Source organism: Pseudomonas baetica (assembly GCF_051216495.1).
GTDB lineage: Bacteria > Pseudomonadota > Gammaproteobacteria > Pseudomonadales > Pseudomonadaceae > Aquipseudomonas > Aquipseudomonas baetica_B.
In genome coordinates this window covers 1-56,101 of record NZ_JBPKAM010000004.1, presented here as the reverse complement: position 1 = coordinate 56,101, position 56,101 = coordinate 1, and the positions used below count along the sequence as shown (strand labels likewise).

General features: G+C 59.4%; 56 protein-coding genes (1 of these 56 cut by a window edge). 27 read left to right on the top strand and 29 right to left on the bottom strand.

The features are described from left to right. Nucleotides 1-363 carry the beginning of a single-stranded-DNA-specific exonuclease RecJ gene (recJ, locus tag ACSFE6_RS03295; protein WP_435426253.1) on the bottom strand. The gene continues 1,347 nt to the left of window position 1, outside the view, so 363 of the gene's 1,710 nt are visible here — the first part of the coding sequence; the start codon lies at nt 361-363; its stop codon lies off the left edge, out of view. Between the two features lie 66 nt (nt 364-429). Continuing rightward, entirely contained in the window at nt 430-972 is a 543-nt protein-coding gene (locus tag ACSFE6_RS03290) for a YaeQ family protein (protein ID WP_435426252.1), read from the bottom strand. 148 nt (nt 973-1,120) lie between these two features. Here ACSFE6_RS03290 and ACSFE6_RS03285 point away from each other — a divergent pair, with 148 nt between their 5' ends. Together ACSFE6_RS03285 and ACSFE6_RS03280 are read left to right on the top strand one after the other, a co-directional pair. Next, nucleotides 1,121-2,320, top strand: a complete 1,200-nt coding sequence (locus ACSFE6_RS03285; RefSeq protein ID WP_435426251.1) for a CaiB/BaiF CoA transferase family protein — start codon at nt 1,121-1,123, stop codon at nt 2,318-2,320. Further along, on the top strand, nt 2,274-3,242 hold the full coding sequence (locus tag ACSFE6_RS03280) for a TIGR02285 family protein (protein ID WP_435426250.1): 969 nt from the start codon (nt 2,274-2,276) through the stop codon (nt 3,240-3,242). Before ACSFE6_RS03285 ends, ACSFE6_RS03280 begins: the two co-directional genes overlap by 47 nt. Before the next feature lie 170 nt (nt 3,243-3,412). Here the strand turns inward: ACSFE6_RS03280 and ACSFE6_RS03275 are convergent, their stop codons facing one another. From ACSFE6_RS03275 to xerD, 5 genes are all read right to left on the bottom strand, one after another. Beyond that, a complete protein-coding gene (locus ACSFE6_RS03275) occupies nt 3,413-3,700 on the bottom strand; it encodes a DUF3509 domain-containing protein (protein ID WP_435426249.1) in 288 nt (95 codons plus the stop codon). Nucleotides 3,701-4,023: 323 nt separating this feature from the next. Continuing rightward, the gene (thrC, locus tag ACSFE6_RS03270) at nt 4,024-5,433 is read right to left on the bottom strand and encodes a threonine synthase (protein ID WP_435426248.1); all 1,410 of its coding nucleotides are present in this window, start codon (nt 5,431-5,433) and stop codon (nt 4,024-4,026) included. 104 nt (nt 5,434-5,537) lie between these two features. Beyond that, nucleotides 5,538-6,842, bottom strand: a complete 1,305-nt coding sequence (locus tag ACSFE6_RS03265; RefSeq protein WP_435426247.1) for a homoserine dehydrogenase — start codon at nt 6,840-6,842, stop codon at nt 5,538-5,540. Between the two features lie 131 nt (nt 6,843-6,973). Further along, the gene (dsbC, locus tag ACSFE6_RS03260) at nt 6,974-7,705 is read right to left on the bottom strand and encodes a bifunctional protein-disulfide isomerase/oxidoreductase DsbC (protein ID WP_435426246.1); all 732 of its coding nucleotides are present in this window, start codon (nt 7,703-7,705) and stop codon (nt 6,974-6,976) included. Nucleotides 7,706-7,959: 254 nt separating this feature from the next. Then, on the bottom strand, nt 7,960-8,856 hold the full coding sequence (gene xerD / locus ACSFE6_RS03255; protein ID WP_435426245.1) for a site-specific tyrosine recombinase XerD: 897 nt from the start codon (nt 8,854-8,856) through the stop codon (nt 7,960-7,962). A gap of 108 nt (nt 8,857-8,964) precedes the next feature. Between xerD and ACSFE6_RS03250 the strand changes: the two genes are divergently transcribed. Next, nucleotides 8,965-10,773, top strand: a complete 1,809-nt coding sequence (locus ACSFE6_RS03250) for a cation:proton antiporter (protein ID WP_435426244.1) — start codon at nt 8,965-8,967, stop codon at nt 10,771-10,773. Between the two features lie 145 nt (nt 10,774-10,918). Here ACSFE6_RS03250 and rplS read toward each other — a convergent pair whose 3' ends face one another. The 5 genes from rplS to ffh all read right to left on the bottom strand — a co-directional run bounded on the left by rplS (nt 10,919) and on the right by ffh (nt 14,487). Beyond that, a complete protein-coding gene (rplS, locus tag ACSFE6_RS03245) occupies nt 10,919-11,269 on the bottom strand; it encodes a 50S ribosomal protein L19 (protein ID WP_054593850.1) in 351 nt (116 codons plus the stop codon). Between the two features lie 45 nt (nt 11,270-11,314). Beyond that, complete coding sequence (gene trmD / locus ACSFE6_RS03240; RefSeq protein WP_435426243.1) at nt 11,315-12,067, bottom strand: tRNA (guanosine(37)-N1)-methyltransferase TrmD; 753 nt, start codon at nt 12,065-12,067, stop codon at nt 11,315-11,317. Between the two features lie 2 nt (nt 12,068-12,069). Beyond that, nucleotides 12,070-12,606 carry a ribosome maturation factor RimM gene (rimM, locus tag ACSFE6_RS03235; protein ID WP_110964738.1) on the bottom strand — a complete coding sequence of 179 codons (537 nt, stop codon included), beginning with the start codon at nt 12,604-12,606 and terminating at the stop codon, nt 12,070-12,072. A gap of 5 nt (nt 12,607-12,611) precedes the next feature. After that, nucleotides 12,612-12,863, bottom strand: a complete 252-nt coding sequence (rpsP, locus tag ACSFE6_RS03230; RefSeq protein ID WP_007972721.1) for a 30S ribosomal protein S16 — start codon at nt 12,861-12,863, stop codon at nt 12,612-12,614. Nucleotides 12,864-13,110: 247 nt separating this feature from the next. Continuing rightward, the gene (gene ffh, locus ACSFE6_RS03225; protein ID WP_435426242.1) at nt 13,111-14,487 is read right to left on the bottom strand and encodes a signal recognition particle protein; all 1,377 of its coding nucleotides are present in this window, start codon (nt 14,485-14,487) and stop codon (nt 13,111-13,113) included. Nucleotides 14,488-14,697: 210 nt separating this feature from the next. Here ffh and ACSFE6_RS03220 point away from each other — a divergent pair, with 210 nt between their 5' ends. The 5 genes from ACSFE6_RS03220 (at nt 14,698) to rlmF (ending at nt 22,626) form a co-directional block, all read left to right on the top strand. Beyond that, nucleotides 14,698-15,510, top strand: a complete 813-nt coding sequence (locus tag ACSFE6_RS03220) for a cytochrome C assembly family protein (protein ID WP_435426241.1) — start codon at nt 14,698-14,700, stop codon at nt 15,508-15,510. Nucleotides 15,511-15,522: 12 nt separating this feature from the next. Continuing rightward, nucleotides 15,523-16,758, top strand: a complete 1,236-nt coding sequence (locus tag ACSFE6_RS03215; RefSeq protein ID WP_435426240.1) for an HlyC/CorC family transporter — start codon at nt 15,523-15,525, stop codon at nt 16,756-16,758. Nucleotides 16,759-16,988: 230 nt separating this feature from the next. Continuing rightward, nucleotides 16,989-18,305 (top strand): MFS transporter, encoded by a 1,317-nt coding sequence (locus ACSFE6_RS03210; protein WP_435426239.1) that lies wholly within the window; start codon nt 16,989-16,991, stop codon nt 18,303-18,305. A gap of 212 nt (nt 18,306-18,517) precedes the next feature. Continuing rightward, nucleotides 18,518-21,364: a valine--tRNA ligase gene (locus ACSFE6_RS03205; RefSeq protein ID WP_435426238.1), complete on the top strand. Its 2,847-nt coding sequence runs from the start codon at nt 18,518-18,520 to the stop codon at nt 21,362-21,364. A gap of 233 nt (nt 21,365-21,597) precedes the next feature. Then, nucleotides 21,598-22,626 carry a 23S rRNA (adenine(1618)-N(6))-methyltransferase RlmF gene (rlmF, locus tag ACSFE6_RS03200; protein ID WP_435426237.1) on the top strand — a complete coding sequence of 343 codons (1,029 nt, stop codon included), beginning with the start codon at nt 21,598-21,600 and terminating at the stop codon, nt 22,624-22,626. A 185-nt stretch (nt 22,627-22,811) separates the two neighbouring features. Here rlmF and ACSFE6_RS03195 read toward each other — a convergent pair whose 3' ends face one another. Continuing rightward, complete coding sequence (locus ACSFE6_RS03195; RefSeq protein WP_404633715.1) at nt 22,812-23,093, bottom strand: HU family DNA-binding protein; 282 nt, start codon at nt 23,091-23,093, stop codon at nt 22,812-22,814. Between the two features lie 407 nt (nt 23,094-23,500). On the opposite strand from ACSFE6_RS03195, the gene yejK reads away from it, so the two are divergent. Beyond that, nucleotides 23,501-24,505 (top strand): nucleoid-associated protein YejK, encoded by a 1,005-nt coding sequence (gene yejK / locus ACSFE6_RS03190; protein WP_435426236.1) that lies wholly within the window; start codon nt 23,501-23,503, stop codon nt 24,503-24,505. Further along, nucleotides 24,505-24,855 (top strand): glutaredoxin family protein, encoded by a 351-nt coding sequence (locus ACSFE6_RS03185; protein ID WP_435426235.1) that lies wholly within the window; start codon nt 24,505-24,507, stop codon nt 24,853-24,855. The genes yejK and ACSFE6_RS03185 overlap by 1 nt, the downstream gene beginning before the upstream one ends. Before the next feature lie 145 nt (nt 24,856-25,000). Here ACSFE6_RS03185 and ACSFE6_RS03180 read toward each other — a convergent pair whose 3' ends face one another. The 4 genes from ACSFE6_RS03180 to ACSFE6_RS03165 form a co-directional block, all read right to left on the bottom strand. Beyond that, entirely contained in the window at nt 25,001-25,936 is a 936-nt protein-coding gene (locus ACSFE6_RS03180) for a glutathione S-transferase family protein (protein ID WP_435426234.1), read from the bottom strand. 88 nt (nt 25,937-26,024) lie between these two features. Beyond that, nucleotides 26,025-26,333 (bottom strand): GIY-YIG nuclease family protein, encoded by a 309-nt coding sequence (locus tag ACSFE6_RS03175; RefSeq protein ID WP_435426233.1) that lies wholly within the window; start codon nt 26,331-26,333, stop codon nt 26,025-26,027. A gap of 40 nt (nt 26,334-26,373) precedes the next feature. Then, a complete protein-coding gene (locus ACSFE6_RS03170) occupies nt 26,374-26,844 on the bottom strand; it encodes a nuclear transport factor 2 family protein (protein WP_435426232.1) in 471 nt (156 codons plus the stop codon). Between the two features lie 113 nt (nt 26,845-26,957). Continuing rightward, a complete protein-coding gene (locus ACSFE6_RS03165; RefSeq protein ID WP_435426231.1) occupies nt 26,958-27,590 on the bottom strand; it encodes a response regulator in 633 nt (210 codons plus the stop codon). Nucleotides 27,591-28,083: 493 nt separating this feature from the next. Here ACSFE6_RS03165 and ACSFE6_RS03160 point away from each other — a divergent pair, with 493 nt between their 5' ends. From ACSFE6_RS03160 to ACSFE6_RS03115, 10 genes are all read left to right on the top strand, one after another. Continuing rightward, the gene (locus ACSFE6_RS03160; RefSeq protein WP_435426230.1) at nt 28,084-28,707 is read left to right on the top strand and encodes a DUF1120 domain-containing protein; all 624 of its coding nucleotides are present in this window, start codon (nt 28,084-28,086) and stop codon (nt 28,705-28,707) included. A 32-nt stretch (nt 28,708-28,739) separates the two neighbouring features. Then, nucleotides 28,740-29,363: a DUF1120 domain-containing protein gene (locus ACSFE6_RS03155; RefSeq protein WP_435426229.1), complete on the top strand. Its 624-nt coding sequence runs from the start codon at nt 28,740-28,742 to the stop codon at nt 29,361-29,363. Nucleotides 29,364-29,534: 171 nt separating this feature from the next. After that, nucleotides 29,535-30,158, top strand: a complete 624-nt coding sequence (locus ACSFE6_RS03150) for a DUF1120 domain-containing protein (RefSeq protein ID WP_435426228.1) — start codon at nt 29,535-29,537, stop codon at nt 30,156-30,158. Between the two features lie 96 nt (nt 30,159-30,254). After that, on the top strand, nt 30,255-30,884 hold the full coding sequence (locus ACSFE6_RS03145; protein ID WP_435426227.1) for a DUF1120 domain-containing protein: 630 nt from the start codon (nt 30,255-30,257) through the stop codon (nt 30,882-30,884). Between the two features lie 47 nt (nt 30,885-30,931). Continuing rightward, entirely contained in the window at nt 30,932-31,642 is a 711-nt protein-coding gene (locus ACSFE6_RS03140) for a fimbria/pilus chaperone family protein (protein ID WP_435426226.1), read from the top strand. A 132-nt stretch (nt 31,643-31,774) separates the two neighbouring features. Next, on the top strand, nt 31,775-34,237 hold the full coding sequence (locus tag ACSFE6_RS03135; protein WP_435426225.1) for a fimbria/pilus outer membrane usher protein: 2,463 nt from the start codon (nt 31,775-31,777) through the stop codon (nt 34,235-34,237). 10 nt (nt 34,238-34,247) lie between these two features. Then, nucleotides 34,248-35,390 carry a DUF1120 domain-containing protein gene (locus ACSFE6_RS03130; protein WP_435426224.1) on the top strand — a complete coding sequence of 381 codons (1,143 nt, stop codon included), beginning with the start codon at nt 34,248-34,250 and terminating at the stop codon, nt 35,388-35,390. 78 nt (nt 35,391-35,468) lie between these two features. Further along, nucleotides 35,469-36,089 carry a DUF1120 domain-containing protein gene (locus tag ACSFE6_RS03125; protein WP_435426223.1) on the top strand — a complete coding sequence of 207 codons (621 nt, stop codon included), beginning with the start codon at nt 35,469-35,471 and terminating at the stop codon, nt 36,087-36,089. A 72-nt stretch (nt 36,090-36,161) separates the two neighbouring features. Continuing rightward, nucleotides 36,162-36,803, top strand: a complete 642-nt coding sequence (locus ACSFE6_RS03120; protein ID WP_435426222.1) for a DUF1120 domain-containing protein — start codon at nt 36,162-36,164, stop codon at nt 36,801-36,803. An 88-nt stretch (nt 36,804-36,891) separates the two neighbouring features. Beyond that, a complete protein-coding gene (locus ACSFE6_RS03115; protein WP_435426221.1) occupies nt 36,892-37,542 on the top strand; it encodes a DUF1120 domain-containing protein in 651 nt (216 codons plus the stop codon). 1 nt (nt 37,543) lies between these two features. On the opposite strand, the gene ACSFE6_RS03110 is transcribed toward ACSFE6_RS03115, so the two are convergent. Together ACSFE6_RS03110 and ACSFE6_RS03105 are read right to left on the bottom strand one after the other, a co-directional pair. Next, nucleotides 37,544-38,845 (bottom strand): CynX/NimT family MFS transporter, encoded by a 1,302-nt coding sequence (locus ACSFE6_RS03110; protein ID WP_435426220.1) that lies wholly within the window; start codon nt 38,843-38,845, stop codon nt 37,544-37,546. Next, the gene (locus ACSFE6_RS03105; RefSeq protein ID WP_435426219.1) at nt 38,835-39,494 is read right to left on the bottom strand and encodes a FadR/GntR family transcriptional regulator; all 660 of its coding nucleotides are present in this window, start codon (nt 39,492-39,494) and stop codon (nt 38,835-38,837) included. The genes ACSFE6_RS03110 and ACSFE6_RS03105 overlap by 11 nt, the downstream gene beginning before the upstream one ends. Nucleotides 39,495-39,661: 167 nt before the next feature. Between ACSFE6_RS03105 and ACSFE6_RS03100 the strand changes: the two genes are divergently transcribed. After that, nucleotides 39,662-39,973, top strand: coding sequence for a type II toxin-antitoxin system MqsR family toxin (locus tag ACSFE6_RS03100; protein ID WP_435426218.1), 312 nt, complete (start codon nt 39,662-39,664; stop codon nt 39,971-39,973). Next, on the top strand, nt 39,970-40,458 hold the full coding sequence (locus ACSFE6_RS03095) for a type II toxin-antitoxin system MqsA family antitoxin (protein ID WP_435426217.1): 489 nt from the start codon (nt 39,970-39,972) through the stop codon (nt 40,456-40,458). Before ACSFE6_RS03100 ends, ACSFE6_RS03095 begins: the two co-directional genes overlap by 4 nt. A 67-nt stretch (nt 40,459-40,525) precedes the next feature. Here the strand turns inward: ACSFE6_RS03095 and ACSFE6_RS03090 are convergent, their stop codons facing one another. From ACSFE6_RS03090 to ACSFE6_RS03075, 4 genes are all read right to left on the bottom strand, one after another. Further along, nucleotides 40,526-41,290, bottom strand: coding sequence for an amino acid ABC transporter ATP-binding protein (locus tag ACSFE6_RS03090; protein ID WP_003178331.1), 765 nt, complete (start codon nt 41,288-41,290; stop codon nt 40,526-40,528). Between the two features lie 27 nt (nt 41,291-41,317). After that, complete coding sequence (locus ACSFE6_RS03085; protein ID WP_435426216.1) at nt 41,318-42,415, bottom strand: amino acid ABC transporter permease; 1,098 nt, start codon at nt 42,413-42,415, stop codon at nt 41,318-41,320. Between the two features lie 10 nt (nt 42,416-42,425). Beyond that, complete coding sequence (locus ACSFE6_RS03080; RefSeq protein WP_435426215.1) at nt 42,426-43,607, bottom strand: amino acid ABC transporter permease; 1,182 nt, start codon at nt 43,605-43,607, stop codon at nt 42,426-42,428. A gap of 65 nt (nt 43,608-43,672) precedes the next feature. Then, entirely contained in the window at nt 43,673-44,704 is a 1,032-nt protein-coding gene (locus tag ACSFE6_RS03075) for an amino acid ABC transporter substrate-binding protein (protein ID WP_435426214.1), read from the bottom strand. 469 nt (nt 44,705-45,173) lie between these two features. On the opposite strand from ACSFE6_RS03075, the gene ACSFE6_RS03070 reads away from it, so the two are divergent. The 5 genes from ACSFE6_RS03070 (at nt 45,174) to ACSFE6_RS03050 (ending at nt 50,528) form a co-directional block, all read left to right on the top strand. Continuing rightward, complete coding sequence (locus tag ACSFE6_RS03070; protein ID WP_435426213.1) at nt 45,174-45,830, top strand: alpha/beta hydrolase; 657 nt, start codon at nt 45,174-45,176, stop codon at nt 45,828-45,830. Between the two features lie 110 nt (nt 45,831-45,940). Then, nucleotides 45,941-47,416 (top strand): ATP-dependent RNA helicase RhlB, encoded by a 1,476-nt coding sequence (gene rhlB / locus ACSFE6_RS03065; protein ID WP_435426212.1) that lies wholly within the window; start codon nt 45,941-45,943, stop codon nt 47,414-47,416. A 138-nt stretch (nt 47,417-47,554) separates the two neighbouring features. After that, nucleotides 47,555-48,499 (top strand): ornithine cyclodeaminase family protein, encoded by a 945-nt coding sequence (locus tag ACSFE6_RS03060; protein ID WP_435426211.1) that lies wholly within the window; start codon nt 47,555-47,557, stop codon nt 48,497-48,499. A gap of 150 nt (nt 48,500-48,649) precedes the next feature. Then, nucleotides 48,650-49,777, top strand: a complete 1,128-nt coding sequence (locus ACSFE6_RS03055) for an NAD(P)/FAD-dependent oxidoreductase (protein WP_435426210.1) — start codon at nt 48,650-48,652, stop codon at nt 49,775-49,777. Between the two features lie 109 nt (nt 49,778-49,886). Next, nucleotides 49,887-50,528, top strand: coding sequence for a helix-turn-helix transcriptional regulator (locus ACSFE6_RS03050; protein WP_435426209.1), 642 nt, complete (start codon nt 49,887-49,889; stop codon nt 50,526-50,528). A 133-nt stretch (nt 50,529-50,661) separates the two neighbouring features. On the opposite strand, the gene ACSFE6_RS03045 is transcribed toward ACSFE6_RS03050, so the two are convergent. The 6 genes from ACSFE6_RS03045 to ACSFE6_RS03020 all read right to left on the bottom strand — a co-directional run bounded on the left by ACSFE6_RS03045 (nt 50,662) and on the right by ACSFE6_RS03020 (nt 55,960). Beyond that, nucleotides 50,662-51,438, bottom strand: a complete 777-nt coding sequence (locus ACSFE6_RS03045) for an ABC transporter substrate-binding protein (protein ID WP_435426208.1) — start codon at nt 51,436-51,438, stop codon at nt 50,662-50,664. Nucleotides 51,439-51,674: 236 nt separating this feature from the next. After that, nucleotides 51,675-52,127, bottom strand: a complete 453-nt coding sequence (gene moaE, locus ACSFE6_RS03040) for a molybdopterin synthase catalytic subunit MoaE (protein ID WP_435426207.1) — start codon at nt 52,125-52,127, stop codon at nt 51,675-51,677. A gap of 2 nt (nt 52,128-52,129) precedes the next feature. After that, nucleotides 52,130-52,372: a molybdopterin converting factor subunit 1 gene (gene moaD / locus ACSFE6_RS03035; protein WP_435426206.1), complete on the bottom strand. Its 243-nt coding sequence runs from the start codon at nt 52,370-52,372 to the stop codon at nt 52,130-52,132. Then, on the bottom strand, nt 52,369-52,842 hold the full coding sequence (gene moaC / locus ACSFE6_RS03030) for a cyclic pyranopterin monophosphate synthase MoaC (RefSeq protein ID WP_007972660.1): 474 nt from the start codon (nt 52,840-52,842) through the stop codon (nt 52,369-52,371). The genes moaD and moaC overlap by 4 nt, the downstream gene beginning before the upstream one ends. A gap of 246 nt (nt 52,843-53,088) precedes the next feature. Continuing rightward, nucleotides 53,089-54,483, bottom strand: coding sequence for a PhoH family protein (locus ACSFE6_RS03025; protein ID WP_435426205.1), 1,395 nt, complete (start codon nt 54,481-54,483; stop codon nt 53,089-53,091). 352 nt (nt 54,484-54,835) lie between these two features. After that, nucleotides 54,836-55,960 carry a polysaccharide deacetylase family protein gene (locus ACSFE6_RS03020; protein WP_435426204.1) on the bottom strand — a complete coding sequence of 375 codons (1,125 nt, stop codon included), beginning with the start codon at nt 55,958-55,960 and terminating at the stop codon, nt 54,836-54,838. Nucleotides 55,961-56,101: the final 141 nt, after the last annotated feature.

The following is a 56,101-nucleotide window of genomic DNA, read 5'->3' as shown; positions in this document are numbered from 1 at the left end:
CGCCACCTTGACGATTTCCGGCGTCAGGCCGTAGCCATAGTCGAACCGGTTGGGCACCAGATAGTCGACATGCGCCGCACCCAGCAGGCGCAAACCCAGTGTGCCCACGGTGCTGGCCGTCGCGCCGTCAGCGTCGAAGTCGCCGACGATCAGGATCCGCTGCCGCTGCTCCAGCGCCACCACCAGCAAATCCACCGCCGCATCGATGCCCTTGAGCTGCTGGAACGGAATCAACCGTGCCAGGCTCTTGTCCAGCTCGACTTCGGACTGCACGCCCCGCGCCGCATAAAGGCGGGTCAACAGCGGCGGAATATCACCGAGGAATGGCAGGGTGTCGGGCAACAGGCGAGGTTCGATGCGCATGGGGTGACAGGTGCTTCTCTCAAGTTCGTAGGATTAAACCGGATGGCGCTGATCGACTGCGGGCAATCAGCCGCGTTCGCCGGCCAGCCACTGCAACTGGACTTCGTGCTGACCACGGTCGTCGGTGACGAAGATCGTCCCTTCGCTGATCATCACATCCCACTTGATAACGCGGGGCATGTCCTTGGCCAGGGTTTCCAGCACGTCCTGCGGCACGGCGGCGATGTTGACGTTTTTCAGGGTTTTGATGGCCGGGACGACCTTGCCTTCCCAGACGCGCAAACTGCCGTAGGCCAGCAGGCTGGTGCGTTCGGTGCGGCGCGAACACCAGGTCAGGCGCTCGGCATCCGGCTGACCGACCTCGATCCAGTGCAGGACGCGGTCATCCAGGCTTTTTTCCCACAGGGCAGGTTCATCCACTTCTGACAGACCACGGCCAAAAGACAGCTGCTCGTTGTACCAAAGGGCGTAGGCCAAGAGGCGCACGGTCATGCGTTCTTCGGTTTCCGAAGGATGGCGGGCAATGGTCTGCTTGACGCTCTCATAGACACTGCGGTCGAGGTCGGTCAGGTTCAGTTCAAACTTGTAGGTCGTGGACGGCTGGGCCATGAACGGGCTTCTTGATACGGGGAAAGGCGGCAAGTCTAACCGATGCGGCAGGCAATCATCGAATTGATGGCGATCTACCGTGAGCGCCTGACAGTCGGCTATGTTAAAACTCTGTATTCGCTCAGTCTCTTGTCCTACAGGATCCCGTATGTCGTTCACCGCCAAACCCCTCGCAGGTCTGAAAGTCATTGAATTGGGCACCTTGATTGCCGGCCCGTTTGCCTCGCGTATCTGCGCGGAATTCGGTGCCGAGGTGATCAAGATTGAATCCCCGGACGGTGGCGACCCGCTGCGTAAATGGCGCAAGTTGTACGAAGGCACTTCGCTGTGGTGGTTTGTGCAGGCACGCAATAAAAAATCCCTGACCCTGAACCTGAAACATCCCGAAGGCCTGGCGATTCTGAAAAAACTGCTTGGTGAAGCGGACATCCTGATCGAAAACTTCCGCCCCGGCGTCCTGGAAAAACTTGGCCTGGGCTGGGAAACCTTGCACGCACTCAACCCGAAACTGGTGATGGTCCGGCTTTCGGGCTTCGGCCAGACAGGACCGATGAAGGATCAGCCAGGCTTCGGTGCCGTCGGTGAGTCCATGGGCGGCCTGCGCTACATCACCGGGTTCGAGGACCGGCCACCGGTGCGTACCGGCATTTCCATCGGCGACTCGATTGCCGCGCTGTGGGGCGTGATCGGTGCGTTGATGGCGTTGCGTCACCGCGAGGTCAATGGCGGCCAGGGACAAGTGGTGGACGTGGCGCTGTATGAGGCGATCTTCGCCATGATGGAAAGCATGGTGCCGGAGTTCGATGTATTCGGCTTCATCCGCGAACGCACCGGCAACATCATGCCCGGCATCACCCCCTCTTCGATCCACACCAGCGCCGATGGCAAACATGTACAGATCGGCGCCAATGGCGACGCCATCTTCAAACGCTTCATGCTGATCATTGGCCGCGAAGACCTGGCCAATGACCCTCTGCTTGCCAGCAATGACGGCCGTGACAGCCGTCGCGACGAGCTCTATGGCGTCATCGATCGTTGGGTCAACTCGTTGCCGCTGGACGCAGTCCTTGAACACCTGAATCAGGCCGACGTCCCCGCCAGCCGGATATTCAGCGCCGAAGACATGTTCAGCGACCCGCAATACCTCGCCCGGGAAATGTTCCTGCAGGCCAAGCTACCGGATGGCAAAGACTTCAAGATGCCGGGAATCGTGCCGAAACTCTCTGATACACCCGGTGATTGTGAATGGGTCGGACCGCAATTGGGTGAGCACAACGCTCAGGTACTCCAGGAACTTGGCTATGACGCGTCGCAGATCGCACAGCTGCGCAAAGACGGAGCCATCTGAGCTGAAGCGTCCGCCTGCGCGGCACCCCAAGTTCCGTCCGGTACGTAACGGGCGGATATTGTGCGCGTTGGCGGGCATGCTGTTGATGACGTTCCTGGCCTTTCCCACGCTGGCCCAGCCCAAGGAAACCTTGCTCTGGCTGAAGCGGGATCTGCCGCCACTGTTCATTTTCGATGGCCCGAAGAAAGGCCAGGGGGTCATCGATCAGCTGTTGTCGCGGTTGATCGCCGGCATGCCGCAGTACCAACACAGCGTGATGAAGGTTAACCGTGCTCGCGGCTTGCAAATGCTCCACGAGCCTTCCCTTGTGTGCGACGCGGCACTGAACTGGAGCAAGGAGCGCGAAAGCTGGATTGCATTTTCCGTCCCGGTCTTTCGTGCAATGAGCAATGGCTTGGCGGTGAAGCGCATTGATCGCGAGGTGCTGACGCCGTTCATCAAGAATGGCGAAGTGGATCTGGCGGCGCTGCTGGCCACGGGCAGCGTCAGCCTGGGTATCGTTGCCGAGCGCAACTATGGCGAGTTCCTCGACGCGCTGATCAAACAGGCTCCGCCCAAAGCCCTGACGCTCCATTATGGCAACGATGCCTTGGGCAGCCTGTTGCAGATGCAACGTCTTGGACGCTTGCAACTGCTGCTCGGCTATCGACCGGAAATCCGCTACCAGGCACAGCAGCACGGGATCGCCGAGGATGAATTGTTGTTCTACCCGATCCGCGGTACAGGCAAGTACCTGTCCGGTTACATCGGCTGCACCGACACCCCTCAAGGCCGACAGGCAATCATCGAGATCAATCAACTGCTGCGTACCCTACCCCGTGATTACCTGAGCGAGGCTTACGCCGCCTGGCTCGACCCGGAAAGCCGCAGCGAGTATCTGGAAGCCTCCCGGCGGTTTTTCGAGGACCAGGCCGGACACTGACAAAATTCAGGCAAAAAGAAACCCCGAGAAGTGGGGAGACGACTCAGGGTTAAACGTGGCCTGCATAAAGACCCGTAGCAGCAAGCGACAAGCACCGGAGCACAATGCTTGATCCTGCTGTTAATGGGTCTGACTGACTTGGGCGCAGGAAGGTTCCCACAAATGACCCTTCAATTTCGGCTGGCGACCAGCTTGTCCTGGGCCGCATTGCGCAATGCGGCGATCACACAGGGCTCCAGGCGTCCTTCCGCGATCAGTAAGTCGCGATGCAAACCGTCGACCACATCGGTCAACGAGCGCTTGTCTGTCAACTGCACCTGATTGAACTCGCGCTCAACCACTTTGATGCCGCTCGCATTCCTCAATGTCACCCGGCATTCGCCCTGAAGGCCTGACGGGGTCAATGTCACCTGGTACGGGCTCAGAGCCTCACCGAGCAAGAGACTGATACTTTCCATCTCGATCACCACTCAATAGTCCGAAAACGAAGTGCCTGGGGCGTGTCTTAGTAAATGACCGCCAGCCCGAGAAGAAAGTTCTGAATGCCGAGTGCAGGCAGACCTGTGTCTCTGGTCGATTGAGCATGCATGGCAAAGATGACAGGGAAAAAACAGAGGTGTGGCGTTTGTCGGGTTCGCTGAGCAGCCACCCTCGTGGGAGCGAGCCTGCTCGCGAAGGCGGCGTATCAGTCAGCATCTTTTTTGAATGAGAGACCGCTTTCGCGAGCAGGCTCGCCCCCACAAGGGTTACAAGGCTGCTCGCGATGTTCAGCTATCGCAGCTTAAAGTGGCTTGCCGCGATTGCCATGCTGGCTGACGAAGCTCTGCACGGCTTTCAGGTCGTTCGGCAACACGGTGCAGCGTTCCTCCCGTTCAAACAGATCGGAAAGATGCTCAGGGAGATGCAGTGCTTTTCCTACACCGGCCTTTTCCACGGCATCCGGGAATTTGACCGGGTGAGCCGTGCCGAGGATCACCATCGGGATGTCCAGGCTGCGGCGGCATTCCCGTGCAGCCTTGACGCCGATCGCAGTGTGCGGATCCAGCACTTCACCGGTCTGCTCGTAGACCTCGGCGATGGTTTCGCAGGTTTGCGCATCATCCACAGCCAGCGAGTCGAACAGCTTGCGTGCTTCGGTCCAACGCTCTTGTTCGACGCTGAAACCACCACCCTGCTTGAAGCTGTCCATCAACCCGGCAATCGCCGCACCGTTGCGACCGTGCAGGTCGAACAGCAGACGCTCGAAGTTCGACGACACCATGATGTCCATGGATGGCGACAGGGTGGCGTGCAGGGTTTCCTTGACGTACTGATTACCGCTCATGAAGCGGTGCAGAATGTCGTTGCGGTTGGTCGCGACGATCAACTGGTTGATCGGCAAGCCCATGTTACGCGCCAGGTATCCGGCAAAGATGTCGCCGAAGTTGCCGGTCGGCACCGAGAACGACACCGAGCGCGCCGGGCCACCCAGTTGCAGGGCCGCGTGGAAGTAGTAAACGATCTGGGCCATGATCCGCGCCCAGTTGATCGAGTTCACCGCCACCAGGCGTGTGCCCTTGAGGAAGCCCTGGTCGGCGAAGCTCGCCTTGACCATCTCCTGGCAGTCATCGAAGTTACCTTCGATGGCGATGTTGTGGATGTTGTCACCGAAAATGGTGGTCATCTGCCGACGCTGCACTTCGGACACGCGGTTGTGCGGGTGCAGGATGAAGATGTCGACGTTTTCGCAGTGCTTGCAACCTTCGATGGCGGCCGAACCGGTATCACCGGAGGTGGCACCCACGATCACCACGCGCTCGCCGCGCTTTTCCAGCACGTAGTCGAGCAGGCGGCCGAGCAGTTGCAGGGCGAAGTCCTTGAATGCCAGGGTCGGGCCGTGGAACAGCTCCATCACCCATTCGTTGCCGTTCAACTGACGCAGTGGTGCGACGGCGCTGTGGGCGAATACGCCGTAGGTTTCTTCAAGGATCTTTTTGAAATCGGCATCAGGGATGCTGCCGGTGACGAACGGGCGCATGACGCGGAAAGCCAGCTCGTGATATGGCAGGCCGGCCCAGGAAGCGATTTCTTCCTGGGTGAAACGTGGCAGGTTTTCCGGGACGTACAGACCGCCGTCGGTGGCAAGGCCAGCCAGCAGGACGTCTTCGAAATTCAGGGCCGGTGCCTGGCCGCGGGTACTGATGTAGCGCATGGGGGCAAACCTTCGGTTTGGGCTTCAAGCTTCAAGCTTCAAGCTACAAGTCAAAAGCAACTCCGCTTTTACTTGCAGCTTGCAGCTTGCGGCTTGCAGCTGTGTTAATTCAAATGTTCGACGCGAATCCGGACTACCGGCCCTACCACGCCCTGAAGAGCTTCCAGTGCCTGGATCGCATCATTGATATGCTGCTCCAGCACGCGGTGGGTCAGCAGGATCATCGGCACCAGGCCGTCGTGCTCCTCGACTTCCTTCTGCATGATCGACTCGATGTTGATCCCGCGCTCGGACAGGATGCTTGCCACCTGGGCCAGTACGCCCGGGTGATCCTTGGCCTGAATGCGCAGGTAGTAGGCGCTTTCACAGGCTTCGATCGGCAGGATTGGATGGGCCGACAGCGAGTCTGGCTGGAAGGCCAGGTGAGGTACGCGGTTCTCCGGGTCGGAGGTCATGGCGCGAACCACGTCCACCAGGTCGGCGATCACCGACGAAGCGGTCGGTTCCATGCCGGCGCCGGCGCCGTAGAACAGGGTCGAACCGGCGGCGTCGCCATTGACCATTACTGCGTTCATCACGCCGTTGACATTGGCGATCAGGCGATCGGCCGGGATCAGCGTCGGGTGCACACGCAGCTCGATACCGGTCGCGGTGCTGCGCGCCACGCCCAGGTGCTTGATGCGATAGCCCAGCGCTTCGGCGTAGTTCACGTCAGCGGTGGTCAACTTGGTGATGCCTTCGGTATAGGCCTTATCGAACTGCAGCGGGATACCGAAAGCGATGGACGCCAGGATCGTCAGCTTGTGCGCTGCGTCGATGCCTTCGACGTCAAAGGTTGGATCGGCTTCGGCGTAACCCAATGCCTGGGCTTCGGCCAGCACGTCTTCAAAGGTCCGGCCCTTCTCACGCATTTCGGTAAGAATGAAGTTACCAGTGCCGTTGATGATCCCGGCGACCCAGTTGATGCGGTTGGCGGACAAACCTTCACGGATCGCCTTGATCACCGGAATGCCACCGGCCACGGCCGCTTCGAACGCAACGATCACGCCCTTCTCGCGAGCCTTGGCGAAAATTTCATTACCGTGAACGGCGATAAGCGCCTTGTTCGCGGTGACCACATGCTTGCCATTCTCGATGGCCTTGAGTACCAGCTCGCGGGCAACGGTATAGCCGCCCATCAGCTCTATGACGATGTCGATCTCAGGGTTCGTGGCCACTTCGAAGACATCGTTGGTAATCGCAATACCGGTCGTTTGGAACTGAGGCTTTGGCGTGCGAATGGCAATTTGCGCCACTTCGATCCCACGCCCTGCACGACGAGCAATTTCCTCGGCGTTGCGCTGAAGTACGTTGAAGGTACCGCCACCGACGGTCCCTAACCCACAGATGCCTACTTTGACCGGTTTCACTGTGAACTCCCCATAAAACGGCCGACGCAAGGCCGGCCGTGAAAACAGCCGCAGAATCGCGACTCTCTATTAATGGCCCGGCGATGTCGCTGCCGGACCATGATCGTCATGGCTGCCATGACGATGCGAATTTACTTCGCGCCCAGCGCCAGTTTGGCGACTTGTGGCGCAGGCTGATAGCCCGGAATGACCTGACCGTCGGCCAAAACGATGGCCGGCGTACCGTTCACGCCAATCGACTGGCCGAGGGCGAACTGCTTGGACACCGGGTTATCGCACTTGGCGGCCTTGATCTCCTTGCCCTCGACCATCTTGTCCATGGCCGCTTTCTTGTCTTTCGAGCACCATACCGCTTGCAGTTGCTCGTCACCCGGAGAGCCCAGGCCCTGGCGCGGAAACGCCACGTAACGCACTTCGATGCCACGCTTGTTCAGCTCGGGCACTTCGGCGTGCAGCTTGTGGCAGTAGGGGCAGGTGGTGTCGGTGAACACGGTGATGTGCGATTTGGTTTCGCCAATGGCCGGGTACACCACGGTTTCAGCGACCGGAATCTCGTTGATCAGCTTGGAGATGCCCAGGCGTTCGGTCTTCTCGGTCAGGTTGACCGGCTTGCCGTCCTTGAGCTGGAACATGTAGCCCTGCACCACGTACTGGCCGTCGGCGCTGGCGTACAGCACGCGACTGCCCTTGAGCTTGACTTCGTACAGGCCCGGCAAGGGACTGGCGGTGATGGTTTCTACCGGCACTTCGAGCTGGAGGTTTTCCAGGCTTTTACGGATGGCTTTGTCGGCCGCGTCATCGGCGACGGCAAAGGTGCTGACCAACGCAATGGCGGCGGCGGCGAAAATCTGGGTCAGACGCATGAGAACTCCTGAAGGCGGACAAATGGAACGCTCAGAACGCCGGTCGCGAAACACCGGGTCATAACCGCCCATCGTGCAAACCGGCAAAGCCTACCACATAAGGTCGCCAGGGCCGAATGCGCCTGTCGCCAGACTTCGGAACACCATAGAACCCTGTGGGAGCGGGCTTGCCCGCGATTGCAGTGTGTCAGGCACCATTAATGTTGGATCTGATGAACTCATCGCGGGCAAGCCCGCTCCCACAGGGATTTCGGTCAACCACGCGGGTGGTGTTTGGCATGCAGATCCTGCAACCGCGCCCGGGCGACGTGGGTATAGATCTGCGTGGTCGACAAATCGCTGTGCCCCAGCAACATCTGCACCACCCGCAAGTCAGCGCCATGGTTGAGAAGGTGTGTGGCAAACGCATGACGCAAGGTGTGTGGCGACAGCGACTTGCCGATCCCCGCGACCTTGGCCTGATGCTTGATCCGGTGCCAGAACGTCTGGCGGGTCATCTGCTCCCCCCGCTGGCTGGGGAACAACACATCACTGGGACGCCCGCCGAGCAACTCGGCACGGCCATCGCGCAGGTAGCGCTCGACCCAGACAATCGCCTCCTCGCCCATCGGCACCAGCCGCTCCTTGCTGCCCTTGCCCATCACCCGCAAGACGCCCTGGCGCAGGTTGACCTGTTCCAGCGTCAGGCTGACCAGTTCCGTCACCCGCAAGCCGCAGGCGTACAACACCTCGAGCATGGCCCGATCACGCTGACCGATCGCTTCGCTTAAATCCGGTGCCGCCAGCAAGGCTTCGACATCCGCTTCCGACAAGGATTTGGGTAACGGCCTGCCGAGTTGCGGCATGTCGACACGAAGGGTCGGATCGACGGCGACCAGCTTTTCCCTCAACAAATAGCGATAGAAGCCCCGCACACCGGAGAGAAATCGCGCAGTGGACCGAGGTTTGTAGTTTTGTTCCACGCGCCAAGCGAGGTGATCAAGGATCAATTCCCGACCCGCGCTGGCCAGCTCCAGATCTTTTTCCTGCAACCAGCCGTTGAACAGTGCGAGGTCACTGCGATAAGCATCGCGGGTGTTATCGGAAAGACCTTTCTCCAACCACAGGGCGTCAAGGAATTGGTCTATCAATGGATGATCGATGGCAGGCATGGGCACTCAATTCGCGCAGATTGACACCTGCGCACAAAAATCAGCATGGACGTTAAAAACGGCCGCTAGTCTTTCATAGCGCGCTATTTCAAGGAACAGGGAGCGGTAATGAGCGAACAGCAGATTTTGTTGGCGTTGGGTGGTATTGGTGCGGCAGCGTTGGGCTGCCAGTGGCTGGCCTGGCGCTTGAAATTGCCGGCCATTCTGTTTCTGCTGTTGACCGGCATCCTGGTCGGACCTGTGTTGCACTTGCTCGACCCCGAAGAAATGTTCGGGCCTTTGTTGATGCCCCTGGTATCCCTCGCAGTAGCGTTGATCCTGTTCGAAGGCAGCCTGACACTGCATTTGTCGGAATGGCGGGAAGTCGGCAGCGTGGTCCGTCGCCTGGTGACTCTCGGCGCCCTTTCGACCTGGGTGGTCATCGCCCTGGCCACTCACTGGTTGCTGGGATTCGACTGGATGCTGGCGGCCCTGTTCGGCAGCCTGACTCTGGTCACCGGGCCGACCGTGATTGTGCCGATGCTGCGGGTTGTGCGCCCCAAAGCCTCGATTGCCAGCATCCTGCGCTGGGAAGGCATTGTCATCGACCCCATCGGTGCCTTGCTGGCCGTGGTGGTCTATAGCTTCATCATCGCCAGCGCCGAGGACAGTGGCCTTTCGCAAAGCCTGCTGACCTTTGCCGGGGTTATTCTGTGCGGCAGCCTGTTCGGCATTGCGGGTGGCTGGGTGTTGGGCACCATCATTCGTCGACATTGGCTGCCGGAGTACCTGCACAACCTGGCTTCCCTGGCCGCTGTCCTGGGTATCTTCATTGCCTCCAGCGAAGTGATGAATGAATCCGGCCTGTTGGCGGTGACGCTGATGGGCATGTGGCTGGCCAACATGAAGGGCGTGGATGTGCGGCACATCCTGCACTTCAAGGAAAACCTCAGTGTCCTGCTGATTTCCGGGCTGTTCATATTGCTGGCGGCACGGTTGGACCTGAACGCCTTGATCGCCCTCGGGCCACTGGTATTGATTCTGCTGCTGATCATTCAATTCATTGCACGCCCCCTGAACGTGCTGCTCTGCACGGCGGGCTCGAGCCTGAGCTGGCGCGAGCGGGCACTGCTGTCATGGATCGCCCCACGGGGTATCGTCGCCGCAGCGGTGTCCGCCGTATTCGCCATCCGCCTGGACGAAATCGGGCACGATGGTGCGCTGCTACTCGTGCCGCTGACCTTTGCCGTGATCATCGGCACCGTCGTGCTGCAAAGTGCGACGGCACGCCCGCTGGCGCGCCTGCTGAAGGTTGCGGAACCGGCGCCCAGTGGTTTTCTGATCATCGGCGCCAACGGTCCTGCACGCACCCTCGGTAAAGCACTGCAACAACTGGATACCCGTGTTCTACTGACCGACTCCAGCTGGGAAAATATCCGCGCGGCCCGTATGGAAGGTTTACCCACCTATTTCGGCAATCCAGCCTCACAACATGCTGATGCGCACCTGGATCTGGTGGGGCTTGGCCACTTGCTGGCGCTGTCACCATCAGGCGAAATGAATACGCTGGCATTGATGCGCTTCCGTCACGACTTCGGCCATCAGCGAATGTTCGGCCTGACCAGCGGCCAGGAAAGTCGCCGCTCCGACAAGCACCGGACCAGCCTGGAGCATCGCGCCAATCAATTGGGCAACGAGGCACTGACCTACGGCAAGTTCGCCAGTCAACTGAGCCAGGGGGCCGAGTTGTACACCACGACATTGAAGGATGGCTTCGGCTGGGACGATTACCGGGCGCTGCACGGCGATCGCGCAACGCTGCTGTTCATGCGCGACGACAGTGGCTGGGTGCATGTGGTGACGCCGGATAGCTCGCTGAAACCCACATCGGGGTGGACATTGCTGGCGTTGATTCAGCCTGAGATTGCCGGCGCCTGAAATATCGCTTCGCGAGCAGGCTCGCTCCCACAGGGAACTGCATGCCACGCCTGCTCGCGAAAGCCACGACTCGGAATCCGGTCATAAATCGCGGGCAACAAAAAAGCAGCCCGTAGGCTGCTTTTTTCTGCATCGGAAGCTGGACTTAAACCAGTTTTTCCTTGATGCGAGCTGCTTTACCCGACAGGTCGCGCAGGTAGTACAGCTTGGCTTTACGTACGTCACCGCGACGCTTCACAGCCATGCTGTCGATTTGCGGGCTGTAGGTCTGGAAAGTACGCTCTACGCCAACACCGTTGGAGATTTTACGAACGGTGAATGCACTGTTTACGCCGCGGTTACGCTTGGCGATAACAACACCTTCGAACGCTTGCAGACGCGAACGGTCGCCTTCCTTCACTTTCACCTGAACGACAATGGTGTCGCCCGGGGCAAAGGTAGGGATCTCTTTGGTCATCTGCTCTGCTTCGAGTGCAAGGATGATTTTGTTAGTCATGCTGTGCTCCTAAGGTAAATCGTCGGATCTACCATCGATACGTTGTTAACTATCGTCCCGCTCGCGGATGTATTCCTCGAGCAGCTTCTTCTCTTCTCCAGAAAGCGAGCGGCTTTCCAGAAGATCGGCGCGTCGTTCATAGGTCCGACCAAGGGACTGCTGTAAACGCCAACGCCGGATGTGCGCGTGATTGCCACTTAGCAATACGTCGGGAACACGCTGATCCGCATACACCTCCGGTCGGGTGTAGTGCGGGCAATCCAGCAGACCATCCGTAAAGGAATCTTCCTCGGCGGAGCCTGCATGCCCTAAAGCTCCAGGCAGCAGTCGTGTAACCGCATCGATCATGACCATCGCCGGCAGCTCGCCGCCAGACAGTACATAGTCACCAATCGACCACTCTTCATCGACATGAGCGTCTATAAAGCGCTCGTCAATGCCTTCATAACGGCCGGCAATCAGGATCAATGCATCCAGATTCGCCAACTCGCGTACCGCCGACTGAGTCAGTTGACGGCCTTGGGGGGACAGGTAAATCACCTTCGCTCCCTCCCCGGCGGCTGCCTTGGCCTGAACCAATGCATCTTCCAGGGGCTTGATCTTCATCACCATGCCCGGACCACCGCCAAATGGGCGATCATCCACAGTGTGATGTCGATCCGTCGTGTAGTCTCGCGGATTCCAACAGGTCAGCTGCAAGAGCCCCTGTTTCACCGCCCGACTGGTGATGCCGTACTCGCTGATGGCGGAGAACATCTCGGGAAACAAACTGATCACTTCTACGCGCAAGTTAGCCACGCTTAGAAATCCGCGTCCCAATCCACCTTCATCTCGCCCGCGACCAGGTCGACGGCCAACACGCATTGCTCCGTATAGGGCAACAGGCGTTCGCGATCATCCAGGCTGCCAGCGCAAGGCTTGACCACCATTACATCATTCGAGCCGGTCTCCAGCAGGTGATCGATCTTCCCAAACAGCTGTCCGAGCGTGTCGATGACCTTGAGACCTTCCAGCTGGTACCAGTAGTACTCGCCGTCGGTCAGTTCAGGGAACAGGTTGCGCGGCACGCAGATCTCATAACCGGCCAGAAGACGCGCTTCTTCACGATCATCGAGACCCTTGAGCTTTGCGACCAGGAACTTGTCGTTCCCGCGTCCGCTGACCAGCTCTACCTGCTTTACATGGCCGTCACGCTTGAGCGTCCAGGCTTTGTAGTTCAGCAGGTTTTTGATCGGATCAGTAAAGGAATACACCTTCACTTCGCCGCGAACGCCGTGAACAGAGTAAATCTTGCCGATAACGATCAAATCATCAGCAACAGCTGGCGTCGCGTTCATATTGCTCAGGCCGCAGCCTTGGCAGATTCCTTCAACAACTGAGCAACGCGCTCAGAAGGTTGTGCACCAACGCTCAGCCAGTAGGCTACGCGCTCTTGGTTCACGGACAGACGAACTTCCTGACCACGGGCAACAGGGTTGAAGTAACCAACCTGTTCTTTGTGGGAACCGTCACGCGGGTTGCGGCTGTCGGTTACGGTCAGGTGGTAAAACGGGCGCTTTTTGGAGCCGCCAAGGGCAAGACGGATTGTTAGCATGTGAACATCGTTCCTGTAGTCGGTGCTGCAAATCTAAAGGCACAGCGGGCATGGGTGCCCGAAAGGCCGCATATTCTAAGGAATATCCGGACTTTTGCAAATGACTTTTTCCGGCGCCTATGGCAAGCCGTGCAGATTTGCGATAGAGCCGTCGATAAAACGGCCGGTCAGTTCCCGCCAAGTGCGGGTTTACTGTAGATCCCGCGTCCTTGCGGGACTGCGCCGGCGCGACGGCCGGCGAGTACTTTCAGATCTTTGGCATGCCGCCGCCGGGCAACATTCCGCCCATGCCGCGCATCATTTTCGCCATTCCGCCCTTGGCGGAGAATTTCTTCATCATCTTCTGCATCTGCTTGTGTTGCTTGATCAAGCGACCGATGTCCTGCACCTGGGTGCCGGAACCCATGGCGATACGACGCTTGCGCGAGCCACTGATCAGCTCAGGGTCGCGGCGCTCGGCCGGGGTCATGGAGTTGATAATGGCTTCCATCTGCTTGAACTGCTTCTCTGCCGCACTCTGGGCGTTGCCCATCTGCGCCAGATTCACACCGCCCATGTTCGGCAGTTTGTCCATGAGGCCGCCAAGGCCGCCCATGTTCTTCATCTGTTGCAGCTGGTCACGGAAGTCTTCGAGGTCGAAGCCCTTGCCCTTCTTCAGCTTCTTGGCCAGCTTGTCGGCCTTTTCCTTGTCGAGGGTGGCTTCTGCCTGCTCGATCAGGCTGAGCACGTCGCCCATGCCGAGAATGCGCGAGGCGATACGCTCAGGGTGGAACGGGTCGAGCGCTTCGCTCTTCTCGCCCATACCGATGAACTTGATCGGCTTGCCGGTAATGGCGCGGACCGACAGGGCGGCACCGCCACGGGCATCGCCGTCTACCTTCGTCAGGATCACACCGGTCAGCGGTAGCGCGTCACCAAAGGCCTTGGCCGTGTTGGCGGCGTCCTGGCCGGTCATGGCGTCGACGACGAACAGTGTTTCGACCGGGTTGATCGCGGCGTGCAGGGCCTTGATTTCGCCCATCATCTCTTCGTCGATGTGCAGGCGACCGGCGGTATCGACAATGACCACGTCGATGAATTTGAGTTTTGCTTCCTTTATAGCCGCCTGGGCGATGTCGACCGGCTTCTGGCTCAGGTCGGACGGGAAGAATGTCACACCGATGTCGTTGGCCAGGGTTTCCAGCTGCTTGATCGCCGCCGGACGGTAAACGTCCGCCGACACAACCATCACCGACTTCTTCTTGCGCTCTTTAAGGAAACGCGCAAGCTTGCCGGCGGTCGTGGTTTTACCAGCACCCTGCAGACCGGCCATCAAGATGACGGCAGGCGGAACCGCACTCAGGTTCAGGTCTTCGTTGGCCGCACCCATCAGGCTCTCGAGTTCGGCCTGGACGATTTTCACAAAGGCCTGGCCCGGTGTCAGGCTGCGCGACACTTCGGTGCCGACGGCACGTTCCTTGACCGAATTGACGAAGTCCTTCACCACCGGCAAGGCAACGTCGGCTTCGAGCAACGCCATGCGCACTTCGCGCAGGGTGTCTTTGATATTGTCCTCGGTCAGCTTCGCCTTGCCGGTGACATGGCGCAGCGTCTGCGAGAGACGGTCGGTTAAGTTTTCAAACATTGCGCGATCCTTTCAGGCCCTGTGTAGACCGGGATAATGGCGGCCCGAACCGGACTAAACATGTGCTCGGCGAGCCTGCGGCGTGGGCAGGTCGCGGATTATAGCGAAGACTGCGGTCGGCGGACACCTCGCCGTCAGCTTGCCCGGTCTTTCGTGCCGCAGCGATTCTATGCCAAACTCAGCGACTTTCGGGCTTGCCTAACAGGACTTATGCTCCCCTTGTCACCCAGTTTGCTGACTACCCTCGCCGCCGCCTTCTTATATGCCGCTGCGACTCTCTATCAGGGCACTCGCCTGGCCACCTGCGCCAAGGCCAACAAACGCCTGCTGGTCACGCTCGGCGTCCTCGCCGTGCTGGCCCATGGCGCCAGCCTGCTCGCCCACCTGCTGACCCCGTTCGGCCTTGCCATGGACTTCTTCAGCGCCTCCAGCCTGATTGCAGCCGCAGTCATTGCGTTGACGCTGCTGGCCTGTTCACGGATCCCGGTGGAAAACCTGCTGGTGCTGCTGTTTCCGCTGGGCGCCATCACGGTGCTGCTCGCGCAATTCGCCCCGGCCGGCACGGTGCAAGTGATCGACGAGGAACCGGGCATCCTCGCCCATATCCTGCTGTCAATCCTCGCCTACGGCATGTTCACCATTGCGGTGTTCCAGTCCTTGTTGCTCCTGATTCAGGATCATCAACTCAAACACAAGCACCCGTCGGGACTGATCAAGAACTTCCCGCCCCTGCAAACCATGGAAAGCCTGCTGTTCGGCTTCCTCTGGGCCGGCTGGACGCTGTTGTCGATGTCGCTGATCTCCGGCTGGGTGTTCGTCGATAACCTGTTCGCGCAGCACCTGGTGCATAAAACCTTGCTGGCCTGCCTGGCCTGGGTCGTCTTCAGTGTGTTGCTCTGGGGCCGTAACCGCCTCGGCTGGCGCGGACACAAGGCCATTCGCTGGACCCTCGCCGGTTTCTGCCTGCTGATGCTGGCCTATTTCGGCAGCAAGCTGGTCCGTGAATACATCCTGCACATCTGACGGGCGGCATTAATGGACGACTTGCCCTTAGGGCCGATGCTCGCAGTAGTGGCCCTGCTGATTTTGTGGTCGGGCCTGTTTTCCGCCATTGAATCCGCCCACCTGCACGTACTGGCCAAGCGTACGGCCTCGCGCTCGGGCGACAAGCCACTGGCCAGGCTGAATTTTCCGCTCAACAGCCTGATTTTCTGCAATACCCTGTGCCGAACGCTGGTGGTGGTCATTTGTACCTTGCTGGCGATTTTCACCTGGGCCGAGAACGGTCCGTGGGTGGCCTGCCTCGGCGCAGGCGCCATTTTACTGGTGTTCGCCGATTACGTGCCTCGAGCCCTCGCCGCCCGCCATCCGGATGCGATCCTGGCCCTGGGCAACACCCTGCTCCCCGTACCCTTGAAAATCATTTACCCGGCAGCCTGGCTGCTCGATGCCGTCAGCCGGTTATTGATGCGCCCGTTTGCCCGCACAGTCAAAGTCGTGCAACAGAGCGAAGACGAAGCGCCCAAGGAGCGCCACGACGACCGCGAACCCGCTGTCTGCCGCCCGCACTCGCTGCCAGGCATCCATGCGCTGGATAACATCACAGTCAACGACATCCTCGTACCACGCAGCGAAGTCGACGGAATCAACCTCGACGATCCGATCGAGGAGATCATCGAGCAATTGCGCAACAACAAACGCACGCGCCTACCGGTGTTCCACAGCGACATCAACCAGGTCGAAGCGGTGCTCAACACCCGGCAAATCGGCCATTTGCTCCCCGACAGCAGCCTGACGCTGGAAGCGCTGCTGGCAGCCAGCCGCGAGCCCTACTTCGTTCCGGAAAGCACCCCCCTGCAATTGCAGCTACTGAACTTCCACAAACAGCAGCGACGCCTGGGCATGGTCGTGGACGAGTACGGCGAAGTGCTCGGCATCGTGACCCTGGAAGATATTCTCGAAGAAATCGTCGGCGAGTTCGAAAGCCAGCAAAGCCTCGACAACCCGCATATCCATCCACAGGCAGATGGGCGCCTGGTGATCGATGGCGCCGCGTCGATCCGCGACCTGAACAAGAGTCTCGGCTGGCACCTGCCAAGCGACGGCCCGAAAACCCTTAACGGCCTGGTGACCGAGGCACTGGAAACCATTCCCGAGAGTGCGGTATGCCTGAAAATCGGCCGTTACCGGCTGGAAATCCTTGAGACAGAAGACAATCGCGTCACGCGGGTGCTGGTCTGGCAGACAGCCATTGCAAAATCCGCTGCCTGAAATCCGACCTGCAGGAGCCGGCTTGCTGGCGATAGCACTCTTGAAACCCTATCGCCAACAAGCCGGCTCCTACAGAGCTTGTTGATTCGTTAGCCTCCTTCCTATAATCGAGCCGCTTACCCAAGCCGCTCTACCCCGTGCTACCCGCACCCCGCTGCAAACCCACATCCCTGGGTGTTCGACCATAATAATTCGCTCCACCGGGGCACATGACTGTCAGGGATAACCGCATGACGACCAGCACGACTTACAGCGACTCCACGCCTGCGCAACCGACGAACTCCGCCACCCGCGTGGCTACCGCGAGCTTCATCGGCACCGCCATCGAGTTCTACGACTTCTACGTCTACGCCACCGCCGCGGCGCTGGTGATCGGTCCGGTGTTCTTTCCGCAGACCTCCGGCACCGCACAAATGCTTTCAGCTTTTCTCACTTTCGGCATTGCCTTCCTCGCTCGCCCCTTGGGCTCGGCGCTGTTCGGACACTTTGGCGACCGCATTGGCCGAAAATCGACCCTGGTGGCTTCTCTGCTATTGATGGGGGTGTGCACCACGCTGATTGGCGTGCTGCCAGGTTACGACAGTATCGGTGCCTGGGCCCCCATCCTGCTCTGCGTGCTGCGTTTCGGCCAAGGCCTTGGTCTGGGTGGCGAATGGGGCGGTGCAGCACTGCTGGCCACGGAGAACGCCCCCAAGGGCAAGCGCGCCTGGTTCGGCATGTTTCCACAGCTCGGCCCCTCCATCGGCTTCCTCGCAGCCAATGGCCTGTTCCTGACGCTGGCCATGCTCCTGAACGACGAACAATTCCGCTCCTGGGGCTGGCGCATTCCGTTCCTGCTCAGCGCCGCACTGGTAATGGTCGGCCTGTACGTGCGCCTCAAACTTCACGAAACACCAGTGTTCGCCAATGCGGTGGCCCGCGAGGAACGGGTGAAGATCCCGCTGATCGAGCTGTTCAGCCAGTACTGGCTGCCGGTATTGCTGGGCGCCGGCGCGATGGTGGTGTGTTACGCGCTGTTCTATATCTCGACCGTATTCTCCCTAAGCTATGGCGTGGCCACGCTCGGTTACAGTCGCGAAACCTTCCTCGGCCTGCTGTGCTTCGCCGTTCTGTTCATGGCCGCAGCCACGCCACTGTCGGCCTGGGCCAGTGATCGCTTCGGGCGCAAACCGATCCTGATCATCGGCGGCGTACTGGCGATCCTCTCCGGGTTCCTGATGGAGCCACTGCTGACTCAGGGCTCCACCTGGGGCGTCGCCCTGTTCTTGTGCATCGAGCTGTTTCTGATGGGCGTGACCTTCGCGCCGATGGGCGCACTGCTACCAGAGCTGTTTCCGACTCATGTGCGCTACACCGGTGCTTCGGCAGCCTACAACCTGGGCGGGATCGTCGGTGCGTCGGCGGCACCGTTCTTTGCGCAGAAACTGGTGGCGATGGGCGGTTTGAGTTATGTCGGCGGGTATGTATCCGGGGCGGCGGTACTGAGTTTGATTGCAGTGCTGTGCCTGAAAGAAACACGGCATAACGATTTGAATCGCATCGGCTGATAGATAGCTTTTCGCGAGCAGGCTCGCTCCCACAGTGACCGTACACTTCTGTGGGAGCGAGCCTGCTTGCGAAGGCGTCCTGACCGACAAAAAATCCCCGGCCAGTCACGAATTTTCCCGTCCCCGCTGACGCCTCGCTCTACGCGTAACAGTTTATCCCCGCTATACTCATCGGCTTTTCCTGAATAAATGCCAATAGGGTCCCGCCGCGCATGGATAAGACCTACCAGCCGCACGCCATTGAAACTTCCTGGTACAACACCTGGGAGTCCGAGAATTACTTCGCCCCGCAAGGCGCGGGCGAGTCCTACACCATCATGATCCCGCCGCCGAACGTCACCGGCAGCCTGCACATGGGTCACGGCTTCAACAACGCGATCATGGACGCCCTGATCCGTTTCCGCCGCATGCAGGGTCGCAACACCCTGTGGCAGCCGGGCACCGACCACGCCGGTATTGCCACGCAAATGCTGGTGGAGCGTCAGCTCGAAGCCCAGGGCCAAAATCGCCATGATCTGGGCCGCGACAAATTCCTTGAGAAAGTCTGGGAGTGGAAGGATCAGTCCGGCGGCAACATCAGCCGCCAGATCCGTCGCCTCGGCTCGTCCGTGGACTGGAGCCGCGAGCGCTTCACCATGGACGACGGCCTATCGGAAGCCGTTAAAGAAGCCTTCGTGCGCCTGCACGAAGACGGCCTGATTTACCGCGGCAAGCGCCTGGTCAACTGGGACACCAAGCTGCACACGGCGATTTCCGACCTCGAAGTGGAAAACCACGACGAGAAGGGGTTCCTGTGGAACCTGAAATACCCACTGGCCGACGGCGCCAAGACCGCTGAAGGCAACGATTACCTGATCGTCGCGACGACCCGTCCGGAAACCATGCTCGGCGACTCCGCCGTGGCCGTTAACCCGAACGACGAACGCTACAAAGCCCTGATCGGCAAATTCGTCGAGCTGCCACTGGTTGGCCGCCGCATTCCGATCATCGCCGACGATTACTGCGACCCCGAATTCGGCACCGGCTGCGTGAAAATCACCCCGGCCCACGATTTCAACGACTACGAAGTCGGCAAGCGTCACAACCTGCCGCTGCTGAACATCTTCGACAAGAACGCCAACGTCCTGCCAGCGGTTCAGGCGTTCAACCTCGACGGCACGCTGAACGAAAGCATCGACGGCAAGATCCCGGCCGAATACGCCGGTCTCGAGCGTTTCGAAGCGCGCAAGCAAATCGTTGCCGCCTTCGATGCCGCCGGCCTTCTGGTCAGCGTCAACGATCACGCCCTGAAAGTGCCGAAAGGCGACCGCTCCGGCACCATCATCGAGCCTTGGCTGACCGACCAGTGGTACGTGTCCACCAAGCCATTGGCCGAGCCTGCGATTGCTGCCGTTGAAGACGGTCGTATCCAGTTCGTGCCGAAACAATACGAAAACATGTACTTCTCGTGGATGCGTGACATCCAGGACTGGTGCATCAGCCGTCAGCTGTGGTGGGGCCACCGTATTCCGGCCTGGTACGACGAGTCGGGCAAGGTCTACGTCGGTCGCGACGAAGCCGAAGTGCGTGCCAAGCACAACATCGGCCCGGACGTTGCGCTGCAGCAGGACAACGACGTACTCGACACCTGGTTCAGCTCGGGCCTGTGGACCTTCTCCACCCTCGGCTGGCCGGAAAAGACCGAATTCCTGAAGAAATTCCACTCCACCGATGTGCTGGTGACCGGTTTCGACATCATCTTCTTCTGGGTTGCCCGGATGATCATGCTGACCATGCACCTGATCAAGAACGAGGACGGCACGCCGCAGGTTCCGTTCAAGACCGTTTACGTGCACGGCCTGGTGCGTGATGGCCAGGGCCAGAAAATGTCCAAGTCCAAGGGCAACGTCCTGGACCCGCTGGACATCATCGACGGCATCGAGCTCGAAACACTGGTGCAGAAACGCACCTCGGGCCTGATGCAGCCGAAACTGGCGAAGAAGATCGAGAAAGCGACCCGCGACGAGTTCGCCGAGGGTATCGCCAGCTACGGCACCGACGCCCTGCGCTTCACCTTCTGCTCGCTGGCGTCCACCGGTCGCGACATCAAGTTCGACATGGGCCGCGTCGAAGGCTATCGCAACTTCTGCAACAAGATCTGGAACGCCGCGCGCTACGTGCTGGACAAGGGCGAGGACTGCGGCCAGAACGGCGAAGCCTACGAACTGTCCCTGGCGGATCGCTGGATCATTTCGCAATTGCAGCGCACCGAAGCCGAAGTGACCCGTCAGCTGGATCAATTCCGTTTCGACCTGGCCGCACAAGCCTTGTACGAGTTCATCTGGAACCAATACTGCGACTGGTACCTGGAGCTCTCCAAGCCTGTGCTGTGGGACGAAAACGCGCCGGTCGAACGTCAGCGCGGCACCCGTCGCACCCTGGTTCGCGTACTGGAAGTGGCCCTGCGCCTGGCGCATCCGTTCATGCCATTCATCACCGAAGAAATCTGGCAGCGCATCGCGCCGCTGGCCGGTATCGAAGGCAAGACGATCATGTTGCAACCTTGGCCAGTGGCCAATGAAGCACGCATCGATCAGGCGGCCGAAGACGACATCGAATGGCTCAAGGGCCTGATGCTCGGCACACGCAACATCCGTGGCGAAATGAACATCGGCCCGGGTAAACCGCTGCCGCTGTTCCTGAAAAACGTCAGCGCCGAAGATCAGCGTCGCCTGAGCGAAAACGAAGCGTTGCTGAAGAAACTGGCACGCCTCGAATCGATCACCGTACTGGCCGCTGGCGAAGAAGCACCGCTTTCGGCGACTGCCCTGGTCGGCGAGATGGAAGTGCTGGTGCCGATGGCTGGCCTGATCGACAAAGGCGCGGAACTGGCGCGTCTGGACAAGGAAATCCAGCGCCTGCAAGGCGAAGTGCAGCGCGTCGGCGGCAAGTTGTCGAACGCCGGGTTCGTCGACAAGGCACCCGCTGAAGTGATCGAGAAAGAACGCGCCAAACTGGCCGAAGCCGAACAGGCTCTGGGCAAGTTGGCGGAGCAGCATGCGCGGATTGCCAGTCTGTAACGGCGAATCGCAATGAAAGAGGGAGGCCCGTAATGGCCTCCCTTTTTTTGTGCCCGTCACTTGTAGGAGCGAGCATGCTCGCGATGAACCAGAGAGCACCGCTGGGTGTCAGGCTTCCAACGTTATCGTTGACGTCCATCGCGAGCATGCTCGCTCCTACAGGGTTCGGCGTACCGGGCACCAATGTGGGACAATGCCCGCCACTTTCAGTCATACCCGAATCGACCCCGCCCATGAACGCCCCTCGTACACCCAAACCTGCGCGCAAAAAGCCTGAGACCGTGGCCCCGGTCAAAGCCGTCGAACCCAAGGAGAAAGCCAGCCTGCATCCGCGCAATCGCCACCAGGGTCGTTACGACTTCCCGGCGCTGATCAAGAGCACGCCGGAACTGGCAAAGTTCGTGATCATCAATCCGTACGGTAAGGAAAGCATCGATTTCGCCAGCCCGGACGCGGTGCGGGTGTTCAACCGGGCGTTACTCAAATCATTTTATGGCATTGCCCATTGGGACATTCCGGCCGACTACCTATGCCCACCTGTGCCGGGACGTGCGGACTACGTGCACTTTCTCGCCGACCTGCTGGCCAGCGGCAACGACGGCACAATTCCCCGCGGGGCATCGGTAAAGGTGCTGGACGTCGGCACTGGCGCCAACTGTATCTATCCATTGGTCGGTCACAGCGATTACCGCTGGCACTTCCTCGGCTCCGATATCGATGCCACAGCCATCGCCTCGGCCAAAACCATCATTGCGGCCAACGGCTTGAACAAGGCCATCCAGATTCGCCAACAAACCAACCGCAAGCAGATTCTCCTGGGCTTGCTGGGGAGCGATGAGCAATTCGACCTGACGATGTGCAACCCGCCGTTCCACTCCTCCCTCGAAGAAGCCACCCGAGGCAGCAGCCGCAAATGGCGCGCGCTGGGCAAAGCCGATCCGAAACGCAAATTGCCGGTGTTGAATTTTGGCGGTCAGGCGGCTGAGTTGTGGTGCGAGGGCGGCGAAATACGCTTCGTTACGCAATTGATCAGCGAGAGCGCACAGGTGGGACAACAGGTGTTGTGGTTCAGCACCCTGGTGTCGAAAGCCTCGAACCTGCCCGCGATCCAGAGCGCGCTGAAAAAGGCCGGTGCACTGGAGAGCCAGGTAGTGGAAATGTCCCAGGGTCAGAAGCAGAGCCGTTTCGTGGCCTGGACCTTTCAGACCGAAGCCCAACAACTGACCTGGCGCGAACGCTGGGTGCAAAAGCCAGGTAAATGATTTGCCCCTGTGGGAGCGAGCCTGCTCGCGAAAGCGGTGGATCAGCCATCTCCTTCAGTGACTGACACTCCGCCTTCGCGAGCAGGCTCGCTCCCACAATATGATCAGGGATATTTTTGGAATATCGCACGCACAAAAAAACCGTGTCCGGATTGCTCCGGCGCACGGTTTTTTTTCACTGTGTCTTACTTGTTCACAGCGTCGGTCAGGCCTTTGGCCACAACCAGCTTGATCACTTTCTTGGCAGGGATTTCGATGGCAGCGCCAGTCGAAGGGTTACGGCCAGTACGGGCAGGACGCTCGGTCACTTTCAGCTTGCCGATACCCGGCACAGTGATTTCGCCGCCGTTTTCCAGCTGATCGGCAACGATTTGGCCCAGTTGGTCCAGAGCGTTACGCGCGGTGGTTTTTGGCGCGTCGATAGCTTCAGCGATGTCGGCGATCAGTTGGTCTTTAGTAAGAGCCATTTAGTGTTCCTTCCCTATCAAATTCATATGGATTGCAGAGTGCAGTGTCAGCCATCGAGCCCGATCTTCTGGATCTGGCACCCTCGGCGATAACCACGACGAGTCGGGTTATAGATGCCGAAATCAGGGTTTGGTTCGACCTGACATTTGCTGACTGCACGCTTAACGCAGTGACTTCGCGCAAGACCGGGCAAAACTAGCACAGAGACGGGGAAATATCCGCCTCTAGCTACCCATTTGGTCAGCTTTATTGCGCTAAATCGGGAAAAAACCGCATAAGCGCCGCCGGTCGCCCAACAATTGCCCTGCGCACCACGCCAAAAGCAGCGGTTGCGGTACACTGAGCGCTTTTTCCGGGAGCCTGCCCTGCGCGCTCCGACCAGCCGCTCAAACCAGCCGAGAAGCCCATGCCGATCCGTCATTGCATCGTCCACCTGATCGACAAAAAACCCGACGGCACACCTGCAGTTCTTCACGCTCGCGACTCTGAACTGGCCGAGTCCGCCGCCATCGAGAACATGCTTGCCGACCTCAATGAAAGCTACAACGCCAAGCAAGGTAAAGCCTGGGGTCTGTTTCATCCGGAGTCCGGCGCCTTCCCGTTCAGCGGCTGGCTGAAAGAGTACCTCGATGGCGGCCAGGACTTCACAGCCTTCAGCCGCGTGGCGGTGGAACATCTGCAGAAGCTCATGGAAGAGTCGAACCTTTCAGTGGGCGGCCACGTGCTGTTTGCACACTATCAGCAGGGCATGACCGACTACCTGGCGATCGCCCTGCTGCACCACAGCGAAGGCGTGGCGGTGACCGACGAACTGGACGTGACCCCGTCCCGTCATCTGGACCTGGGCCAGTTGCACTTGGCGGCGCGTATCAACGTGTCCGAGTGGCAGAACAACAAGCAATCCAAGCAGTACATTTCGTTCATCAAAGGCAAGAATGGCAAGAAAGTCTCGGAGTATTTCCGCGATTTCATCGGCTGCCAGGAAGGCGTCGACGGCCCGGGCGAAACCCGCACCCTGCTCAAGGCCTTCAGCGACTTCGTCGAAAGCGAAGACTTGCCGGAGGATTCCGCCCGGGAGAAAACCAAGACCCTGGTGGATTACGCCAGCAGCCAGGCCAAGCTCGGCGAACCCATGGGCCTGGAGGAACTGTCGGAACTGATCGACGAAGAACGGCCGAAAGCCTTCTACGACCACATCCGCAACAAGGACTACGGCCTGTCGCCGGAGATCCCGGCCGATAAACGGACCCTGAACCAGTTCCGCCGCTTCACCGGTCGTGCCGAGGGTCTATCGATCAGCTTCGAAGCGCACCTGCTGGGTTCGAAGATCGAATACGACGAAGAAGCCGGCACCCTGGTCATCAAAGGCTTGCCGACCTCGCTTACCGATCAGCTCAAGCGCCGCAACTGATGCTGGGCAACGTCCTCAAGAAATGCCTGCTGATCCTGTTCGTGGTAGTGGTTTACCAGAACTGGGGCAAGATCGAGCGGGTGTTCAATCCTTCACAGGTGGTGTCCGAGCAGACCCGAGCCACGGCCAAGGTCGTGCTCTACGCCACCGAGTGGTGCGGCTACTGCAAACAGACCCGACGCTTTCTCGATCAGAAGGGCATTCCGTACCAGGAATTCGATATCGAGAAAGACGCCGAGGCACGCAAGGCCTATCAAGCGCTGGGCGGTGGCGGGATACCGTTCATCGATGTGAATGGAACGCTGATTCGCAAGTTTGACCCGGATGCGATTCTGGCTGCGCTGAAGTAATCAGCTCGGTACTACTTGGCACCTGTGGCGAGGGGATTTATCGAACCGTCGCACCGCCCCGCTGGGCTGCGCAGCGGCCCCAAAAAGAGGGACTGCTACGCAGTCCAACGGGGATAAATCCCCTCGCCACAGGTGTGTGCGTGTATCAGTGGGCTGACATGCGGAAACCGAGTCGTGGAAAGTGCACATGCACCACGCCGCTACGCTCATCCTCACGGCGCAGGATCAATTCCTCGCTACCGGCAAACAGCAACTCCCCCGCCACCGGATCAACGCCGTAGTCAGTGGCCGCGATGACCACCTGCTGACCAACCTTGAACCCATTCGGGTCGATAAACCGCTCATCCGGCAAAGCTGCGGGCGTGGAATCAGATGCAACCGCCAGCGCCTCTTCCGAGCTCATCTCACTCGAAGCGCCATGTCCGAAACCCAGCACCCGCGCCAACCAGGCCGCCACCGCCGGATAGTTATCCACAAACGGTGCAGTCACCGGTGTGGCCTTGAGGAACCACAGCGGATGCGCCATGGCAAAGTCGGCAATCGACGGTTCGCCAAACAAGTAATCACCCTCCTCACGCTGCAGCTGTTGCTCCAGACGCGACATGATCGTCGGCCATTGATGCCGCGCTTGCTCTGCGGTCAACTTTGTCGCACTGCCTCCGCTGAACAGCTTGGCGCGATCAGCCAGAAACGCCTTGATCACCTCCTGCGGCAGGTGAGCGAAACGCACGGCGATCGACTCCGGTTGAAACACCAGGCTGACCGCATGCGGGAACACCACCGAATCGGCCCACGCAGCAAAGGTCGCAGCAATCATCTCCCGACCTTCCGGGAAAAACGCCGGCAAGGCTTTTTCCTGTTCCAGCCGACGGGCGATCAACGAGGTATCGCAGTAAATATCCGCGCCAATCTGCAACACCGGTGTCTTGCGGTAGCCACCGGTCAGTGCCGTGAGATCGGGCTTGGGCATCACGGGCGAGATCTTCACCGAGCGCCAGGACAACCCTTTGAAACCCAACATCAGTCGGGCCTTTTCGGCGAAGGGGGACGCCGGGTAGTGATGCAGGATCAATTCGGACATGCTCGGCTCCGCCGCACTCAGAAGGAGTCTTCAGCTTAACGCGCAATCGACGAGCAGCCTACGGATCTGCCTGATGGGAACCTATCAGTCAGATTGATGAGCTGGCGGCACTGGCCACCAGGCATTCCTTGGCGCTTTTCCTGAGCTTTTTGATTAGTCGTTCCTGGCGCAGCGCATCGCTCTTGTCGCGGCACCGTTCGGTGTAAACCAGCGCCATGGCCGGACTGGACAGAAAGAACCGTGCGCCTTTACCGCTTTGATGTTTGGCGAAGCGGCGCACGGGATCGTCGCTGACCCCGCAATAGAGCGACCCATTGGCCGCGCGCACGAGGTAGACATACCACGGTTTGCTCACCGCGCAATCGGCTTCGGCAGGGTTTTCGGTGAGGGTGGTCATGGCGCGATCAAGACATGAAAGGAAACAAGCCGCGATCTTATCAGCGACTGGCCTGGAATGCCCTCAGCCCCTTCAGCGCCTGCGCGCGAACGGCGTTGCGCACCAGTGGCGTCCAGCCCAGCAACAGGCCCTTGAATCCCAGGGCCTGACGCGACCAGCCCCACAGATCGAAGCTGTCGTGATGCTCGCAAATCCTGCCATCGCGGAAGACGAAACGTGCCTGGATGTCGTTGATCACCGTATTGCCAGTCTGGCTGAAGAGGTAGGTCGCCACCCAATGGGCGCCGCCACTGCGCTCGTCACTGCGCACGTTGTCGAAGGTCAGGGAGAAATCCTTGGCCCGTGTGGTGAGCATGCGCCACATATCTCCGGCATCGCGCCCGCGCAGTTCGCCAAACGCCGGATCGCTGAACACCACGTCGTCGGTGTAGCAGGCAGCCATCGTCTCGGCATCCAGGCGCTGGAACGCTTCGTAAAACCGGGTAATCAATGCGTTGTGGGCTTCGCTCATGTGCAGGTTCCCTGTTTGCAGAGTGGCGTCATTGGGTGGCCTGCACGATAGCCAACATCGGCACGGAACACTATCGGCATTCGTGGCGGGAATACCTTCGGGTGCACCGAAGCCTAATGCACCATGCCGCTCTCGCGTGCATATGCAAAGAGATCCACATCCGTGGAAATGCCCAGCCGTTGCATGGCCATGCTTTTCTGTTTACTGATTGTGGACACGCTGCGTTTGAAGTAGCCGGCAATTTCACTGACGGTCATGCCGCTGGCGAGCATTCTCACCACTTCATGTTCCTTGGCAGATAACAAAGGGGGCCCCGACTCGGCTTCGGCGTTTGCCTGAAGCAGCGCCTCGCGTAATGACTCGCTGATAAAACGCCGACCTTCGCTCACCGCTTTGATCGCCATGGGCAGCTCCTTTGCCGACGCGCCTTTGGCAATGATTGCCATTACCCCTTCGGCGAACGCCCTCTTCAGCGTCGTGACGTTGGAGAACATCGTAACCAGAATGATCGGCATCTCCGGGTAGCAACGTCGCACTTTGCTGAGCATCTTCAGCCCATCGGACTGCTGATGGCCGGGCATGGAAAAGTCCGTGATCAACAGGTCGCAAGGCGTGGTGGAAAGCAGGCTCAACAGGCTGTCCGGGCCATCAACTTCACCCACGATACTGCATGAGCTGTTCAGATCGATGAGCATCCGCAGGCCTATACGAACGACAGGATGGTCGTCAGCGATGATTACGCGCATTGTCGGATTTATCCTGTTTGGTGGGTGGAATGTGCGGAAAATAGCGCTGTCTAGTTGCCATCACAACGCCCCCTCTCAAGCGCAAAAAGCGCTCCGCCCAATGCCTCCGGGGGGATGATCTTTCTCCTATAAAACAAACAGAACAGCCCTACATTTTTAAGCTCTTTCGACTACACACAGGGACTACAGACGTCGTTACCAAAGAGTCAAATGGCAACCTGCAACGATCTTTCGCACGGCAAGCCTGTCATTTTCGTATTAGTTGCATTTCACCTGCTGACCTCGATGGATAGATTGCGCCCCGTCCACACCGGGCAACTTTCGAATTCTTTCATCAAGGACCCGTCACCCATGAACAGACCTTTATCCCTCCTGACCGCTGAGCGTTGGCTGTCCCATGCCGCGCCAACTGCTCATGCAGACCGAAGACTCGCTCTGCACGACTAACGTCAACACCCGGCACTGCGTGCTACCCATTCAAAGGATGACCATCATGGACAGATGCTCTGTTGCTCTATTGGCCCCCCTGTTGATCGCCTGCGCACCCGTGGCTTTGGCCGCCAGCAGCACCGACTTGAGCGTCACCGGGATCATCACCCCCAGTGCCTGCGCCCCGGTGCTATCGGACGGCGGCATCGTCGATCACGGTAAATTGACGGCCAGGGATCTCGACCCGCTGCTGCCTACCCGCTTGCCAGCCGGCGAAATGCAACTGGAGGTTCATTGCGAAAACGCGACTTTTTTCACGCTGACCACGCTGGATAACCGTGCCGGCACTTCGGCCATCAAACCCGAGTTCCACGGTTTGGGCGTGGTCAATGATGACCAGAAACTCGGCAGTGTGGCCTTCGGGGTTTTCGAGCCAGAGGCCGACAGCATGGCGGTAACGACCATCATGTCCCGCGACGGCGGCGCCAGTTGGGGGCCGTCTACTTATCTGGGGCACGCCGCACTGACGTCGTTCGCCGCCCCCAGCGCCCCACGAACACCCATCGCCATCAAAGACCTGAGTGCTCGCCTGCGCGCCTTCACCATCATTGCGCCAGCCACCGATCTGACCCTGGTCGATGAACTACCGATCGACGGGCATGCCACGTTGCAACTGAAGTACCTATAAACCCATCCATTTCCAAATTCAGGAGTTACACCATGAAAAGGACACTCAACACCCTCATCGGCGCCATGCTGCTGGTCGGCAGTGCCAGCGCTTTCGCTGCTTCCAGCGTTGATCTGACCGTGACCGGGATCATTACCCCGAGCGCCTGTACCCCGACCCTCTCCAATGGCGGGACGGTGGACTACGGCAAGATCTCCGCCAAGGATCTGAATCCTGATCGGCCGACAAACCTCGCCGTACAACAGGTACAACTGAACGTAAATTGCGACGCAGCGACTCTGATGGCCCTTGAAGCCAAGGACAATCGGGAAGGCTCGGACTTCAACAACGACACTTATGAATACGGTCTGGGACTGATTAATGGCACTGAAAAACTTGGCGCCATGTCCTTGAGATTACGAACTCCGGTAGCCGACGGCATACCGGTCAGAAACATCATTTCCGAGGACGGCGGTTCGACTTGGTATGGCGGGTCTGACCTGACGCGCCACAGCATCATCTCGGTAGCCGACACCGGCACCTTGGTACCGAAACCGGTTCAACTGTTTACCGCCGACCTCGATATCGCTCCGAAGATCGCCCCATCCAATCAACTGACCCTGACCAACGAAGTCTCCATCGACGGCTCGGTGACCCTGACCGTGCGTTACCTGTAACTCGGCGATAAACCGGGGCAGAACGTCCGGCAACAACTGTAACGACCTCTGCCCCTGCCACCGTGCAACCTCGATCCACGCAAGACCAATAGCCCCTCGGGCAGACCACGTTGCAGCTCAAGCATTTGAGTCAGACAACCTTTTTTGACATCACTACGTAGAAGCCAAACGATGAACAAGACACTCAATACCCTCTTCGGCGCCCTATTGCTGGTCGGCAGCACCAGTGCATTCGCTGCTTCCAGCGTTGATCTGACCGTGACCGGAGTTATTACCCCGAGCGCGTGCACTCCCGGTCTCGCCAACGGCGGGGTGGTGGATTTCGGCAAGATATCGGCCAAAGATCTGAACCCTAACAAGGAAACCAGCCTGCCCCGTCAACTTTTGCAACTTACGCTCACCTGTGACGCACCGACTCTGGCGGCCCTTGAAGCCAAGGACAACCGCGAAGGTTCGAACTGGACCATCGGGCAGAATGTGTTCGGACTGGGGCTGATCAACGGCGACGAAAAACTTGGCTCCTTGCAATTGATGGTGGTTTATCCGGTAGCCGATGGCGTACCGGTCAGAGTTATCAGTTCCGAGGACGACGGTTCCTCTTGGACGGCCAACCGCTACATGGCACGCAATAACATCGTAACGGTAGCCGATACCGGCACCTTGGTACCAAAACCGGTTCAACTATTAACTGCCGATATCAGTGTTATGCCGGAGATTGCCCCGACCGACCGGTTGACCCTGACCAACGAAGTGTCCATCGACGGCTCAGTCACCATGACCGTGCGTTACCTGTAACCCGACGACAAGCCCGGGAGCGGCAGGATACCCGGCGACGACCGGAAACCTTTGCCGTCCCCACCCGCACCGTGCTGACAAGGACTTCAGACCGAAATGAACAAAGCGACTTCACACCTTCTCGCCCTGCTCTGCCTGCTGAGCGTTAGACCTGCTGCGCTGGCAGCCTCCAACGTGGAGCTCAATGTCGTGGGCCAGATCACCCCGAATGCCTGCGACGTGCTGCTTTCGGACGGCGGCCTGGTCGACCACGGCAAGGTGCCGGCCCGTACCCTCAATCAATACGAGCTGAGCCCGTTGCCGGGACGGCAACTGGACCTGAGCGTGGCTTGTGACGAACCGCTGCTGTTTGTACTCGTCGGCGTGGACAGCCGGGCGGATTCGTCACTGGGGCCGGGGTTTTATTACGGCCTGGGATGGAACGTTCATGCGCCCGACGAGCGCCTGGGCACCATCAGCCTCGCCTTTCGCAATGCGGTGGCCGACGGTGAGCCGGCGCTGGTGCTGGCCTCGAGCAACCAGGGTCTAACCTGGTTCCCGGAAAACAACGCCTACCCAAACAACTACATGGGTTTCGCCAAGCCCGGCACCCTGGTGCCGGAACCTCATCAGTTGCTGGTTGCCGCGCTGCACATCAACACCTCGATCAACGCCGCGAGCTTCCTGACCCTGAATCAGGAAGTGCCGCTGGACGGTGCGATCGTGCTTGACCTGAAGTACCTGTAGCCATGCTGACTTTCCCTTTCATTGCTTCTTTCACACAGGCTTTAACCATGACTTTTTTCAACGGTGCTCGATACCTGAGCGTTTGTTTGGGGGCGTTGGTCGTGCTGTTCTGCAGCCGCGTTCTGGCCGATGGCATGGTGCCAGACACCTCGGTGGTGATCGTCAACGAGGCCGACGGCGAAGCCTCGGTGTCCGTGACCAATACCGATGCCAGCCTGGCCTTGTTGCACGTTACCCTCGAAGACATTCCCGAAGACAAGGAGCCACTGCTGTTTGTCACACCGCCGCTGGCCCGTGTCGAACCTTCCAAGAGCCAACTGGTGCGGTTCATCCTGCAATCGAACGCGCCCCTGACCACGCAGCGCTTGAAACGAGTGATTTTCGAAGGCATGCCCCAGGATCGCGCGGCGGCCCAGGCCGGGCATGCGCGCGTCGGTGTGACGGTACGCCAGAATCTGCCGGTGATCGTGCACCCCAAAGGCCTGGCGCCCAACCGCACACCGTGGACAGGCCTGACCTGGAGCCTGGAAAAAGATCAGTTGAGCGTGCACAACCCGACGCCTTATGTGGTGCGCCTGGCCCAGGAACTGCTGTTGTTGCCGGGTAATGGTTCGGCTTTATTGCCACGCACTTATGTGCTGCCGGGCGAAAGACTGAGCGTGACCACCAATGGCTCAGCCGCCACCACCGTGCGCCTGCAACCCGCCACGGTGTATGGCTTTGCAGTGCCGCATTACGAGGCGCCGATCAAATCCTGAAATCACCCAAAACAGCGCCATGAAGGAACAGTGAGCGCCGAAGTTTCCAGGCGACGGTCTTGCGGCCGTTGCCACAGGCGAGTCTGAGCCACAGCAAACAGGCCAGACGCCGGCATAACCCAAGTGAACCCCATGAACACAGTATCAATTTACCGTGATGGCGAAGCCGTGCCCGCCATTCGGCCCGCTCGCCCTCATTTGCTACCTCGGCACGTCACGCTGACGTTGCTGCTAGCCAACGCCCTGCTGGTGCTCGATGCCCGGGGTGATGCGTTGTTGCTGGCGGCATTCGATAAAAACACGCTGCTGCAGCGCGGCATTGATCCGGCGCTGGCGACCTCGCTGATGCAAGCGCCGCGCTTCACGGCGGGAAAGCATCCGGTAACGCTCACTGTCAACGGTCAACGCCGAGGCCGCGTGGATGCCACGTTCAATCGGCAAGGTGCGCTGTGCTTTGACCGTCCCCTGCTCGACAAGGCCAACCTGAATATTCCGGATCGCCTGCTGGACGATGGCCCGTGCCACGATTTTTTGGCCGCCGCACCACAGACCGTCATCGAACCGGACCCGTCCAGCCTGGCGTTGTCGCTGATCGTGCCCACCGACGCGATACGCCCGGTTACCCGGGACTTTTCCGGCTATCAGACCGGGGGGTTGGCCGGCATGCTCAACTACGATGTCACCGGTTTGCACAGCGTTTATGGCGACGACACCAGTCGCTACGCCTCGGCCAACACCGAACTTGGGTTCAATGCCGGCGACTGGATTGTTCGCAGTCGCCAGGTGCAAACCTGGCAGGACGACGTCTCCAGCACGACGCACATCGCTGCCTATGCCCAGCGCACCTTTGCCAGTCACGAAGCCGTGCTGCAGGCAGGCCAGATCAACCTCTACAACCCGGTGCTGGCGGGTGCGCAGATCACCGGCGTGCAAGTGCTCAATGAACAGGCACTGCAAGTCGAGGGGCAAAACGCGGTCATCGAGGGTATCGCCAACAGCCAGGCACAGGTCGAGGTCCGGCAGAACGGTTCGTTGATCCATTCCACCGTGGTGCCTGCCGGTCCGTTCGCGCTCACTAACGTGCGGCGCCTCAATACCCGCTCCGATGTGGAGGTCACCATCAAGGAAGCCGACGGCAGCCAACGCAGCTTCACCGTGCCGGCCGCGATGCTGGGTATCGGTTTGCCGGCACCCGGTTACTCGCTGGCGGCCGGTCGGGTGCGCAACATCGGTGATGCAGAGGGCAGCGATCCGTGGGTGATCAGCGGTGGCTGGAGCGGCGCAATCCACCCTCAGGTGTTGCTCAGCGCTGGCGTGACCAGTGCCGAGGACTATCGCGCCGCGGGCGTAGGTGTAGGCCTGCTGCCATCGCCCGACACACAGGTTCAAGCCACGCTGACGGGCGCCGACGCCAGCCGGCAATCCAATCAGGGACTTCAGGCCGACCTGAGCGTATCCCACCGTTTGAACGAACGCTGGGCACTCAATGCCGGCAGCTCCTACCGGACCCTGGGTTACCGCGAACTGGAGGACGCGGTGTTCGATAACACTGACGACGACAGCCAATCCCGTTACCGCGACCAGCAAAGCGCCGGTCTGTCGTGGGCTCACCCTTGGCTTGGTGCCTTCAGTGGTGGCTTCAGTCGGTCCAGCTCATTCGATGGCCAAAGCAGCAGCCGCGCGCTCGCCTCCTGGGGCACCAACCTTGGCGGTGTGTCGGTCTCGCTGACCGCCGAATGGCAAGTCAGCGGCGCGAACCGCAACGACGATAGCGTTTACCTGAACCTCAGCATTCCCCTGGGTGAAACCCGGCGCGCGCGTACCTGGGTGCGCAGTTCCGACGGCGACTATCGCAGCGGTGTGGGCTTGAGTGAGCAGATCAACGATCAACTGGCCTACCGGGTCGGCGTTGAACACGACACCCGAGATAAAGAAGTGCAATCCACGGTCGGTGTTTCGATGCTGCCGCGCTACACCCAACTGGACCTGAACTACACCCGCAGCGATGCCGATCGCTCAAGCTATCAGGCCAGCGCCCGTGGCGGTGCCGTTCTGCACAGTGGCGGCCTGACGTTCTCGCCTTATCCGGTCAGCGACACCTTTGCCCTGCTCTCCGTGGGTGACCTGGGCGCCATCAAAGTCTCGACACCGAGCGGCCCGGTGTGGACCGACTGGCAAGGTCAGGCGGTGGTCCCGCAGGTGTCGGCGTACGGGCGCAGCCCGGTGGAAGTCGATACCAAATCCCTGCCGCGCAACGCCGATATCAGCAACGGCCTGGCAGTGATTTCCGCCGGACGCGGGGCTGTCGACAAGGTCGAGTTCGGCGTCAGCAAAACCCGTCGCGTCCTGCTCAAGGTCACCACCGCCAACGGTGCGCCCCTGCCCCGTGGCGCCGCCGTGAACACCGAGGACGGCGAGTTCGTCACCTTGGTGCAGGAAGGCGGCCAGGTGTTTCTGCCCAACGTGCTCGACATTCCTGCGCTGTGGATCAGCGCGCCAGGACTGGAGCGTTGCGAACTGCGCTTCGAGTTGCCGGCAGAGGCCGATGCCGATGCGTACTACGAAACCGCCCCCGCCAAGTGCCGAGCCCTTTGAGGATAATTGCATGAACCTGTCCCGCTGTTTGCTGACGACCCTTGTCCCTCTGGTGCTGAGCGGATACACGCCCTTCGCCTGGGCATCTGCCGACGACTGTCAGTTGAACCTGAGCCAGCCCGTGCTCGATTACGGGCTGATGAACCGGGCGATACGCCCTGATTCAGCCCCGGAGCGAAACCTCGGCGAGCGTCAGTTGAGCCTGAACCTGCGTTGTGCCAACCCCATCGACATGAGCCTGTTTTACCGGGCCATGGCGGCAACGGCCAAGCGCTTTCACTTTGCCGAACGCGGCAGCTACCAGATGCGTATTCGCGACGCGGTGCTCGACGGCCAGTCGGTGGAAGTCGGCTTGATTGCCGGCGTCGGTCAGGCGCCGGTGGAAACCGCGTCGAACCTGACCTGGCGACCGGATCATGGCGTGGTTCCGATGAAAGCTGGCGTACCCGCGCAAGGCCGCAGTTTTTCGGCGCAACTTGAATTGACGGCGTGGGTCCAGGAACAAGGGATGCAGGTGCGTGACTCGGTGACCTGGGAGACAACCGGTGTGTTCGACGCTGTCGCTGCCGGACGCACCCGCGAGACGACCCTGCGCGCCCGTTTCGCCCCGGCGGCCTGCGAACCGGTGCTGTCCAACGGCGGGCTGGTTGACTTCGGCCAGCTCTCCAAGAACGACCTGAATGTCGAAAAAAGCACGCGCCTGCCACCAAGGTCCTTGTCGCTAAGAGTCGGCTGCGACGCGCCCACCTCTTTCGCGTTGATCATGCACGACAACCGCTCAGGCTCGGCGACGGTCAACAGCGAAATTTACTACGGTCTCGGCATGGACGGCCGCAACAACAAGATCGGTCTGTATTCGCTGAACGTTGATCCAGCGGATACCAGCGCCGACAACTACGCACGCCTCTATCGAACCGACTCCACCACTGGCGGCACGGCCTGGAGCACCGCCAGCGCCAGCCCGATTCCCATCGGCCAGAACAGCTACCTGGGCTTTACCGCCAGCGTCGGCAGCACCGCGGGCCCGGTGATGATCCAGAACCTCAACACCACCGTCACCGTCGACGCCGTTATCGCCCCCACCGACAGCCTGGATTTGAGCAGTGCCATCCACCTCGATGGCGCGGGGACGATCGAGATTATTTACCTGTGACTTCAAACCCATCCTGCTGAACCCGGAGCGAAATGCCCTGGGTCAGGCGGAAAAACAACCATAGAAGTGAGTAAGAAAATGAAATACCTGTTTGCAGCACTTTCCACCACCGCACTGCTTAGCCTTGCGCCTTTTGCGCTGGCGGCTTCGAGCACTGATTTGACCGTCACCGGCACCATCACGCCGAGCGCTTGTTTACCGAGTTTGTCCGGCAACGGTGTGGTGGATTACGGCAAGATCTCGGCGAAAGACTTGAATCAAGACAGCAATACCCGACTGGAAGATCGCACGGTAACCCTGTCGGTAGCATGCGACGGCACCACGACGTTCGCGCTGAAGGGCATCGACAACCGCATCGGTTCGAGCGACCTGAATTCGATGTTCGGCCTGGGCAAAATCAATGGCACCCAAAACATCGGCAGATATTTGCTGGTCATGATGAGTGCCGTCGCTGACGGAGACGCCGTACAACCCATCAAATCCAAGGATGGACAAACCGGCTGGCACGGCCATTTGTTCTGGATGCCGGGGGATTACGCCTCGGTGGCTGCCATGGATGATTTCAGTCAACCGATCAGCGTTCAGGACCTCTCCATGGAGCTGTTGCTTCAAACCTCAATTTATAGAGCGGACGGGGTGGACCTGAGCAACGAAGTCAAAATCGATGGTTCGGCGACGCTTGAAATGAATTACCTGTAAGGCCCGCCTTTGACCCACCCGCCATACGGTAAGTAAGAGCGAGCCAGCCTCGACTGAGGATTCCCTTCTCGAATGAAAAAGCATCCCATGATGAAACGTTTCTACGCAGCGCTTTCAACCACGGCTTTGATCAGCGCGGCACCCTTTGCACTGGCGGCATCAAGCACTGACCTGACCGTCAAGGGCACCCTCACACCGAGTGCCTGCACACCGGGCTTGTCCGAAGGCGGCATTGCCGACTACGGCAAAATTGCGGCAAAGGACTTGAACCAAAATGCTGATACCTCGCTGGGACAACGCAACTTGTCCCTGACGGTCAAGTGCGAGGGTGCCACGCGGTTCGCACTGCTGAGCATCGATAATCGTGCCGACTCGACCGATGCCAACGCGGCTTTCGGCCTGGGAAAAATCAACGGTACCCAGAACCTCGGCGAGTACATGTTGAATATGCACACGGCCATAGCCGATGGCGTATTGGTACAGACAGTCAAGTCCCCGGACGGGGAAACCGGCTGGCACTACCACATGATCTGGGAGCCGGGAGAATACGTATCGGTGGCAGCCCGCAGTGATCCCGGTTACCAGCCAATCAGTGTTCAAGACCTGACCTTTGTATTGTCACTTCAAACGTGGATCAAGCCAGCCAGGGACTTGGACCTGAGCGACCAGGTGAACATCGATGGCTCGGCAACGCTTGAAATGAAGTACCTGTAACGCCCTGCCGACTTTTCCCGGAGTCATGATCCGAGCAAGGAATGACGTCGGCACAACACTCAGCAAACCCACGAAAAGGATTTTCGCGATGAAAAACCACTTCGCAGCACTCGCGACAACGTTATTAATCAGTACCGCACCCAATGTCCTCGCAGCGTCTGCGGTGGACCTGTCTGTCCAAGGTCTCATCACCCCCGCAGCCTGCACCCCCAGCCTTTCGAACAACGGCTTGGTCGACTACGGCAAAATCTCCCGGCAGGACTTGAGCGTCGACAAGCGCACGCAACTGCGCGACCAGGCCCTCGACTTCAGCCTCCAGTGCAATGGCCCCGCGCGCTTCGCCCTGCTGATGCGCGATAACCGTGACGGCTCGGCCATCGTCAACAGCGAGATTTACTACGGCCTGAATCACGACCGCAGCGGCAACAAAATCGGCCTGTATTCGCTGAATTTCGATCCCGCCAATACGGTGGTGGACGCATGGACCCAGGTGTTTCGAACCGACTCCACCACCGGGGGCATGGCCTGGAGTTCATCCAGCAGCCGTCCCATTCCGATTGGTGCCAGAAGCTATCTGGGATTCACTGACGTAGCAGGCAGCAGCGCCGGCCCGATTGGCATCCAAACCCTGACGAGCCGGGTCATCCTTGAAACGGTGATCGCCGCCACGTCCGAATTGGATCTCAGCACCGACGTGCAACTCGACGGCTCCGCGACGCTGGACGTTGTCTATTTGTAGTTCAGACTTTTTCGCTGACCACTTGAACGTACAACGAACGCCCGGCACCGAGGCCAGCCAGGATCGCACCGAGGCCGATCACGCCGAAGATCCAGCCCACGGCCGTCCAGCCGCCGGTCCAGTCATGCACGATGCCCACCGCGAACGGTCCCATGGAGGCCAGGGTGTAACCAAAACCCTGGGCCATGCTCGACAGGTTCGCCGCCACATGGGAATCCCGGGAGCGCAACACGATCAAGGTCAACGCCAGGCTGAACGTGGCGCCCTGCCCCAGCCCGAGCACAATCGCCCAGCCCCACAAACCCTCGATCGGCGCGTAGAGGCAGCCGAACAAACCACCGAGGGTCAACGCCATCACGATCACGATCGCCAGGCGCTGATCCTTGCCACGGGTTGCCAGCCAAGGTGCAGCCAGGGAGCTGACCAGTTGCACGATCACCGAACCCGACAGCACCAGACCGGCCTGGGTCGGGGTCAGTCCGCGACCGATCAGGATCGACGGCAACCAGCCGAACACGATGTAGGCCAGGGACGATTGCAGGCCCATGTACAGGGTGACTTGCCAGGCCAACGGGTCACGCAGCAGTCCCCGGACGCGATAGGCGACGTGATGCGCGCCGTGCTTCTGGCCAACTTGCGGCAACCAGAACATTGCGGCCGCCAGCGCTGGAATCACCCAAAAACCCAGGCCCAATGTCCAGCGCTTGTCGAAGTGCTCACTGAGCGGCACGGTCGCTCCTGCCGCCATCGCCGCCCCCAGGCACAACGCCATGGTGTAGACACCGGTCATGGTCCCGGCCTGTTTAGGGAAGTCGCGCTTGACGATGCCCGGCAGCAACACGCCGATCACACCGATGCTGGCGCCGGCCAGCACGCTGCCAGTGAACAGGCCGACTTCACCAAACGAACTGCGCAGGATGATCCCGCCCGCCAGCGTCAGAAGAATGCCCAGCACCACACGTTCGGCACCAAAGCGTCGCGCCAGAACCGGCGCCAGTGGCGCGAACAGGCCAAGGCACAGCACCGGCAGGGTTGTCAGCAAACCCGCCTGGGACGCCGACAGGCCGAGGCTTTTCGACACCTCGCTGAGCATCGGCGCCATGCTCGACAGTGCGGGCCGCAAGTTCAGCGCGACCAGAATCAATCCCAGCAGCAACAGCCATGGACGACGCAGGACCGGATGACTTTGCTGGATCTGTTCGTCGTCAGCTTCGGCATCGATCAGCAGCTCTTCGAGCTCTGCCTTGCGTTTGGCTTCAGTGATCTGGCTGCTGGACATGGCGTTCCCGGTTTCAAGGTTCATTGATCAACTGCCTCGACAAGGCTTTGGCCCGCTCAGGGTCGCGTTGCTCGACGGCATCGAGCAGTTCGATATGCAGATCGAACACTTCCTGGCGGCGCGGGGTGATGTTCAGGCAGTGACGCAATTGTTCGCTGACGACACTGGAGAAATAGCGATACAGCTCGCTGAGGGTCGGGTTGTGCGCGGCGTCCACCAGACGGCGGTGAAACACCAGATCGCAGGCGATGTAGGTGTCGAGATCGCCGTGATAGTGGCTGCCGCTGACACCCAGTGCCTCGCGCAACACCACCAGGTCCTCATCGGTTCGACGCAGCGCGGCCAGACCGATGGCCTCTACCTCAAGGATGTGCCGGGTCTCGCGGGCCTGCTCAAGGGAGCACTGCGATAGCACCTTCAAGGTGTCCAGCGGATCGACCACCGCTCGCAGATAACTGCCGTCGCCCTGACGGATCTCGATCAACCCTGAAAACGCCAGCACCCGCATGGCTTCGCGCACGGTGTTGCGGCTGATGCCCAGCTCTGCGGACAGCTCAGGCTCGGTGGGTAGGCGCTGGCCGACTGTCCAGACGCCTTGATTGATGCGCTGACGCAATTGATCCAGGGCCTGATCGACCAGGGATCGTTTCACTAATGGAGAAATGTCTGACATGGAGTTCGCCCTTTCATCCAATCATAGGATGAATTTTCTGACATGTTAGTCAGCAACGCGTAGGACGGCAACCACCTACGGTCAAGGAGCGGGAAAAGGAGCGGGATTTTCGATTAGTCAAAATTACCCTTTAAGGGTAATTTCATGGATAGGGCTTACGGATTCTTATGGAGAAGAACACACCCCATTACAACTTGGCGGCGATCAAGACGGAGGTTGTCAGGCTGGGAAGCAACGCATTCACATTAACCGCTCGCGAGGGTGGTCGAAGAATGATGTTAAGCATCAATCAGATGCAGCGAATCGTTTGCTTGCTGGAGAACAGAATGCTGCACAAATCGATGACCACCTATGCCGATCATCGAATTTGGCAGGACGTGTATTACACAACATATGAGGATCGGGAGATTTACATCAAAGTGACTTACCGCGCTGACGGAGGTCACCCGATAATCTCCTTCAAGGAGAGGAACCAATGAAAACACAGCAATGCGTCAGCTGTGGCACCCACAATGGCATGCATCACTTTGCTGGCCGCTCTTTTACGATCGACTTCAAGCAGGTGGCAAGACGAATACACGATATCGCAGGGTGGGAATGCCAAGTCTGCGGTGAAATTGAATTCGATCATGACACTGACAGCGCCGAGCGCTATTCCGATGCCAGCGACAAGCTGCTTTCAGATTGCTTTCTGGTCATGGGCGGCGAGATGAAACGCATCCGCCGCAAGTTACACCTCACACAAAAGGAAGCGGTCAAGTTGTTGTCAGGTGGCGGGCACAACGCCTTCTCCCGCTATGAACGCGGCGAACTCGCCCCTCCTCAACCGCTATTCACATTGATGCGCCTGCTGGATCGTCATCCTCATTTGCTCGCCGAAGTACATGCGCTGAACGAAGGCACCGATTTGAGGCGTTTACTGGCCGAACGCTTTCCGGAACAGGAGGCCATTAAGGCTTCCTGATTCAAACACCGCGCCAAAAAAATAAACCCGGAACACTTTCCGGGTTTATTTCACTGCCTAGCGTCGATCAATGCAGGATCTGGCTCAAGAACAACTTGGTACGATCATTCTGCGGGTTGTCGAAGAAGTCGTTCGGCGCAGCCTGTTCGACGATTTCGCCCTTGTCCATGAAGATCACTCGGTTGGCCACGGTGCGGGCGAAGCCCATTTCGTGGGTTACGCAGAGCATGGTCATGCCGTCTTCTGCCAGGCCGATCATGGTGTCCAGAACCTCTTTCACCATCTCCGGATCAAGGGCAGAAGTCGGCTCGTCGAACAACATGATTTTCGGCTTCATGCACAGCGCGCGGGCAATCGCCACACGTTGTTGCTGACCGCCGGACAGTTGCCCCGGGTACTTGTGCGCCTGTTCCGGAATGCGTACGCGCTCCAGATAGTGCATGGCGATTTCCTCGGCCTTGCGCTTGGGCATCTTGCGAACCCACATCGGCGCCAGAGTGCAATTCTGCAAAATGGTCAGGTGTGGGAACAGGTTGAAGTGCTGGAACACCATGCCGACTTCACGGCGGATCGCTTCGATCTGCTTGAGGTCGTTGGTCAGCTCAACGCCATCGACCACGATGCGACCTTGCTGGTGCTCTTCCAGGCGGTTGAGGCAGCGGATGGTGGTGGACTTGCCGGAACCCGACGGGCCGCACAGCACGATACGCTCGCCCTGCTTGACGTTCAGGTTGATGTCTTTCAACACGTGGAACTGGCCGTACCATTTGTTCACGCCCTGCATCTGAATAATGCCTTCAGGGCTCACAGGCTGTTTGATTGCTTCGCTCATCGAAATACTTCCTAATCAGGTAGCGACTTAGCGCTTGTGGCCCGTGTCGAGCTTGCGTTCCAGATGCATGGAATAGCGCGACATACCAAAACAGAAAATCCAGAACACCAGGGCGGCGAACACATAGCCTTCGGTGGCCATGCCCAGCCATTTCGGATCGGCAGCAGCCTGCTTGACGCTGTTGAGCAAGTCGAACAGGCCGATGATGATCACCAGGCTCGTGTCCTTGAACAGTGCAATGAAGGTGTTGACGATGCCGGGGATCACCAGCTTCAGGGCTTGCGGCAGGATCACCAGGCCCATGCTGCGCCAGTAACCCAGGCCCATCGCCGCGGCCGCTTCGTACTGCCCCTTTGGAATCGCTTGCAGACCGCCGCGCACCACCTCGGCGACGTAAGCCGACTGGAACAGGATCACGCCGATCAGTGCACGCAGCAGCTTGTCGAAGTTCATGCCTTCAGGCAGGAACAACGGCAGCATCACCGAAGACATGAACAGCACCGTAATCAACGGCACGCCACGCCAGAATTCGATGAAGGTCACGCAGACCACTCGAATCGCCGGCATGTTCGAACGACGGCCCAGCGCCAGGACAATCCCCAGCGGCAACGCGCCGGCGATGCCGACGGTGGCGATCACCAGGGTCAACATCAGGCCGCCCCATTGGCTGGTCGCCACTTGGGTCAGGCCGAAAACGCCGCCATGCAACAGGCACCAGGCAATGATCGGGTACAACACCAGGAAGCCCAGCCCGTACACCGCTTTACGCGGGAAGCGCGAGATGAACAGCGGTGCCACGCCGATGACCGCCAGCCACACGGTCAGGTCCACGCGCCAGCGCAGGTCCACCGGGTAGTAGCCGTACATGAACTGACCAAAACGCTGCTGGATAAACACCCAGCAGGCGCCGTCCTTGGTGCAGTCAGCTTGAGAGGTGCCGACCCAGTTGGCGTCGAGGATCGCCCACTGCAGGATCGGCGGGACCACCAGGTAGATCAGGTAGAACGCGAACAGGGTCAGCAGGGTGTTGAGCCAGCTGGAGAACATGTTGGCGCGCATCCATGCCACGACACCGATACTGCGGCTCGGTGGCGGCATGTCAGGTTTGAAAATATGAGTCGTCATGCGCTTTTCCTTACCGCTCGATCAGCGCAATGCGCTTGTTGTACCAGTTCATCAGCAGGGAAATGCTGATACTGATCGCCAGGTACACGCTCATGGTGATCGCGATTACTTCGATCGCCTGCCCGGTCTGGTTCAGCACCGTGCCGGCAAACAGCGAAACCATTTCCGGGTAACCGATACCGGCCGCCAACGAGGAATTTTTCGCCAGGTTCAGGTATTGGCTGGTCAGCGGCGGAATGATCACGCGCAGGGCTTGCGGGATGATCACCTTGCGCAGGGTCGGGCCGTTGCGCAGGCCAAGCGAGTGGGCCGCTTCGGTCTGGCCATGGCTGACCGACTTGATACCCGAACGGACGATCTCGGCAATGAACGCTGCGGTGTAGACCGTCAGTGCCAGGGTCAAGGCCAGCAGTTCCGGGATCAGCACCCAGCCACCGACGAAGTTGAAACCTTGCAGCTTCGGCATCTCCCAATGCACCGGGGCCCCGAAGATCAACGCGCACAGTGCCGGGATCACCAGGAACAGGGCCAGGCCGACCCAGAACTTGTGGAACGGCTCGCCGGTTTCTTCGAAGCGCTTGGTGGCCCAACGGCTCATCAGCACGATGGCGGCGATGGCCACGACGATGCTGATCACGAACGGCCAGAAACCATCGGCCATCAGCGCGGCGGGCATGTTCAGGCCACGGCTGCTGACGAAGAAGGTGTCGCCGAAGTTATGGCTGTTGCGCGGCCCTGGCATGGTCAGGAACACCGCGAAGTACCAGAACAGGATCTGCAGCAGCGGCGGAATGTTACGGAAAACCTCCACGTACACCGTCGCCAGCTTGGCGATGATCCAGTTCTTCGACAGCCGCGCCACGCCGATGATGAAACCGAGGATCGTCGCCAGGATCACGCCGATGAAGGTCACCAACAGGGTGTTGAGCAGGCCGATCACGAACACGCGGGCATAACTGTCCGCTTCGGTGTAGGAGATCAGGTGTTGAGCGATACCGAAACCGGCACTGCGCTCCAGAAAGTCAAAACCGGAGGTAATGCCCCGGTGTTGCAGGTTGGTCTGGGTGTTATCGAACAGATACCAGCCCAGGGAGACCACCGCCACGATGGTGATGATCTGGAATACCCACGCACGCACTCGTGGATCGCTGAGGCTGAGCCTCTGCTTTGGTGCGCCGATTGAATTTTGCATGTAGTGCCCCGGAAATAATGGAACAGAACATCACCCGGCGGTTGGCCCGCCGGGTGATAGAACCATCAGCGCACTGGTGGTGCGTATTGAATGCCGCCGTTGTTCCACAGCGCGTTCAGGCCGCGGTCGATTTCCAGCGGGGTGCTCTTGCCGAGGTTTTTCTCGAACACTTCACCGTAGTTGCCGACTTGCTTGACGATTTGCACGACCCAGTCTTTCTTCACTTTCAGGTCTTTGCCGTATTCACCGTCGGTGCCCAGCAGACGAGCGACGTCCGGGTTCTTGGTGCCTTTGGCTTCGGCTTCGACGTTTTTCGAAGTGATGCCGGCTTCTTCAGCGTTGAGCATGGCGTAGCCAGTCCAGCGCACGATGGCCAGCCACTCGTCGTCGCCATTACGCACGACCGGGCCCAGTGGCTCCTTGGAAATGGTTTCCGGCAGCACCACGTAGTCCTTCGGCGCGGCCAGCTTGCTGCGCTGGGCGAACAGCTGGGACTTGTCGGAGGTCAGCACGTCGCAACGACCGGATTCCAGCGACTTGGCGCTTTCATCGGAAGTGTCGAAAGTGATCGGGGTGTATTTCAGACCGTTGCCGCGGAAGTAGTCGGAAACGTTCAGTTCGGTGGTGGTACCGGCCTGGATGCAGATGGTCGCGCCATCCAGCTCTTTGGCGCTTTTCACGCCGAGCTTGTTGTTCACCAGGAAGCCGATGCCGTCGTAGTAGGTGATGAAGCCAGGGAATTTCAGACCCATGCCGGCGTCACGGGAGCTGGTCATGGTGGTGTTGCGCGACAGGATGTCGATTTCGCCCGATTGCAGCGCGGTGAAACGCTCCTTGGCGTTCAACTGGCTGAACTTGACCTTGGTTGCATCGCCGAAGACGGCAGCAGCAACAGCGCGGCAGTAGTCAGCATCGATACCGACGATCTTGCCGGTAGCATCCGGAACCGAGAAGCCTGGCAGACCATCGCTGACGCCACACTGCACGAAACCTTTCTTCTGCACTGCATCCAGGGTTGCACCCGCCTGAGCGAACCCGCTGACGCCGAGTACTGCGGCTGCAGTCACGACGGCCAGGGTGGATTTCAACATCTTCATTCAAACCTCCAGTTTTTGCTCTTGTTGTGTCGGAGCGTGAGTCCTGTCGCACCCTTTTGAGGCGTTGTCGACCCGTGCTGGCTTGTTTTGGGGTCAACCGACGTAGAGACCGTAGCTATGAGTCTAGTAGGAGAAAATCCACATAATGGACAACTCACTTCTCACCAATCGGCCGAACGGGCTGTAGCCCTTTCACGTTCGCGAAGCCCGTAGCGGCCACTGGCGAACATCCATCACCGGATTTTTTGCTATCCCACTGCCAAAAATGGCCTGATAGTGTTACCGACAGATGTGGGATTTTCGTACCAGCTTGCCTATAGCAAAGCCCGTACCACACCCGCCACTTAAGCGGTTAAGCGACAGGTCAATAGCAAAACTTGTAACCTTGCGACATCTTCGTAACTGATCAACCCGACGCGCTCTCACCCCTCGCACTCAATGAGAGCGCACGCACACATTTGGAGCAGCCATGACCGAGCCCCTGATTCTTGAACCCGTCAAGCCCGCAGACGCCTGCGTCATCTGGCTGCACGGCCTGGGCGCCGATCGCTATGACTTTCTGCCGGTGGCCGAAGCGTTGCAGGAAAAGTTGTTGACCACCCGCTTCGTTCTGCCACAGGCCCCGACCTGCGCCGTCACCATCAACGGTGGCTACGAAATGCCGAGCTGGTACGACATCCTGGCCATGAGCCCGGCGCGCGCAATCAACCGTGATCAACTGGAGGAGTCCGCGCAACGGATCACCCATCTGATCGACGTACAGCGAGCCGTTGGAATAGACGCCTCGCGAATTTTCCTGGCCGGTTTCTCCCAAGGCGGCGCCGTGGTTCTACACACGGCGTTTCTGAAGTGGCAGGGGCCATTGGGTGGCGTAGTTGCCCTCTCCACCTACGCACCGACCTTCAGCGATGACCTTGAGCTGTCTGCGAGCCAGCAGCGCATTCCAGTGCTGTCGTTGCATGGCCAGTACGATGATGTGGTGCAGAACTCAATGGGCCGCACAGCCTACGAGTACCTGAAACAGCATGGTGTCACCGTGACATGGCAGGAGTACCCAATGGGCCATGAAGTGTTACCCGAGGAAATTCGCGACATCGGCAACTGGCTCGCCGAACGCTTGGGTTAACCGTTTTAAAGACCTTTTTTGTTTAAAAGCGCCCATTGATCCATCCCTCTACGCCGCGCCCGATTCTTGCATTACACTGGCCGGCGTACATTCCTTAACCAATTGATGAGATGACCGTGCTCAAAGCACTCAAGAAAATGTTCGGAAAAAGCGAGACTGAGCAACTCGCGCCAGTCCCCAGCGTGCCGTCGCCCTCCCACGGCCATCGCAGCGACGCCAGCCAGGCCGAACGCCACGCTCCGGCAACCGCACCGAAACGCGAACCCAAACCGGCTCCTGCCGCCGCCACCGTCGCCGAACCGGCCCGCAGCGAAGCCCCAAAACCTGCCAAACCACGCCGCGAACCCAAGCCCAAGGCACCGGTCATTCCCTGGAAACTCGAAGACTTCGTCGTCGAACCCCAGGAAGGCAAAACCCGTTTCCACGATTTCAAACTCGCTCCGGAACTGATGCACGCCATCCACGACCTGGGCTTCCCGTACTGCACGCCGATCCAGGCTCAAGTGCTGGGCTTCACCCTCGCCGGCAAAGACGCCATCGGTCGCGCCCAGACCGGCACCGGCAAGACTGCGGCATTCCTGATTTCGATCATCACCCAGCTGTTGCAAACCCCGCCGCCGAAAGAGCGCTACATGGGTGAACCGCGGGCATTGATCATCGCGCCGACCCGCGAGCTGGTGGTGCAGATCGCCAAGGACGCCGCCGACCTGACCAAGTACACCGGCCTGAACGTCATGACGTTTGTTGGCGGCATGGACTTCGACAAGCAGCTCAAACACCTCGAGGCCCGTCATTGCGACATCCTCGTGGCCACGCCGGGCCGTCTGCTGGACTTCAACCAGCGCGGCGACGTGCACCTGGACATGGTCGAAGTGATGGTGCTGGACGAAGCCGACCGCATGCTCGACATGGGCTTCATCCCGCAGGTGCGCCAGATCATTCGCCAGACGCCGCCGAAGTCGGAACGCCAGACCCTGCTGTTCTCCGCGACCTTCACCGACGACGTGATGAACCTGGCCAAGCAATGGACCACCGACCCTGCGATCGTCGAAATCGAAGTCACCAACGTGGCCAACGAAAACGTCGAGCAGCACATCTATGCGGTGGCCGGCGCCGACAAATACAAACTGCTCTACAACCTGGTCAACGATAACGGTTGGGAACGGGTCATCGTCTTCGCCAACCGCAAGGATGAAGTGCGGCGCATCGAAGAACGCCTGGTGCGCGACGGCATCAACGCCGCGCAACTGTCCGGTGACGTGCCGCAGCACAAGCGCATCAAGACCCTGGAAGGCTTCCGCGAAGGCAAGATCCGCGTGTTGGTGGCCACCGACGTGGCCGGTCGCGGCATTCACATCGACGGCATCAGCCACGTGATCAACTTCACCCTGCCGGAAGTTCCGGACGACTACGTGCATCGCATCGGTCGTACCGGTCGCGCCGGCGCCGATGGCGTGTCCATCAGCTTTGCCGGTGAAGACGATTCCTACCAGCTACCGTCCATCGAGGAAAAGCTGGGGCGCAAGATCAGCTGTGAAACACCACCGACGCATTTATTGCGTGCGGTTGAGCGCAAACGTCACTGATTGACGACGTGCAGAAAGAGGCGCAGCCGGAAACGGACTGCGCTTTTTTTTCGTCTGCTTTTTTCGACAGAGCTTGTCCTGTATATTTAAAAGTCCATAATAGACTAATTAGTTTAATTACCACTCCCGGAGCCGACCATGTCCAGCACCCCTTACGTGATCACCCAACCCCAGGCCCGCGAGTTACTGAAGCAAGTCGACGTGCCGCAGATCCTGCGCAAACTGTTCCGCGATCTGGCGGCCGGGCAAGCGGTGCAGCCGGCACAGCAACTGGTGGAGTTTCCACAGGGTGCCGGCGACTTCATCAATTACCTGGGTGTGCTGGCCGAAGATGGCGTGTACGGGGTCAAGACTTCGCCGTACATCGTCCGCGAACAAGGGGCGTTGGTGACAGCCTGGACCTTGCTGATGTCGATGCAGACCGGCCAACCGTTGCTGCTGTGCGATGCCGGTGAACTGACCACGGCGCGCACCGCCGCGACCACCGCCGTGGCCGTCGATGCCCTGGCGCCCTTGAAGGCGACTCGCCTGGCGATCATCGGCAGCGGCAAAGTGGCCCAGGCGCATCTGCATTACGTGAAAAACCTGCGGGACTGGCAGAGCATCAGCCTGTATTCGCCGACCCTTAGCGAAGACGCTGAAACCGCGAGCTTGCTAAAAGGCATCGAGCCGCGCTTGAACATCGCCGAAACCCGTGAAGCGGCCATCGCTGATGCTGATGTGATCATGCTCTGCACCTCCTCCGCCGGCCCCGTGATCGACCCTGCCAGCCTGAGCAAACCGGCGCTGATCACCTCCATCAGCACCAATGCCCCACGCGCCCACGAAGTACCGCCACAGCGCCTCAACGACATGCAGGTGTTCTGCGACTATCGTCAGACCACCCCGGGCTCGGCGGGCGAGATGCTGATTGCAGGCGAACTGCATGGCTGGGACAGAAACGCAATTGTCGGCGACCTTCCCGACCTGCTCAGCGACAAGGTGCAGCGTCCCGGCTACGACCGCCATGTGTTCTTCCGCTCCATCGGCCTGGGCCTGGAAGACATTGCGCTGGCCAATGCCCTCTATCGCCTTCAGCACTAACACCCAAATCCACCTGTGGGAGCGAGCCTGCTCGCGAATACGATCTTTCATTCAACGCAGATGTTGACTGACCCGACGCTTTCGCGAGCAGGCTCGCTCCCACAGTGAATCTCTACAACATTGTCATTTACGCCCCATCAGGAGACGTTCATGAGCCACGCAGACTTCATCATCATCGGCGGCGGGATTGCCGGCGCTTCCACCGGTTTCTGGCTGTCGCAGCACGGACGCGTGGTTGTCCTCGAACGCGAATCCCATCCGGCCTATCACTCCACCGGACGTTCCGCAGCGCTGTTCACCGCCGCCTATGGCACTCCGCAGGTTCGCGCCCTGACCCAGGCCAGCCGGGACTTTTTCGACGCTCCGCCCAGCGGTTTCTGCGAACATCCGCTGCTGACCCCACGCGGCGAAATGACCGTGGACTTCACCGGCGATCCGGCCGAACTGAACAATCAATACCTGAGCGCGAAAGCCACGGTGCCGGAGATGCAACTGCTCAGTGCCGATGAGGCCTGTGTACGTCTGCCGATCCTGCGCCGGGAAAAAGTCCACGGTGCGATCTACGACCCGACCGCCAGCGACATCGACACCGATGCCCTGCACCAGGGCTACCTGCGCGGTATCCGTCGCAATCAAGGCGAAGTGCATACCGACTGTGAGGTACAGGACCTGAGCCGTGATACCGAAGGTTTCTGGCAGGTACAGACCAACACCGGGACCTTCCGCGCGCGGATCATCATCAACGCCGCCGGGGCCTGGGCCGACAAAATCGGAGCACTGGCTGGCGCCAAGCCGATGGGCCTGCAACCCAAGCGTCGCGCAGCCTTCATCTTCGCCGGCCCCGAGGGCGTGGATACCCACCATTGGCCGATGCTGGTCAGCCTCGACGAATCCTTCTACATGAAGCCCGACGCCGGCATGTTCCTCGGTTCGCCGGCCAACGCCGACCCGGTCGAGCCTCACGACGTGCAGCCCGAAGAGCTGGACATCGCCATGGGCATTTACCAGATCGAGGAAGCCACGACCCTGACCATTCGCCGCCCGACCCGCACCTGGGCCGGCCTGCGCAGCTTCGTCAGCGACGGCGATTTGCTGTCCGGTTTCGATCCGCAGGTACCAGGGCTGTTCTGGGTGGCGGCACAAGGTGGTTACGGTATCCAGACCTCGCCGGCCATGGGCCAGGCCAGCGCCGCACTGGTGCGTGGCGAAGCCCTGCCGGAGCAACTCACCCGCTTCGGCCTGAACGCCGGCATGCTCTCCCCGGCCCGCCTGAGCTGATCGCCACCCTCGCGTGACGTGCCGACTCGATTGCGGCACACTTTCAGAGCCCCGCCCAGCGGGGCACTGATGCTTCCCCGGAGCCTTACTCTATGAATAGCCCTGCCGTATGAACGCCCCTGAAAAAGACCCGGCCTTGAACGACGCGTCCCTGGATAACTTCAGGGCGATCGCTGATGCCATCGCCACGTTGTTCTTCCCTCACGCCGAAGTGGTGTTACATGACCTGCGCACGCAAAAGGTCGATTACATCGCCAACAACCTGTCGAAGCGGGAGATCGGCGACGACTCGTCGCTGGAAGACATGCTCAGCGACGAGGTCAGCGAACGAAACATCGGGCCGTACGAAAAACTTAATTGGGATGGACAGAAGATTCGCAGCGTCAGCACCGTGCTGCGCGACAGCAAAGGTCATCCGTTGGGTGTGCTGTGCATCAACCTGAATATTTCGCTGTTTGAGAATGCCAAGGCCGCGCTGGACCTGTTCCTGTCGCCGACCAAACTGATCCCGCAACCGGACTCACTGTTTCGCGATGACTGGCAGGAGCGAATCAACACATTCCTGCACGCCTGGCTGCGCGAACGGCAACTGAGCCTGAACTTGCTGACCCGTGATCACAAACGGGAACTGGTGCTGGCGCTGCATGCCGAGGGGGCCTTCAAGGGTAAAAGCGCGTCGAACTATGTGGCCAATGTGCTGAACATGGGGCGGGCGACGGTGTACAAGCATTTGAAGGAATTGAAGGGCTAAGATCCAGCAGCTGTATAGGCTGGTCTGCCCTCATCGCCAGCAGGCTGGCTCCCACATTGAATGTCTGTGAACACCATTTGTATGTTCGGCACAGAATCCCTGTGGGAGCCAGCCTGCTGGCGATGGCGGACTGTCAGTCGCCGTAGATATCGGACTTGAAGTACTTCTCGGAAATCTTCTGATACTCGCCATTGGCACGAATGCCATCGATGGCCAAGTTCAACTGGCTGACCAGTTCGGAGTTGCCCTTGCGCACCGCAATCCCGGCCCCCTCGCCCACATACTTCGGATCCTTCAGCTCAGGCCCGACAAAAGCGTAGCCTTTGCCACGCGGCATCGACAGGAAGTCATTGAGCGGGATGGTGTCGGCAAAAATGGCGTCCAGGCGACCGGCGGCCAGATCCATATAGATCTCTTCGTTGTTGCCGTAACGCTTGACGGTAATGCCCTTGGGCTCGAACACCTCCGTGGCGTAACGATCAGTGGTGGTCGCACGCTGCACACCGACGGTCTTGCCCTTGAGGCTGGCGTACTGGTCATCGACTACCGCCCCTTCCTTCATCACCAGGCGCGAGGAGGTGAAGTAATACTTGTGGGTGAAATCCACCGACTTCTTACGGTCGTCGTTGATGGTCATGGACGACAGCGCCATGTCGATCTTCTTCACTTTCAGGGAAGGAATAAGGCCGTCGAACTCACCTTCGACCCACACGCATTTGACCTTCATCTCGGCGCACAAGGCGTTACCGATGTCATAGTCGAAACCAACGATCTCACCCTTGTCGGTTTTCGAAGCAAACGGTGGATAAGCGGCCTCGATACCGATACGCAGGGTTCTCTCGGCGGCATACAGGCTGGTGCACGCCAACAGGCTCAGGGCCAGACCGGTGATGAGGGGGAACTTCTTCATATTCGTTCTCTCGCGGGTTGTTGTTGGTTTTGCAAGACAGAAGAAAAAGCGGAAACGGAGGAAAGCCTTTTTTGTACTTATAAATCCATACTGGACTTTTATGTACAAGTCGTCAATCGGGCAAAAGGGAATGTGCCCAGCCAATGGTCGGGTGATGTATCAGTTGGATTATTGGTGTTGCGGATGACGCCATCGCGGGCAAGCCCGCGATGACTTACTCGAGATCGATGCAGGAGTTACTGCTTCCAGCGATCCGCCGCCGCATGATCGCTATCGCGCCCTTCGACCCAACGTGGGCCGTCGCTAGTGTTCTCTTTCTTCCAAAACGGTGCGCGGGTTTTCAGGTAGTCCATGACAAAGGCGCAGGCATCGAACGCTGCCTGGCGGTGGGCGCTGGCGGCACCGACGAAGACGATCGGCTCTCCCGGCTCCAGCGCGCCGATGCGATGCAACACCTCCAACTTGAGCAACGGCCAGCGCTGCTCGGCTTCGGTGGCGATTTTGCCGAGGGCTTTCTCGGTCATGCCTGGATAGTGTTCGAGAAACATCCCGGCCACATCGAGCCCGTCATTGAAGTCGCGCACGTAGCCGACAAAACTCACCACCGCACCCACGCCGACATTGGCGGCGTGCATGGCGTTGACCTCGATCCCCGGATCGAATGGCGCGGACTGCACGCGAATGGCCATGATCAGCCCCCGGTCACGGTCGGAAAAAAAGCCACTTCGTCGCCATCGCTCACCGGCTCGTCGAGCTGGCAAAGGTCTTCGTTGCGCGCACACATCAGGTTTTGTTCGCTCAGCACCTCCGCCCCATCACGCTGGGCGAGCAACGCCCGCACGTCGTCGACGGTGGCGAACTGGCCTTCGACCTGGATCGAATCCACGCCCAGCGCTTCACGGTAACGGGCAAAAAACTTCACGGTAAGGTTCATGGCTGCTCCGCCTGGAAATGCCCGCTCTTGCCGCCCACCTTTTCCAGCAGCCGAACGCTTTCGATGGTCATGCCGCGATCCACGGCCTTGCACATGTCATAGATCGTCAGCGCCGCCACGCTGGCGGCGGTCAGGGCTTCCATTTCCACACCGGTCTGCCCGGACAACTTGCAGCGCGCCACGATGCGCACGCTGTCGTCGCCTTCGGCACTGAGCTCGACCTTGACGCCGGTGAGCATCAACGGATGGCACAGCGGAATCAGATCACTGGTTTTCTTCGCCGCCTGAATGCCGGCAATGCGCGCCACGGCAAACACATCCCCCTTGGGATGGCCGCCACTGACGATCATCTGCAGGGTTTCGGGCAGCATGCGCACCAGCGCTTGGGCCGTCGCTTCACGGAACGTCACGGCTTTTTCAGTGACGTCGACCATGTTGGCGCGACCTTGGGAATCGAGATGAGTCAGCACGGGATTACTCCTGATCAGGAGCGTCGATTGTAAACCTGCGGGTCAGAATTTCGCACGCGCGATTATCGCCTCACCACAATCCCTGTAGGAGCGAGCATGCTCGCGAAAAACGCAGAGACAACGCAGTCATTCAGACACCACGCGTTTTCGTTGACGTCCATCGCGAGCATGCTCGCTCCTACAAGGGTTTTGTGTCGGGCAAGAAAAACCGGGCGGTCTTGAGGCCGCCCGGTTCTGATGAAGCGCTTACAGATGCGATTCGGCGTATTCGGCCAGAATCGAACGAGGCACCCCTTGCAGGGTGATGTGCACGCCGTTAGGGAAATCCTTGAAGCGTTCGGTCAGATACGTCAGCCCGGAGCTGGTCGCGGACAGGTAAGGGGTGTCGATCTGTGCCAGGTTGCCCAGGCACACCACTTTGGAACCGGCGCCGGCACGGGTGATGATGGTTTTCATCTGGTGCGGTGTCAGGTTCTGGCATTCATCGATCAGGATCAGGCTCTGCTGGAAGCTGCGACCCCGGATGTAGTTCAGCGATTTGAACTGCAGCGGGACCCGCTCGAGGATGTACTCGACGCTGCCATGGGTGCTTTCGTCATCCATGTGCAAGGCTTCGAGGTTGTCGGTGATGGCGCCCAGCCAAGGCTCCATTTTTTCCGCTTCGGTGCCGGGCAGGAAGCCGATCTCCTGGTCCAGGCCCTGCACACTGCGGGTGGCGATGATGCGGCGATAACGTTTGCTGACCATGGTCTGCTCGATCGCAGCAGCCAGCGCCAGGATGGTTTTACCCGAACCGGCGGCACCTGACAGGTTGACCAGATGGATGTCTGGATCCAGCAAGGCAAACAACGCCAGGCTTTGATAGATGTCACGCGGCTTCAAGCCCCAGGCTTCCTGGTGCAGAAGCGGTTCCTGGTGCAGATCCAGAATCAACAGTTGGTCGGCGTCGATCTCCTTGATCCAGCCAACGAAACCCTGTTCGTCGATGATGAACTCGTTGATATGCACCGCCGGCAGGTTGTCGATCAGCTTCACCTGATGCCAGGTGCGACCATGGCCCTGGCGGGTTTCGACCTTGCTCACGAGGTCCCAGAACGAGCCCTTCATCTCGTGATAACCATTGGGCAGCAACGAAACGTCGTCAACCAGTTGGTCGGTGCTGTAGTCCTCGGCTTCGATCCCACAGGCACGGGCCTTGAGGCGCATGTTGATGTCTTTGGTGACCAGCACGACAGGTTTTTTTGGATCGCGGGTGTGCAGGTCAATCAACTGATTGATGATTTTGTTGTCGTTCAGGTGTTCGGGCAGAAGGAGGTTGGGCTCGGCCTGCTTGCTCATCAGAATTGACAGCAAACCCTTCGGCCCACTCTTGCCACGCTGGATCGGCACGCCCTGCTCGACGTCCTCGGGTGAGGCATCACCCAGGGTATTGTCGATCAGGCGAATGGCCTGACGACATTCGGCAGCAACGCTGTGAGGCCCGCTCTTGAGCTTGTCGAGCTCCTCCAGCACGGTCATCGGGATGGCGACGTGGTGTTCTTCGAAATTGAGCAGCGCGTTTGGATCGTGAATCAGTACGTTGGTATCGAGTACATAAAGGATTGGCTGGTTGGAAGAAGAGCTACGTCCGTGATCATCCATACTCGGTCACCTTTGTCAGAGCCAGTGGACGCAATACCTTGGCGGTGCTGCGCCTCGAAGTGGCCGCCGATCTCACCTACGGAGACTTAAGTGACTGCAAACAAACGGGTCTTGGGAGACGCCACCTGTGTTGCAGGTTTCGGCGGTCTGTCTTCGTAATACTCCAAAACCCATGACAGAAAAAAGTACTTTGACGCTTTTTTGAAGTTTATTTTGCAGAGTGACGAAAAGCCCTTGGCGGACTGCCATCACCCGTTTACAGTCGGAGACCAACCTGCAGCAAAATCCCGCCCAAAATCGCCTTTCGCCCAATGTTTTCGGGCTCTTTCATCCACGTCTCCCTCCGTAACCACTATTGAAACCCGCTCTGGCAGTCTTCCCAGCCGATGCCGGTTTGCACCGTTTGCGTCAGCAGCCAGGGCAGCGCCGTTTTCACCCCGTCCTGCTTCACATTGAAATTGATCACGCCATGGCGCCACAGCAGCATCAGCGTCAGCACCCGCTGCGCGCTCTGGCTGGCCTTGAGTTTGCCGGCACCGTCCTGGGCATCAATATTCCACAGCGCCACTTGCAGGCCCTGAGACTTGAAGAACGCTTCGGCATCCGACCGTCTCTGGCCTTCGGGCGGACGGAACAGCGGCACGTAGTTTTCCGGCAGCTTGCTTTTGACCAGGTCGACACTGCGTCGCACCGAGTCTTGCCAGTCCTGCCAGTGGCTGTGGGAACGGAACTCCCAGCCTTGCACCCCCACACACTGGGTTGAATACGTTGATTGCAGGTTGGCTACCGCCCCCTGCGCCAGACGTGCCTGGATATCCTTGCCGAGGACGAAGAAGGTGCCGCTCATGTTCGCCTTGCGCAGGTACTCGGCGACCCAGCCGGTGTTGTCCGGCGCGGCATTCGCGGCGCTGTCGAACGTCAGGAGAAACAACCGGTCATGCATCGTGTCGCCATTGCGCTCATAGTCGCCAAATTGATCGACTTCACTACTGGTTTGCGGAAACAGCGCAGCCTTGCGCAGCTGCTCGTCAAGGTACTGGGCATGGAACAAGCGGCTCGGCTCGGCCCACTTGATGTAGTAGCTGTCTTCGCTGATCTGGAATTTGCCCGCTTGTTCACGAAGGGTGGGCATGTCTTCGACCAGGAAACAGAAAGACGCATCCTGATCGCAACTCTGCTGGGCGAAATTGAAGCTGCTCAGCAAGCGCTCCCACAGGCGTTGGCGAACGCGATTGACCGATTCCATATTGACCGTGCGCAGACCCAGGCGCTGGGCCAATGCGGGTTCGTCCAGGGATTCGCTGGCCAGCAGTACCCGGGCGAACATGAGGATTTCGGCACGTGACGCCACGTCGAACAACGTAGGGTTGTTCAGCTTTTCCGGCCAGGTGCCGCGATCAAGCGTCGCCACATCGCTCGGTGCCGCCATGGCGCCGAAGCTCAGCAGCCACGCCGAGAACAAGAAAACGATACGCAATGGGATGTCTCCATAACAAAACCCGCGCGGCACTATAGCCGATCCACCCCACATTCCCGCAGCAACACAAATCCCCCTGTGGGAGCGAGCCTGCTCGCGAAGGCGGTATGTCAGTCGCCAACAATGCCAACAGACAGATAG

What these genes read in the sequence shown, in the direction of transcription:
- ACSFE6_RS03290 (WP_435426252.1), bottom strand. Translation starts at nt 972, where the DNA reads ATGGCCCAGCCGTCCACGACCTACAAGTTTGAACTGAACCTGACCGAC.
- ACSFE6_RS03285 (WP_435426251.1), top strand. Translation starts at nt 1,121, where the DNA reads ATGTCGTTCACCGCCAAACCCCTCGCAGGTCTGAAAGTCATTGAATTG.
- ACSFE6_RS03280 (WP_435426250.1), top strand. Translation starts at nt 2,274, where the DNA reads ATGACGCGTCGCAGATCGCACAGCTGCGCAAAGACGGAGCCATCTGAG.
- ACSFE6_RS03275 (WP_435426249.1), bottom strand. Translation starts at nt 3,700, where the DNA reads ATGGAAAGTATCAGTCTCTTGCTCGGTGAGGCTCTGAGCCCGTACCAG.
- thrC (WP_435426248.1), bottom strand. Translation starts at nt 5,433, where the DNA reads ATGCGCTACATCAGTACCCGCGGCCAGGCACCGGCCCTGAATTTCGAA.
- dsbC (WP_435426246.1), bottom strand. Translation starts at nt 7,705, where the DNA reads ATGCGTCTGACCCAGATTTTCGCCGCCGCCGCCATTGCGTTGGTCAGC.
- xerD (WP_435426245.1), bottom strand. Translation starts at nt 8,856, where the DNA reads ATGCCTGCCATCGATCATCCATTGATAGACCAATTCCTTGACGCCCTG.
- ACSFE6_RS03250 (WP_435426244.1), top strand. Translation starts at nt 8,965, where the DNA reads ATGAGCGAACAGCAGATTTTGTTGGCGTTGGGTGGTATTGGTGCGGCA.
- rplS (WP_054593850.1), bottom strand. Translation starts at nt 11,269, where the DNA reads ATGACTAACAAAATCATCCTTGCACTCGAAGCAGAGCAGATGACCAAA.
- rimM (WP_110964738.1), bottom strand. Translation starts at nt 12,606, where the DNA reads ATGAACGCGACGCCAGCTGTTGCTGATGATTTGATCGTTATCGGCAAG.
- rpsP (WP_007972721.1), bottom strand. Translation starts at nt 12,863, where the DNA reads ATGCTAACAATCCGTCTTGCCCTTGGCGGCTCCAAAAAGCGCCCGTTT.
- ffh (WP_435426242.1), bottom strand. Translation starts at nt 14,487, where the DNA reads ATGTTTGAAAACTTAACCGACCGTCTCTCGCAGACGCTGCGCCATGTC.
- ACSFE6_RS03220 (WP_435426241.1), top strand. Translation starts at nt 14,698, where the DNA reads ATGCTCCCCTTGTCACCCAGTTTGCTGACTACCCTCGCCGCCGCCTTC.
- ACSFE6_RS03215 (WP_435426240.1), top strand. Translation starts at nt 15,523, where the DNA reads ATGGACGACTTGCCCTTAGGGCCGATGCTCGCAGTAGTGGCCCTGCTG.
- ACSFE6_RS03210 (WP_435426239.1), top strand. Translation starts at nt 16,989, where the DNA reads ATGACGACCAGCACGACTTACAGCGACTCCACGCCTGCGCAACCGACG.
- ACSFE6_RS03205 (WP_435426238.1), top strand. Translation starts at nt 18,518, where the DNA reads ATGGATAAGACCTACCAGCCGCACGCCATTGAAACTTCCTGGTACAAC.
- rlmF (WP_435426237.1), top strand. Translation starts at nt 21,598, where the DNA reads ATGAACGCCCCTCGTACACCCAAACCTGCGCGCAAAAAGCCTGAGACC.
- ACSFE6_RS03195 (WP_404633715.1), bottom strand. Translation starts at nt 23,093, where the DNA reads ATGGCTCTTACTAAAGACCAACTGATCGCCGACATCGCTGAAGCTATC.
- yejK (WP_435426236.1), top strand. Translation starts at nt 23,501, where the DNA reads ATGCCGATCCGTCATTGCATCGTCCACCTGATCGACAAAAAACCCGAC.
- ACSFE6_RS03185 (WP_435426235.1), top strand. Translation starts at nt 24,505, where the DNA reads ATGCTGGGCAACGTCCTCAAGAAATGCCTGCTGATCCTGTTCGTGGTA.
- ACSFE6_RS03180 (WP_435426234.1), bottom strand. Translation starts at nt 25,936, where the DNA reads ATGTCCGAATTGATCCTGCATCACTACCCGGCGTCCCCCTTCGCCGAA.
- ACSFE6_RS03175 (WP_435426233.1), bottom strand. Translation starts at nt 26,333, where the DNA reads ATGACCACCCTCACCGAAAACCCTGCCGAAGCCGATTGCGCGGTGAGC.
- ACSFE6_RS03170 (WP_435426232.1), bottom strand. Translation starts at nt 26,844, where the DNA reads ATGAGCGAAGCCCACAACGCATTGATTACCCGGTTTTACGAAGCGTTC.
- ACSFE6_RS03165 (WP_435426231.1), bottom strand. Translation starts at nt 27,590, where the DNA reads ATGCGCGTAATCATCGCTGACGACCATCCTGTCGTTCGTATAGGCCTG.
- ACSFE6_RS03160 (WP_435426230.1), top strand. Translation starts at nt 28,084, where the DNA reads ATGGACAGATGCTCTGTTGCTCTATTGGCCCCCCTGTTGATCGCCTGC.
- ACSFE6_RS03155 (WP_435426229.1), top strand. Translation starts at nt 28,740, where the DNA reads ATGAAAAGGACACTCAACACCCTCATCGGCGCCATGCTGCTGGTCGGC.
- ACSFE6_RS03150 (WP_435426228.1), top strand. Translation starts at nt 29,535, where the DNA reads ATGAACAAGACACTCAATACCCTCTTCGGCGCCCTATTGCTGGTCGGC.
- ACSFE6_RS03145 (WP_435426227.1), top strand. Translation starts at nt 30,255, where the DNA reads ATGAACAAAGCGACTTCACACCTTCTCGCCCTGCTCTGCCTGCTGAGC.
- ACSFE6_RS03140 (WP_435426226.1), top strand. Translation starts at nt 30,932, where the DNA reads ATGACTTTTTTCAACGGTGCTCGATACCTGAGCGTTTGTTTGGGGGCG.
- ACSFE6_RS03135 (WP_435426225.1), top strand. Translation starts at nt 31,775, where the DNA reads ATGAACACAGTATCAATTTACCGTGATGGCGAAGCCGTGCCCGCCATT.
- ACSFE6_RS03130 (WP_435426224.1), top strand. Translation starts at nt 34,248, where the DNA reads ATGAACCTGTCCCGCTGTTTGCTGACGACCCTTGTCCCTCTGGTGCTG.
- ACSFE6_RS03125 (WP_435426223.1), top strand. Translation starts at nt 35,469, where the DNA reads ATGAAATACCTGTTTGCAGCACTTTCCACCACCGCACTGCTTAGCCTT.
- ACSFE6_RS03120 (WP_435426222.1), top strand. Translation starts at nt 36,162, where the DNA reads ATGAAAAAGCATCCCATGATGAAACGTTTCTACGCAGCGCTTTCAACC.
- ACSFE6_RS03115 (WP_435426221.1), top strand. Translation starts at nt 36,892, where the DNA reads ATGAAAAACCACTTCGCAGCACTCGCGACAACGTTATTAATCAGTACC.
- ACSFE6_RS03110 (WP_435426220.1), bottom strand. Translation starts at nt 38,845, where the DNA reads ATGAACCTTGAAACCGGGAACGCCATGTCCAGCAGCCAGATCACTGAA.
- ACSFE6_RS03105 (WP_435426219.1), bottom strand. Translation starts at nt 39,494, where the DNA reads ATGTCAGACATTTCTCCATTAGTGAAACGATCCCTGGTCGATCAGGCC.
- ACSFE6_RS03100 (WP_435426218.1), top strand. Translation starts at nt 39,662, where the DNA reads ATGGAGAAGAACACACCCCATTACAACTTGGCGGCGATCAAGACGGAG.
- ACSFE6_RS03095 (WP_435426217.1), top strand. Translation starts at nt 39,970, where the DNA reads ATGAAAACACAGCAATGCGTCAGCTGTGGCACCCACAATGGCATGCAT.
- ACSFE6_RS03090 (WP_003178331.1), bottom strand. Translation starts at nt 41,290, where the DNA reads ATGAGCGAAGCAATCAAACAGCCTGTGAGCCCTGAAGGCATTATTCAG.
- ACSFE6_RS03085 (WP_435426216.1), bottom strand. Translation starts at nt 42,415, where the DNA reads ATGACGACTCATATTTTCAAACCTGACATGCCGCCACCGAGCCGCAGT.
- ACSFE6_RS03080 (WP_435426215.1), bottom strand. Translation starts at nt 43,607, where the DNA reads ATGCAAAATTCAATCGGCGCACCAAAGCAGAGGCTCAGCCTCAGCGAT.
- ACSFE6_RS03075 (WP_435426214.1), bottom strand. Translation starts at nt 44,704, where the DNA reads ATGAAGATGTTGAAATCCACCCTGGCCGTCGTGACTGCAGCCGCAGTA.
- ACSFE6_RS03070 (WP_435426213.1), top strand. Translation starts at nt 45,174, where the DNA reads ATGACCGAGCCCCTGATTCTTGAACCCGTCAAGCCCGCAGACGCCTGC.
- rhlB (WP_435426212.1), top strand. Translation starts at nt 45,941, where the DNA reads ATGACCGTGCTCAAAGCACTCAAGAAAATGTTCGGAAAAAGCGAGACT.
- ACSFE6_RS03060 (WP_435426211.1), top strand. Translation starts at nt 47,555, where the DNA reads ATGTCCAGCACCCCTTACGTGATCACCCAACCCCAGGCCCGCGAGTTA.
- ACSFE6_RS03055 (WP_435426210.1), top strand. Translation starts at nt 48,650, where the DNA reads ATGAGCCACGCAGACTTCATCATCATCGGCGGCGGGATTGCCGGCGCT.
- ACSFE6_RS03050 (WP_435426209.1), top strand. Translation starts at nt 49,887, where the DNA reads ATGAACGCCCCTGAAAAAGACCCGGCCTTGAACGACGCGTCCCTGGAT.
- ACSFE6_RS03045 (WP_435426208.1), bottom strand. Translation starts at nt 51,438, where the DNA reads ATGAAGAAGTTCCCCCTCATCACCGGTCTGGCCCTGAGCCTGTTGGCG.
- moaE (WP_435426207.1), bottom strand. Translation starts at nt 52,127, where the DNA reads ATGGCCATTCGCGTGCAGTCCGCGCCATTCGATCCGGGGATCGAGGTC.
- moaD (WP_435426206.1), bottom strand. Translation starts at nt 52,372, where the DNA reads ATGAACCTTACCGTGAAGTTTTTTGCCCGTTACCGTGAAGCGCTGGGC.
- ACSFE6_RS03025 (WP_435426205.1), bottom strand. Translation starts at nt 54,483, where the DNA reads ATGGATGATCACGGACGTAGCTCTTCTTCCAACCAGCCAATCCTTTAT.